Origin of the sequence: Paraburkholderia caffeinitolerans (assembly GCF_902859945.1) — a bacterium.
Classification (GTDB): Bacteria; Pseudomonadota; Gammaproteobacteria; order Burkholderiales; family Burkholderiaceae; genus Paraburkholderia; species Paraburkholderia caffeinitolerans.
In genome coordinates this window covers 113,439-171,109 of the sequence record NZ_CADIKL010000011.1, presented here as the reverse complement: position 1 = coordinate 171,109, position 57,671 = coordinate 113,439, and the positions used below count along the sequence as shown (strand labels likewise).

Sequence of the window (57,671 nt, the reverse complement as noted above, 5' to 3'; positions counted from 1 at the left end):
TACCGGCGAGATCGAGCGGGCGCTCGCCGTGCTCGTCGTCGCCACGCCTTGTCCCCTGATCCTTGCCGCGCCGGTAGCCATTGTTTCGGGCATCTCGCGATGCGCGCGTCGCGGCGTGCTGATCAAGGGCGGAGCAGCGCTCGAATAGCTGGCAACGGAGCGAACGCGGTTCTTCGACAAGACCGGAACGCTGACCGGTGGCGCCGCGCGTGTCGTCGCCATCCAGATTGCCGGCAGCATTCGCATGGACACCCTGTGGCAGTGCGATACCGAATTCGCCAAGAAGCCCGCGGATCTGGTTGGCAAGTGCGGCGCGTGACTTGACCTGAAATCGGCTGAAGGTACTGTCGATACGCAGGGGCGGGGGCGCACAACGCGCCTGCCTTATGAGGCGCTGGCCGGTTCAACCGATCGACCGGATCAGGCTACGTAGTCTTTCGCCTACGGCGGCGGGCGGTCGACTACGTGATTTCCAGTCCGCGCTGATACCGGACGCCCGATTCACGAACCATACTGGAATTGACGCTACGCTCTTGCAGCAGAGCCATCGGAATCGGATCGTGAGGAATGTGTTATGGGCACCACCGCTTACTCTCTGCGCTCCCTCGTCGACAAGTGGCTCGCGCCGACTCAGCGGACGCCTGCCCGCCTCGTGCAGATCGGTCGCGCTCAGACGTCACGCTCCCGATTCGTCCGCTTTGAGAGGCAAACACCCGTGGGGTTTGTCACGATCGTCTTCTTTCGTCACGATGACGGGTCATGGTGCGTGTTCCCGCCGAGGGGGAAAGTACCTGCGATGTGCCACGTCTGCGATGATCGTTGAAACCAGCAGCCAAACCCATAAGCCCTGAGGGGCGTCGAATGGTCTCCTGCGGTGGTTGCACTCCCAGACTCGTGCTCTGCCAGCGCGAGAAATAAAACTCTGAAATACTAACGAAATGGTGGTTGAAATAAAGAAAAATTTGCGCTCAGGACTGCGCGTTGGGCATCGTTTGAACGATCAGCGCATAAAGATCACCGAGATTGCTCTCGTTTTCGATGCTCTCGAACGGATCGCGATTTGCGCCGAACGCCTCATCAATTTCTACCCAGTCGGCGGCAGTCAGATAGCGCTGCGCGGCGGGCAGGATCACGGACTCTTCAAGCAGCCGGTGTCGGGCGTAGAAGTCTGCATAATTCCTGACTTCCTCCCGCAAGGCAGGCAGCATGTCGGCGCCTGCCAGTTCATAGCGTGTGAGCGCACGTTCGAGTGCGCGAATACGTTGTCCACCTTCATCGTGCTGACGCTCGAGTTCCTCGATGACGCCGTTACACTCGTCGGTACGCTCGCGAAGTCGGCCAAACAGGTATTGCTCTTCCTTCGGGTGGTGAATCTGGTCGGGAAATTCCTGTATGAAGTAGAGCATCGCGCGCATGAGCATTGCGCTGGTCGAACCAGCACTGCATACCATGTCATCGACCACGCGGAGCATGCCGCTGACAACGCTCGCAAGGCGTCGGTGTTCGCTCAGCATCACTTGTATCGCACTACGTAGAGTGGGATGTTCCACGTCAGGCTCCGTAACAAGGGCGGCTGGCCAAGTAAAGTGCAACGCGATGGGGTGTGCTGGGAAGGCACCTCAAGGACGGCCGCGAGTCTTACTCAATATGCGCGCCGCACGGAGGAGGGATTTGATCTCGGTCAATTCAGCGGATGGCTCGGCCGGCTGTTTCGTCGAAGCCGTCGATATGACTTCCCTTGGATCGAACCTGGCTACCGATCATTGAGTCCGTTCCCGTCACGAACTGCTACTCGGCGACTGCGTCTATCGGACGTTCAATCGACCGCCAGGTTCAGATAAGTGCCCCCCGCCGCGCTGCAATGCTGCCAGTGCGATCTCCGGTTGGTTGCATCGGACCTCAATCGGTATCTGACTTTGATCCAAATCAATGCTTCTGCGCGCAAACAAGAACATGGTGAATTAAAGACCGACTCGTATTGAAGTCGGCGAATTGTGGATTTCCATTATTCCCAAAACCAGCCGTATCGGGATCTGTGACCGAGAGACCTGTGGAGGAGCGATCATGCGAGCCACCCATCATTTCAATATCGAGTTGCGGCATGCAACGGTGCCGACTTACGTCGTCAGCTACGTATTTCCAATCATCCTTTTGATGTATGAGTTTCATCGAGTGGGCAGATGGATCTACGACTACGGAATGCATTTCTCGAATTTCAGGTCCATGGGATATGAGTTCCTGCTCATGCTGGTGTTCGTTGGAGTTCAGGCCGTTGTCGGGGGCATTTTCTTGACTGGCGCGTCAATCGGCCGACATCACGATTTCAGGCACCGCGTTTCGAATCTTCTGGCCGGCCTGAGTTATTCGATGGCTGTGATTGCGTTTGATCTTGCGCTGCAGTACGCCCTGTAGTACGGGTCGAAAAAAATCAACCAATGCGCACGCAGGTGGTTGCATGACACGGCTTACGTTCGGCTGAAAGCCCGAAGACTGCGCAAGCGAGGCGTCGTCCTTTATCACCCCCTTCGCGGGTCTGCGCCAACGGCATCTGAATGGCATTGTCAAATTGAGGGGCACGAGCGAAATCAGCGCAAAATACATTGGCATCCGGAATAAAATGCAGCGCCGACGGCAGTCCGTTGATGCCAAATTGCAATCCGCTTGAAGAAGCGCATTGCAGAAGCCTTTCCGCGCGCGGCTTTTGCACGACGAGCAAACTGTTCGCCGAAACGGTCGCACCAGTTACGCACCGATTCGTACGTAACCGTTACGCCCCTCTCGAGCAGCCGTTTCTCGATATCGCTCAGGCTCAGATTGAAACGGTGGTGCCACCGTACCGCGCAGCTGATGATGGCCGCGGGAAAACGAAAACCGTGATAGGGCGACTTGATCTTCTTCATGCCTGAATTTTACTGCGTGCTCAACTTGAATTGCTGCGGTCGAACCGGAAGAGATTTCACGGTAGCTATCAGAGTGCAAAACAGTCGCTCGGCACGCGAACCAGAGAGGAGCGGCAGCCACTCAATGCCGCTACGGGCCGGATACCAGGTTGAGCAAACCAACCATGCCTGCTTTCAGAATACCAATCCGAACAGTCTTTTCAGCAGATCTTCCAGCGACATCATCGTGAGTGCCAGCGGCACAATTGGCACAAGTACCGCGGCTGCGAGGCGAACAACGGCATCTTTGGTAATGGGCGCGATACGCATGGTTCGGATAACGTCGAAACTGTTGGCGAGATCCGCGAGCGACTGAATGTCGGCGCTGCCCACCAACGCCTCGTCGCTGGACGAGTCTCCGCGCAGCCACTTGGCGTCGAATGCGTGCACGTACCGTTGCGCTAGGGCACCGTATTCACTCAGGCCTGCCCGCTTCGCCTGGGCCAGTTGTGGCGCGAAGACCAGTAAAGGACCAAAGACCAGGCACAGCAGGAAGAGAACCATCGATCCTGTTTCCACCTTGAATTCGGTGAGTGCGACCCCGGCGTAGAAAATGCGGTTGGCGAACTGCGCAGCGAGCATTGCGCCGTGCGCAGCAAGGAGCGCTGTGAATGCATAGACCGTATTGGCAAGGAACCCAAGACCGCCGACGCGATCGGGATGAGTCGGAACGAGGCTTAGTTCGATGCGCGACACCTGCCAGAGAAACCGCGTCCAGACGAACAGCCGGAAATACCAGCGGATCAGTAGGAACTGGAATAACGGAACGCTCACGTAGGCATACCAGTATCCGGCGAGCGAAAGTTTCAAGCCTCCGGGGGTGGGTGCTGCGTACCATGTCGAAGTCGTTTGCATTGCGGTGTATTGGCGCCACACGACAAGGACACCAACACCGTACACCAGAGCGATCATCAGCAGCTCGGCAAACACGGAATTGCGCAGACGGAATACCGACCTGATTGCCTCATCGAACCGCGCCGTCGACGCTTCCGGAATGATCTTCCGGTCGAGGAATGCTCGCGCGATCGGACGCAGGCGCCGATGCACAACCAGCTCAGCGATGATCAAAAGGGGCACTGCCACAAGGAAGCGGATGTGAACTTCGAGGTCCAGCAGGAATGGCATGGCCACGCGCTTGTCAAGCAAATGCCCGTCCAGGGCGGCCAGCGCCAGTAGCGGTAGCCACGCCACGAGCGAGATGACGAGAACCCGCTGGCGCACCAGTTCCAGCGCATCGTCGGCCATGCGCGTCCGGCGCAGAAGCTGGAAAAGGGGGCCGCCCAGTACCAGCGAGAAATTCTGCGTATCCTGCAGAATATCCGCAGCGGTCGGTGCCGTGCCGTCTATTCTTCGTGATCCTGAATGCAGGAAGTGATTCATCGCTCGGCTCCCTTGCTCGAATTCGAATTCATCCTGGGAACGGACAGGCTTCTTCAGTGCCATGACGCGCGTGTTGCGGCGTCGATATGCAGCCCGGCTGGCAGGAGTTCGGCACGTGGAAATCGCACGAGTGCGAACGCACGCATACGAGGCGGATCACCCGGGATCCGTGCGAGGCGAAACTCCATGAGGCGGCTGGCTTGCGTTTCGTCGTTTCTCACCACGTTCATCAGGTCCAGGCGAACACTGCGGTTCTCGACATAAATATGCTCCGCAGGCGTGGAAAACACCTCGCAGACCCGCTCCAGTTCGAGTTCGATCGCCCCGGTCGGGACGCGAAGCGCAGCCAGCTCGCGCGAGTTTTCTTCAATTTGGGCCTGTAGTCGTTTCAGTTCGTCCGCGGTGGTGTCTGGTGCGTCGCCTACCAGAGAGCGAATACCCGTACCCCGCTGCTCCAGCAACTTCACGCGCGCCTCGAGCAGTTCGCGTCCTTTCTCGACCAGCTCAGCCCGGTCGGCGGCGAGTTTCGCCAATCCTTCCAATGCCAGTTGATCGATCAGTCGGTGAACAATTTCCTCCCGCAGATCCGGGTCTGAGCGTGCGCAGATGCTGACGCGGTGGTCCATGAAACAAAGCTTGGTCTGCGGCACGTCATGGCGTATCGAATCACCTTCGAGGGCGACGCCCAGCACGTGTCGCTCGATCATCGCCATCCCTAGCGTGACGCAGGCTTGCGTCATATCGGGATTCTGAGCGAAGTATTCGCGCAACGTCTCCGAGCGGCTGAACGCCTTTGGCAGGTCTTCTGACGTCGCAAAGAATGCGCGAATCAACGGGTCGGTCGACCAGGCTGCCATGTTGGCCTCGTGAGGCGCGGGCAACGAACAGGTCAGATTGTCGATGTAGCGAAGCGAGATACGGATCGATCCGCCAAGGCGTTTGCGGTAACTCTGCGCTAACCGCAGACGGGGCTCCATGGCAACGACACGTTCGATCATTTCGTCCACGCGCGCGCTTTTATCGTGCGCGCCCGGGGCCCTCGAGAAACGCATAAAGCGAGCAAGCAAACTCATATATCCCTACCTTTCAAGGGTGTCGTGCAACAAAGACCGCCTGCAATGTCGGCAATCCCACGGACCCGTCCGGCGCAATCAGGAACAGTGCATCGGAAACCGGGGAAACCGTACGCCCTCACTCTAGTATTTCGTTTCCCCGACTCGTTGATCTCCATCAATCGCGCGCCTTTGCCGCAAACGTCGCGATAATCGGGCGGGGATGTGTGTTCACCGATCGAACCAGCGATATTGAATCGCCACCGTCACGATCTGGAAGTTGCCCGCGGCCCGTGCTACGAAGCCGCGCGACCAGGCGAGCTTCGCCGACCAGCCGTGCGCGATAGGCACCGCGAGCGTGAGCCCGCCGCGCAGGTTCGCCTGGGAACTGCCGCTCGACGCGCCGTCCACACTGGCGCCACCGCCCAAGGCATAACCGAGATCGAGGGCGAGCCATAATCCGGGACGGAAGGTGTAGCCGCCATGGAGCTGCGTGAGCGCGAGCGGAGCCTGGCTTCTCTCATGTCCGTTGAAGAAATTCGTGTTGGCCGTGAAGAAAATAACACCCACCGAAGCCTCGAAGAACCAGTTTCCCCACGGTTGCGACACGCCGATTTCAGGTTTGAACGCCCAGCGGTTGTTACCCAGGTTGACGAGACGCGTGGGAACGTACTGGCCAGTGGGCGCCTGAACCGTCAGGCTGATGCCCAACGAGGTGCCAGGCGGCACTTGCGCGAATTCCTCCGGCGAAAGCGGGGGATTGCCAAACAGGTTGATGGCGAATCGCATCTGCATGTCGCCAACGCCACCGCGATGGACCTTGGTCGGCGCGTCGATGACAAGCCCGCTCAGGTCTGCACTCTGGAACGGCACGCCCAGACCAAACGACGCCGTGTGACCTCCGAGCGCGAATGTGTGGACGTAACCGAGCACAAAATTGTCGACTTGCGCGTGCACGCCGCTGACCGGTAGGGAAGGGTCAGTGAGAACGTCTCCGCTCACATGCGAGTAGCCCGCGACGATGAAGTTCGTGCCGACCGGGGAGGCGGAATAGGTTCGAGGTTCCAGTTCTTGGGCGTGCAGCGCACCCGCCTGCCACAGCAGCACGGCAGTGCCTAAGCACGCACACCTCGAGTGAGCGGCTCGCCTGCTCATCGCAGTTCAGTTCGGAGTATCGGGAATGGTGCCGTACGGCGCTGCACGGCGAGGTCCAGCATAGCAGCGCAATTCGGCACGATGAATAAGACTTTAGTCGGATCTCCGCTTGTGACATAGGGGCGTTCGCTGGAGGCATGATGCGCTGCGGCGTTAGCAGGCCGCTGCTGCGCGATACTGGATGCCAGGCTCGGCGATGCTAACGCGGGTGCCTGCATGGCGCTTCGTAATCGCAACGATGTCCGATAACGAACCGATCACCGCGTCCTTGCCTGTATTGCGAGCGAACTCCATCGCCGCCTGAACCTTCGGCCCCATCGATCCGGCGGCGAAGCCGAGCTTCTCGAGCGCGTCGGGGTGTGCCTGCGCGATGGCCTTCTGGCCCGGCTTGCCCCAGTCGATATAGCATGCACCTCAAAGATACCACCTCACCCTCGATCGGGATGGCGGCTCTTTCAGCTCGCTGAGCTATCCGAAGCAAGAGCGATTTCTCGCACGCCTACCGAGTTTGCACCACAACCATTCAAGGAACGTCTCGCCGCCTGGCATGGTTGGAGCGTCAATCTCGCAGCCGAGTAAGTTATCTGGTAAGGATAACGATGGTTTGGCTAACCATTCAGCCTACGCTCGTCAACTTGACAAAGCCCGCGTAACTTCTCCAGCAGTAGCTCGTGCAATCGCTTTCACACACAAGCCTTCTGGCAGTCGCACAACTGCCTCCAGCAGGTTGAACCCGAGCTAAATCAAGGGCCGTCGATTAATCTGCGTGCGTTCGGTGTACAATTTGACCGCGAAAAAAAGCGTCTCATTTTCGAGTCAAAAAATGGCGTAATCCCCGCCCGCCAGTTGCGAAGCCAGGCGCGTCACATTCCATTCATAACCCTTTTACCAACCCCGCTAATCGCGAAATTGCACGCGATTATTTTCTGATGCTAATTTAAACGCCATTCTCGGGCATCCGAATAGAGCCGGAGGTCCGACCGATTTTTTAGAGCGCAATTTCAGAACAATGGCTTTTATTAGTCATTGCAGTCAAAACAGTTATCGAACCATGAACGACCGTTCCCCAATTCTCGCGCCCGCGCAACTCGACGAGACGACCCTGCGCCAATGGCTTTCTGTGGTTGCCGTGGCGATCAGTGCATTCGCGTTTGTGACGTCCGAGTTCCTGCCAGTGGGGCTGCTTACCGAGATCGCTCGCGATCTCCGGGTGACGCCAGGTACCGCTGGCCTGATGGTGACCACGCCAGGCGTGATGGCAGCGATCTTCGCGCCCGGTCTGATGATGTTTGCCGGGCGCATGGATCGCCGGAAAATGATTCTGCTGCTCACGGCAATGCTACTCGTATCGAATATCGTTTGCGCGCTCTCGACGAATTTCGCGCTCATGCTGATTGGCCGCGCGATGTTCGGCGCGGCACTCGGTGGCTTCTGGACACTCGCGACTGCCACGGCGGGCCGCCTCGTGCATATGAGCGACGCCGCGCGCGCGACAGCCATCATCCTGACCGGCGTGACGTGCGCGACGGTGATTGGCGTCCCGCTGGGCACCTTTATCGCGGGCTTCGCGTCGTGGCGCATGTCGTTCCTCGTGACGGGAGGACTCGTCACGCTCGCGCTGATCGCGCAGGCGTTGCTGGTGCCATCACTGCCTTCGGCTGCTGCATTGCGTCTAGCCGATTTCGCCATGCTGCTGCTCCGCCCGCATGTGTGCTTGATCATGCTGATGGTCGCGCTCGTGTTCGGCGCGCATTTCTCTACCTATACGTTCATCACACTGCTTTTGCAGCAGGACTTCTCGATGAGCGCGATCACGCTGCTGTTGCTCGCGTTTGGCGTGATCGGTTTTTTCTCAAATGCGCTGACCTCCGCGGTGGTCGCCAGGCGGCTCAAGACGTCCGGGGCGGCGATGACGGCGCTCCTGTTATGCGCGCTTTCCGCGATGATTCTGCTTGAACACGCGCGCGTTGGCGAGATCGCGGCGATGCTGATGTGGGGTGTGGCGTTCGGGGCGATTCCGTTGTGTTTTTCTGTGTGGGTCCAGCGCAGCACGGCCGATCTGGTCGAAGCGGGTTCGGCGATGTTTGTGAGCGTGATTCAGGTGGCGATTGCGCTTGGATCGTCGGTGGGCGGTGCGATTGTGGATCGTGCTGGCGTGCGTGCCGACCTGGTGCTCGGCTGCGTGCTCACGGTGTTCGGCCTCATGGCGCTGCAACGGGTTGCGGCACTGGAGCGCGCGCAACGGGGCGCTGAGTTCTAATCTTGCAGTATTGGGACAATCGCTGCACGAATTGGATAGTCCACGAAGGGCGTAGTGGAATAGTCTGCGTGCAACATTCTTGGGCACGATCAAGTCATGATCTGACACTTAAGAGAGCAGTCAAAAATAGACGGAGACAGTGCGAATGCAGATGTACGAAGACGGTTTGCAGCGCCGCAACGCCAATTACACCCCGCTGACACCGGTAGATTTTTTGGTGCGCGCATCAGAAGTCTATGGTGATAAGACTGCGGTTCTGTACGGTCAGGTGAAACGTACATGGAGACAAACGTTCGAACGATGTGTCCGGCTGTCCCATGCTCTCGTGCAGATGGGTATTCAGCGTGGCGATACTGTCGCAGTGATGCTCCCCAATATTCCGGAGATGGTGGAGGCTCACTTCGGTATCCCCATGGCCGGGGCGGTATTGAACGCACTCAATACCAGGCTTGGTGCCGAAGATATTCTGTACATGCTCAGTCACGGTGAAGCTCGCGTACTGGTCATCGATACCGAGTACGCGGCCGTCGCGCAGGCCGTAGCCGAGGCGCTTCCCGATTTGAAGATCATCAAGATTCAAGATGCGTTCGCTGTCGCGGACGATAACGTATTGGCCTGGGCTCGGAGCTATGAGGATCTGATTGCCCAAGGCGATCCGAATTTCCCGTATCAGCTTCCCCTCGACGAGTGGGATGCTATCGCGCTCAACTACACGTCCGGTACGACTGGCAATCCCAAGGGCGTGGTCTACTCCCATCGTGGCGCGCATCTGACGGCGACGAGCAACGTGCTCGAGTGGGACATGGAAAAGCACCCCATCTACCTGTGGACGCTGCCCATGTTTCATTGCAACGGGTGGTGCTTCCCGTGGACTATCGCGGCTCGCGCGGGTATTAATGTATGCATTCGCCGAATCGACGCCAAAGTCATTTTCGATTTGATTCGCGAGCATCGGGTCACGCATTATTCTGGTGCGCCGATTGTTCACTCCATCCTCGCGAATGCGCCGGATGAGTGGCGCGCGGGTATCGCGCATCGGGTTAAGGCCACGGTGGCAGGGGCTGCGCCATCGTCAACCGTATTGGCCCACATGGAGGCCATCGGATTTGAGTTGACCCACGTCTACGGATTGACCGAGGTTTACGGCCCTGCCGCAGTGTGCGCCGTACAGGATGCGTGGGCCACGCTGAGTCAACAGGAGCGTGCGGTGTTGAATGCTCGCCAGGGTGTTCGATTCCACCTCTAGGCCGGAACCACGGTGGTGGATCCCCAGACCATGCAGGAAGTACCGCGCGACGGCGAGACCATCGGAGAGGTCGTGTTCCGGGGCAACCTGACCATGAAGGGGTATCTGAAGAACGAGAAGGCGACGGACGAGGCGTTCGCCGGCGGGTGGTTCCATACGGGGGACCTGGGTGTCTTGACCGCCGATGGGTATGTGAAACTCAAGGACCGAAGCAAGGACATCATCATTTCGGGCGGCGAGAATATTTCCAGCATAGAGATCGAGGACGCAATCTATAAGCACCCAGCCGTGTCGGTAGTCGCCATCGTGGCCCAGCCTGACCCGAAGTGGGGCGAGGTGCCGTGTGCGTTTGTTGAACTTCGTCCCGGCATGGAGTGCACGGCTGATGAAATCGTTGCCCATTGCCGTTCGCTCCTGGCGTCGTTCAAGATCCCCAAGGCGGTGCACTTCGGTGAATTGCCCAAGACTTCGACGGGCAAAATTCAAAAGTTCGCGTTGCGCAAGCAACTGAATTCGACCAGCGCTATCGATCAGGGCTAGCCTGCAAGAGGAGTTGCAAGCGGAATCCACCGACGAATCCGATCTTTCATCTGATTAATGACGAATCCGACCCCCCATCCGATTGCTGACGAACCTGACCCCTCATCCAGGACAGAGCTGTTTCAGACGCGTGACATAGAGCAAGCGCGACAGTGGGGGACGCGTACGTTTTGCGAAAACGAACTTCGAAACATTGATGTTCGAGGTGAGCTCAACGCAAGCCTGCTGTATCGGAAATATGGCTCCATCGGCATCGGGCGAATGAGTTACGGTGGCGAAGTTACGATCCGGCCCAGTACGTTCGATGACTTCTATCTGGTGCAGGTGCCGCTAAGTGGGGTTGAGCGCATCACCCATGGCAATGAGACGATCACCTCGACACCTACGGTCGGTTCGATACTAAATGCTAGGCAACAACACGAAATCATTCACGGGGCGGGTACCGAAAAACTGATTCTCCGTATTGATCGCGATTTGGTGGAGCGTCTGTGTGGGCAGCATCTCGGTAACGGTGCGCAGGCCAAGGTGGAGTTTGAACCCGCTATGCCGCTGGATTCCGCGTCCGGCAGGCGATGGGCTTCCACCATGAGATGGTTGTTCGATTACCTGGATGGTACTCAATCATCATCGGCTTTGTTGACGGCACAAATCGAGCACATGATTGGCTCGCTTTTGCTCATCAGCCAAACAAGCAATCACAGCGAGGCACTTAACGAAGATCGTTCGCGTTCCGTAACCCCTGCATTTATCAGGAAGGCAGAGCTTTTCATTGAAGAGCGGGCCCATGAGCCTATCACGGTAGGGAATATTGCGGAGCACGTAGGCGTTAGTGTCAGTTCGATATATGCAGGATTCCGTAAATATCGAAATACGTCACCCATGCATCTTTTAAAGAGTATAAGACTCAATCGGGTGCGGGAGCAGTTGTTGAGGTCTGAACCTAAAAGTACAACAGTTACAGCAGTAGCGTACCGGTGGGGGTTTGCTCATCTAGGGCATTTCACCACCGATTACAAGCGCTGGTTTGGCGAGAGTCCGGGTGAAACGCTCGCCCGCTAGCGTTTGCTGGCCCGGTGCGGCATGACGCGATGCGGCCATCGATGCCATCGCGAAGAATCGCAGGCGTGTCTGAAGCCGGGCGATTGACTATTACCGGTGCTCGCTTGCCGAGGCGCTGATGTACCGGCTTGAAATTCTTCCAGAGTTACTGCGCGTGAGCATGTGAGGCCGGTTCGAAAGCGGCCGAAGTATCGCTTCGTGCGCCCTCGCGCCACGCGACAGCGCCCGCGCGCCCTCAGTTCCTCCGTATTGCCTGAGATAGCAAGCAGAGCGCGCGCTTTGCCCTTGCGCCCTATATGCGCAACCTCGTCTCTCAGGACTATCGTTCTTGTCGGTATAAACCCTCGGAATGCATGTTGAATGCACGGACGGGATAGATCGCATAGTCATTGGAGTGTGCGTACCTGAGTGAATGGATAGTATTTCCTGGCGGTCACTCTTTACCGGGTCCGCAAAAGATTCGGTGCGAAACCGTACCGGTGATGAAGTGTGCTCGACACACGTCCCCCTCGTTACCCAGGAGACACATAAAATGTCCGATCAGCCGGTTGTTCGCCGTCGCGTCGCCCAGCATTCGATCAGCGACACTCGCTACAACGACGCGAAGTCGCAATCGCAATATCAGCCGTACAAGGATGCAGCTTGGGGCTTCATCAACCACTGGTACCCGGCGATGTTCAGTAAGGAACTCGTGGAAGTTGTCGACGGCGAAGGCGGCGATGAAGATATCATTCCAAGTGTGAAGGGCATTCAAATCGCAGGCGTTCCCATCGCGCTGCGTCGCGTCAACGGCAAGGTTTTCGCCGTCAAGGATCAGTGCGTGCACCGCGGTATTCGCCTGTCCGAAAAGCCGATGTGCTTCAATAAGGAAACGATCACGTGCTGGTATCACGGCTTCACGTTCAATCTGGACGACGGCAAGCTCCGCACCATCGTCGCCAATCCGGAAGACAAGTTGATCGGCACGACCGGCATCACGACGTATCCGGTTGAAGAAGTCGCGGGCATGATCTTCGTCTTCGTGCGTGAAGACGACTTCTCGCTCGAAGACGTTCCCCCGCTGTCGGACGATCTCCCGTTCCGTTTCCCGGAAAGCAGCGAGCGCTTCCCGCACCCGCTGTGGCCCGCTGCTCCGTCGATCCTCGACGAGGGCGCCGTTGCGCACGGTATGCACCGTACCGGATTCGGCAACTGGCGTATCGCGTGTGAAAACGGCTTCGACAATGCGCACATCCTGGTTCACAAGGATAACTCGATTGTCCACGTGAATGACTGGGTGCTCCCGTTGGGCATTCTGCCGGCCTCGGACGACTGCATTGAGGTCGTTGAGGACGAAACGGGTCCGAAGGGCATGATGCAATGGCTGTTCAGCGACAAGTGGCTGCCCGTCCTGGAAAACAAGGAGCTGGGCCTCAAAATCGACAACCTGAATGGTCGCTTCTACCGTACGTCGGTGGTTCTCCCGGGCGTTCTCATGGTCGAAAACTGGCCGGAGGAGCATGTCGTTCAGTACGAGTGGTACGTGCCGATCACGGACGACACGCACGAGTACTGGGAAGTGCTGGTTCGCGTCTGCCCGACTGAGGAAGATCGCAAAAAATTCAAATACCGTTTCGATCGCGTTTACAAGGAACTCTGCTTGCACGGGTTCAACGACTGCGATCTCTACGCTCGCGAAGCCATGCAGCACTTCTACGCTGACGGCACGGGCTGGGACGACGAGCAACTGGTCTCGACCGATATTTCGCCCGTCACGTGGCGCAAGCTGGCCTCGCGCCACAATCGTGGTATCGCGAAGCCGGGCAAGGGCACATACGGCGCGGTGAAGACCCATAGCACGCGCTTCAAGGACACGGCTGACGGCAAGCGCCCCGCCTACTTCGTGGATCAGGTGTGGTTCTAAACCTGTATTGACGGGGGTTCGGCTGCCGGACCCCTGACAAAGCGCCTCATTAGTACCCCTCACGTCCAGTCCCGAGGAAGGAGACGAAGTTGTCTCGCGCCACGGGCTTGATTCGCGCTTCTGTGTGCGGCAGGGACTGGAACTGAATTGATTACCTTAGCCTTCAAATCCGTAATGAGCAGCCTTCCAAACGATCTGCACAACCTCGAAATCTATGATCTGTCGTTGCTGATTCGCAAAGGCGAAGTCAGCCCGATAGCAGTCGCGAAGGCACAGTTGGCCCGCATAGAGGCACTCGATACGGATTTGAAAAGCTATGCACGTGTGACGCCGGAATTGGCCATGCAGCAGGCAGTGCAGGCAGAGAAAGAAATTCAGGCCGGAGACGTCAGAAGTCCGTTGCACGGCATTCCGCTCGCAGTCAAGGATTTGTTCGATACCCAGGGCATCGTTAGCGCCGGCGGTATGCCGATTCATGCACAGCGCGTCCCTGCGGAAAACGCGACGGTTGTGCAGCGCCTGCAAGATGCAGGTTCGGTAATGCTGGGAAAGCTTCAAATGACGGAAGGCGCATTTGCCATCCATCATCCGACGATCCCCGATCCGGTGAATCCATGGGGGGCCGCGCACTGGTGCGGCGCTTCATCTTCGGGTTGCGGTGTCGCCACCGCGGCCCGGTTGTGCTACGGCGCGATTGGTTCGGACACGGGGGGCTCGGTACGTTTCCCCAGTGCAGCCAACAATCTGACTGGGTTAAAGACCACCTACGGGACGGTCAGCCGTAAAGGCGTGATGGAAATGGCTGCGTCGCTGGATCACGTGGGCCCTATGGCTCGCTCTGCCCGAGATGTGCTGCTTCTTCTCGCGGTTATCGGTGGACACGACACCGAACGGCTGCTCGCCACCATTGACGAAAATCGGCTCGCCGATCTCCTGAAGGGCTTTAAGGGATTGCGCATTGGCATGGATGAGTCGTGGATTTCGGATGGCGTCGATCCGGTGATTCAGCGTGCAATTCAACAGGTCAAGGTCATCCTTGCCGACGCAGGCGGCACGATCAAGCGCATCAAGGTTCCGGATACGCGCAAGGTCAGTGCCAACTGGGAACTCCATTGCGGGGTTCAAACGGCTGTTGCGCATGAAGCAACGTATCCCGGAAAGGCCAGTGAGTACGGTCCCGCACTGTCTCGTCTGATTGATCAGGGACGCGAACTTAAGGCCGTTGAATACGACAGGATCATTCGTGATGCGAATCAGTTTTCACGCGAAATGGACGCCATATTCGCGGACGTCGACATCGTTCTGGCTCCAGTGCAGCCGTACGCCGCTCCGACGTACGAGCAACTGGCGGGTCTTGCTTCGGACCCTGAAGCCAATCGACGGCTGATTCAGTTTACGGCGCCGTTCAATGCCTCGGGGCATCCGGCGCTGGCCGTACCCATTGGATTCACGGAACGAGGATTGCCCATCGGCGGGCAACTAATCGGCCGCAAGTATCAAGACGACCTGCTCTGTATGGTCGGCATGGTGTTGCAGAGCCACAGTGATTGGCATCGTCAGGGCCCGCCTGGATTGGCTTGATTGATATTGAATACGATTTATTTTTGGATTAAGTCATGACCCAAGCCCACCAGATCACCGTTAATTTCGCTGATGGTGTCAGCCATACCTTTGTCGCTGAACCCGGCGAAAACATTCTTGAGGCTGCTATCAAGGCCGAAGTTCCGGTGCTGTATCAATGTCGTGCCGGTGCCTGCGCCTCGTGCACGTGCAAGCTCGCGGAAGGCGAGGCCGCGACCATTCCAGGTGCGAGTTCGACGCTGCTCGCGTCGGAGTTCGCGGAAGGAAATCGTTTGCTGTGCGTTACCGCGGCCGAATCCGATTGCACGTTCAACGTCGCATACAGTAGCGAAGTGGGATCGAGCGTTGCACAAGAGGTCAACGTCTTCATCGACTCCATCGAGCGCATTGGTTCGACCGTCATGCGTCTGACTGTTGAACTGGCTGAAGGGAATTGGCTCGAATTCCGCCCCGGTCAATTCATGCAGATCACGGTGCCGGGTTTGGGTGTTCTTCGCTCGTACTCGCCGTCCTCTACGTCGCTGACGCTGCCCAAGATGGAATTCCTGGTTCGCCTGCTGCCCAACGGCGCGATGTCCACGTTCCTCGAAAATCAGGCACAGGTTGACGAAGTGTTGAAGATGAAGGGGCCGTATGGCGCATTTTTCCTGCGCGAGGAATATAAGCGCAACCCGCACATCTTCGTGGCTGGCGGTACCGGACTGGCCCCGATCATGTCCATGATCGACAGTCTCCGGCAGGCAGGCGGCAAAAAGCCGTCGATGCTGCTCAGCTTCGGCTGTGCGGTTCCGGAGGCACTCTTCGGTCTGGATGACATCGAGTTGCGCCAGCATTGGTTGCCCACGCTGAAGACGCGCATCTGCGTCGATCGCAATGCCACCGAAGGCCTGCATCAAGGTTCACCTGTCTCGGCACTCAAGGAAGAGGACGTGACGGACCCCAACACGGTGGCGTACCTGTGCGGCCCCCAGCCGATGATCGACGCCGCAACCACACGATTGATCGCGTTGGGTGTGAAACCGGAATTGATTTTCGCGGAGCAGTTTGTTGCTTCGAACTGAGGAATCGGACATGGAATTCAACCCTACGAAACAAGTGCCGTTTTCGGCCGAGCAGGCCGAATGGTATGAGAAGGCGAAAGCCAATCTGAACCCGAAGCGTCTGCAACAACTGCTGTTCGAACTGACGAATATCCATAGCCCGACGGGGGCAACGCGTGATGCTGCGGATTACATGCAGCAGCACATGGAAAAGGTCGGCCTGAAAACGAAGACACACGATTTGTCTCCGATCAGCCGCTCGGTGATGGGGGAATATCGTGGTTCGGGTAACGGGGCATCGCTGCTACTTTACGCACCGCTCGACACGCACCTGGATCGCACCCCGGAGGAAGAGATTCTTTCGGGGGAGGGTCAGGAGGCGGATCTGCAGCCGTACGCACAGCAGGTTGATGACTGGGTATTCGGCCTCGGGGCGTCGAATCCCAAGGGCATGATTGCCACGCATACCGAGGTGTGCACGGCACTGATCGAAGCCGGTATCCCGTTGAAGGGCAATCTCCTGCTGGGTATGGCCGATGGCGGGATGCCCGTCGATATCAAGGAGCGCCATTCGGGTATGTCCAACGGCGTGATCGGATTGCTGAATCGTGGCATGTATCCCGATTTCGCGATCATCATGAAGCCGTGGAACTGGATCTACCACGAAGAGCCGGGTATGGCCTGGTTCAAGATTCGTGTGCGCGGCACCATGGGCTACGCCGGTATTCCCCATGACGTTCCGGGCTTCCGCTCGTCCGTGGTTCCCGCCGCTACCGTGATTCAGGAATTGCAGGCCTGGCTTCCCGAGTACACGAAGCGCAATACCTCGGGCGTCATTGCCCCTCATGGCTGGATTGCAGGGGTTCGCGGAGGCCAGATGGAAAGGCCCGCGTTCCCTTCGGCGGTAACCGATATCTTCTTTGACGTGCGCGTGAATCCGCGAGTGAGCCCTGCGGATGTCAAGGCACAGTTTGCAGCGTTCATTGCCGATCTGAAAGCGCGTCAACCCGAAATCGAACTTGATTGGGAAATGTACGGCTCGGTCCCTGGCGGCACCACCGATCCGGACAACTGGATCATTCAGTCGGCCAAGCGCGGTTGGGAGCATATCGAAGGTCGTCCGCACGGCATGCCTGATTATCTGGCCGGTCAGACGGATGGCGCAGCCCTTCGTCGCTACGGTGTGCCGACTGCGCGTGTGGGCTGGCCGTGGCCTGCTACTGGTGCTCCGATGCCGGTCGCTGAAGGACTGGGTGGCATGGGTGCGACCTACGTGCCCGATCTCATGCCCTGTGCTGAAAAGATTCTGTACGCAGTGGTCGATACCCTGATGCGCGATCGACGTGAGCTTGGTCTGTAAGTTGCGTAATCCATAGCCAGAGAACAAGGACGGAGACAAGAGATGAAACGAATCAAAATGATTTTCCCGGTTCCGATGAGCGAGGCCACGCGCCCGCTCGTTGAATCTCAGCTTCCGGTATCGATGAAGCGCCCGGACATCGAAGTCGAGTTCGTCGGCGCAGGTGAAGTCATGACGCTGGCGGATTCCTATGTTGATATGGCCGTGATGGAGATGGCCGTGATTCAGGCCGGTATCAAGGCTGAAGAACAGGGCTTCGATGCGGTCTGTATCAACACGGTTTCCGATTCGGGTCTCTACGCGCTGCGTTCACGCCTTTCGATTCCAGTGATGGCCCCGGCTATCACGTCGTTCCATCTCGCTTGCACTTTGGGTTACAAATTCAGCGTGCTCACGATGTGGCCGCAGTGGCATGCGCTGTACAAGAAAACGACGAAGGAGTATGGGCTCGAATCCCGTCTTGCTTCGATTCGCAATATCGGTGTGAGACCCGACACGCAGGAACTCCTGCAAGGCAAGGAAGACGTCGTGTTCGCTTCTCTGGTTGAAGCAGGCAAGAAGGCAGTGGAAGAAGACGGCGCCGACGTTCTGGTTCTGGGTTCGACCACGATGCATCAGTCGCACGAATACCTGGCCACGCACCTGAATGTTCCGGTCTTGAATCCGGGCGTCGTTGCTTACAAGTATTGCGAAATGCTGCTCGATCTTGGCCTCTGCCACAGCAAGACCGCATTCCCGAGCCCGGAAACAAACAAAGACGCCGCATTCGGTTTTTGATTCACGATAGTTAGCAGCAAGGACTCACCCTATGAAGAACGATAAGGATCAGCCGCTCGTCGATTTTACGATGGCAGACGCGGCGCGGGCTTTTCACAACGGTTCGATGACAAGTACGCAACTGGTGTTGGCATGCCTGGAACGCATTGCCTCAGGTAAAGACCTGAATGCGTTCGTTACCGTTGATGCCGAAGGTGCATTGAAGGCGGCTGCGGCGGCAGATCAGGCTCGGCAGATGGGGAAATCCATGGGGCCGCTGAGCGGTATCCCTATCGTGGTGAAGGACAACATTCATAGCGCGGGTCTTCGTTGTACTGCGGGTAGCCCCGCTTTCGAGAAGTTCGTCCCTGTCACGGATGCGCCGGCATTGCGCAAACTGCGTGAAGCCGGGGCCATCGTGTTGGGTAAGACGAACATGCACGAGCTGGCCTATGGCGCTACGGGGTATAACGGGGCATTCAATACCAGTTCGGGTCGCGGAGTTCGTAACGCATACGACCAGTCGAAGATTGCTGGTGGTTCATCCTCGGGCTCGGCTGCCGCTTTGGGCGCACGTATGGCACTCGGAGCGCTGGGTACTGACACGGGTGGTTCGATGCGTATTCCCCCGGCCTTGAATGGCGTGGCGTCGCTGCGTCCGACATGGGGTCGTTACTCGGGTCTGGGTGTGATTCCGATAGCCAGGACCCGGGATACGGTCGGCCCCATGGCATTAAACATGCACGATGTAGCGTTGCTTGACGGCGTAATCACCGACGATTACGCAATGCCCACCGTCAAACTCAGTGAACTGCGGTTGGGGCTCCCCACTGAGTTCTGGGAAAACCTCGATCAAGATACGCGCGAGGTAGCGGAATCGGTAATTACCAGGCTCACTCAGTTGGGCGTGACCTTCATTGATCTGGGGCGTACAGGATTGATGGAGTTGAACAATTCCGTTGGCTTCCAGGCCGTGGTTGGCGAGTCGCGCTCCAGCATGGAGCAATACCTGAAAGACAATGGTCACACGATGACCATTGAAAAGCTGGCGAAGAACATTGATAGCCCAGACGTAAAGTGGATTTATGAAAACTGGGTGCTGCCCGGGAAGTTCCCGAATGCACAAGGCGAACTCGTGGATGTCGCCCCCATGTACGAACAGGCGCAAAAGGCTGGCGGCGGACGAGATGCCTTGCGCGCTCGCTACACCGAACTGTTCGAGCAACATCAGCTGGATGCGCTGATGTTCCCCACGACCGCCTGCGTGGCACCCGTAGCCGATGACAGCATTTATGAGGAGGAGAACTTCCGGCGCCTGATTCAAAACACCGAACCGATGGCCAGTGCCGGGCTGCCTGGATTGAATCTGCCTGTGGGCCGGGGTTCCCGTTCAGGTCTGCCTGTGGGGATGGAGTTCGATGGCCCGCGGAGTTCGGATCGACGCCTTCTGGCGATTGGGATCTTGCTGGAGAGCGTTTTGGGCCGTATTGCCCGCCCCTGATGGCCTTTTGTTGAAGGGGGTGATGGGCTGCTGCCGGAGCACGTCCTGGCCCCGTGACCGACCTGTAAATTGCTTCTATTGGGATTGAACAGAGATGATTAACGCGCTGAGTTACATCGTGGTGCAGACGCCGCACATGCAGGCATGGGTCGATCAGGTGACAAACCACATCGGCATGCAGGTTGAAGTCCTCGAAGCTGGCAAGACCATGCGCATTCGCGCGGACCAAAAGATCCAGCGATTCGTCGTCACTGCAACGAGCGGCGAGCCGACCATGGGCATGGGCTTTGAAGTGCCGGATGCCTCGACCATGCAGGCCTGCATGAAGGCACTGGACGCCGCGGGCTACACAACCACGCCGGGTACGGCTGAGGAAATCGAATTTCGGGGTGTGCAGGACATGGTGCACTTCGTGGACAACGACGGCCTCAGGCTGGAAATTGCCTATGGCTTGAAGGATGCATCGACTGAATTCAAGCCCGGCCGTCCTATCGGTGGCTTTCGCACCGGCAAGATGGGCTTGGGCCATGTGGCATTGATTACCGAGCACTTCGAAGCGCTTTCGAATCTGTATCGCAACGTGCTGGGCATGAACCTCACCGATTACACGTACAAGCCGTTCAAGGTCGAGTTTCTGCACTGCAATCCCAGGCATCACACGATTGGCATTGCTCATACGGGTCAACCGGCAAAGATCTATCACCTGATGCTGGAATACAACGACTTTGACGATGTGGGCAGGGCTTACGACATGGCATTGCCCAATCCAGATTCGATCGGAGTGACTTTGGGTCGCCATATCAACGATCACGCCACCTCGTTCTATCTGAAGAACCCCGATGGCTGGATGTTCGAACTCGGCTGGGCCACTCGGACGGTGGGACCGGATTGGGAAGCTGAGGAACTGAAGGGCATGAGCCTGTGGGGCCATGATCGTACGTGGCTTCCCGATCACAAGCGTGAAGAAGCACGACAAATTCTGAGGGATCTGGCTGCTGAAGGTTTGCGAGCGCCTGTTGTTCTCCCGGAGAATCAAACGCAGCTAAAGCAAAATACGAAGGATTGAAGATGAACATTACCGTGAGCCCAGAAATTGCGAATCAGATTGAACTTGGTGAGTTCACGCTGAATTATCACGATCAAGGTCAAGGCGAACCGATTCTGCTCATCCACGGATCGGGTCCCGGCGTTACCGCATGGGCCAACTGGCGCGGCATCATTCCCACGCTGAGCCAGAAGGCACGGGTTATCGCTCCCGATATGCTGGGGTTTGGCTACACGACGTGCCCCCCCGATATGGCGCTGACGCCTGCCACGTGGGTGCAGTCGCTGATCTCCCTGCTCGACGCACTGAAGATCGACCGGGTGTCCGTGGTGGGCAACAGCTTTGGCGGTGCCATCGCGTTGGCACTGGCCAAGGCACATCCGGAGTGCGTGAATCGTCTGGTTCTGATGGGTGCGGCGGGTATCAGTGCTCCAATCAGTGAAGGGCTTGAAAAGGTTTGGGGCTATACGCCGAGCCTGGAAGCCATGAAGGGATTGATGGAAGTGTTCGCCTACGATCATTCGATCATTACCGAAGACCTGGTTCGCATGCGCTACGAAGCCTCGATTCGTGCCGACGTACAGGAGCGATTCGCCCGTCTGTTTCCGGCGCCGAGACAAAACGGCGTGGAGATGCTGGCCCTTGCGGAATCCGACTTGAAGTCGATCACAAAAAAGACGTTGCTCATTCACGGCTTGAACGATCAGGTGATCCCGGTCGAATGGTCGGAGCGCATGGTTCGTCTGCTCCCACATGCCGAACTGCACACGTACGGCGAGTGCGGCCACTGGGTGCAAATTGAAAAGGCTGCGGAGTTTTCGCAGCTGGTTTCGAATTTTTTGATCAACAACTAACGGGGAGCCAGCAACAGCATGGAAAATCTCGATGTTAAGGGCCGTTGGCACATCCTCGCCTGGGAACAAATCTTTGACGATGGTCGAGTCACCTATCCGATGGGTCAGGAACTCGAAGGATTCATGGAGTATGGTCCGAACGGCATGTTCTGTGCCATTACCAGGAAGGACAGGGCGAACTTCACGACCGGAGGCCAATGGAACGCATCGGATGCGGAAAAGGCCGGGGCCTACAACACGTATCTGACGTACGCAGGTGACTGGGAGGTTGAGGGCAACGTCGTGACGCACAAGGTCAAACACTCCCTGTTTCCGAACTGGGTAGGCGGCGAGCAGAAACGCTATGCAGAACTGAACGGCGATCAGTTGTCGTTGACTACACACAAGCTGGAAGCCGGTACGCCGGAAGCCCGCGTTGCCCGTCTGACTTTCAAACGCGTTTAAGGCCCAGGTATGCCAGCTGTTCTTGAGTGCCTTTCCCATACGCCTTTGCATGGGTACTTCGATCCTGAGCCGGAGGTGGTTGCCGAAGTTGCCAGGATCAATGCTGCCTCGCGGGAGCGTGTTCGCGCCTTCGATCCCGAGCTGGTGGTCGTGTTTGCTCCCGATCACTACAACGGATTTTTCTATGAGTTGATGCCCAGCTTCTGTATCGGCGCGAGGGCCGAGGCCATTGGCGACTACAAAAGCCTGGCGGGGACGCTTCCGGTTCCGGCAGAAGAAGCGCGCGCAATGGTCGAGTATGTCCTGAGCCGCGATATCGATATGGCGATTTCCTATCGTATGTCGGTGGATCACGGCGCAGCGCAGGCATTGGAACAAGTCACAGGTGGACTCGATTACTACCCAGTGATTCCGGTGTTCATCAATTCGGTGGCACCGCCTATGTCAACGCTTCGCCGGTCCCGCATGATGGGTCAGGCCATTGGCGAGTTTCTGAAATCGACCGGGAAACGTGTGCTGATCCTGGGTTCGGGTGGCATATCGCATGAGCCGCCGATTCCCGAGTTGAAGGGCGCTACTCAGGAGATTTCAGATCGCCTGATTTACACCGGGCGCAATCTCGGCCCTGAAGCACGCAATGCCAGACAGGAGCGGGTGATCAGCGCAGCCAGGGCGTTCACCTCAGGAGCGACCCCGAACATGCGTGCGCTGAATCCTGAGTGGGATATGGCATTCCTGAAGATGATGCAAAACGATTTGCTGGCCGTTGATCGGTTGAGTAATGAGGATGTATCGAGGGACGCAGGCAAGAGTGCGCACGAGATTCGCACTTGGGTTGCGGCCTTTGCTGCGTTGTCTGCGTTCGGCGACTACACGGCAGAGATCGACTTCTATCGGGCTATTCCTGAATGGATCGCGGGATTCGCGTGCATGCACGCATCGCCTAACGCCTGAGGAGGGCACGGATGCAGCAGGAAAAACAGAAGGCTATCGCGGCACGTCTTAAGGATGCCGAAATTAGCCGTCAAGTTATCGCCCCGGTGCGCGGTGAAATTGCACTGGATGACATGCAGTCTGCCTATGCGGTGCAGCAGATCAACGTGGATGCGCGGGTAGCACAGGGTGAGCGAATCGTCGGTCGCAAGATCGGTCTGACATCGCTGGCGGTGCAGAGGCAGTTGGGTGTGGATCAGCCAGATTTCGGTGCGCTGTTTGCCTCCATGGCGTACGGCGACGCACAGCCGATCCCGCTTTCGAGATTGATTCAGCCGAAAGTTGAGGCCGAGATCGCACTGGTGCTGAATCGTGATCTCACTCGCGAGCGCCATACGTTTGCCGATCTGATCGGTGCCACGGACTACGCAGTGGCCGCGCTGGAAGTCGTGGATAGCCGAATTCAGAATTGGGACATCAAGTTCGTGGATACCGTCGCGGACAACGCCAGTTCTGCGGCTTTCGTAGTGGGCTCGCGTCCGGTTCCGCTGTCGCAAATCGATCTCGCCACTTGCGCGATGCGGCTCGAATCGGGCGGTGAAGTTCTATCCACGGGTAGCGGCGCAGCCTGCCTGGGCAATCCGTTGAATGCTGCAGTATGGCTTGCCGATCGTATGGCCGCACTGGGTACGCCGCTGCGTGCTGGTGACGTGGTATTGACCGGCGCATTGGGTCCCATGGTTGCAGTCACCGAGCCTGGCACTTACACCGCAATTATCGAAGGTCTGGGCAGCGTTCGCGCCACTTTCATCGAGTAATGAATATGACAGAGAAGCTCAAAGTAGCCATCATCGGCTCGGGCAAAAACCAAGGGCAGTGACGCTTTGTGCGTCAGTAACTCTATAAAGAAGACACGGAAATGAGCAACAATCAAACGATGCGCGCTGCGCGCGTTCACGACGCCTCGGGCAACTTCACCATCGAGACCATTCCATATCCGAAACTTCAGCGTCCCACGGATGTGATCGTTCGGCTGAAAGCATCAGGTGTGGTTCCGAATCTGCGCAACGTCATCAGCAACTATGCAAATGACAAGGCATATTTGACGCTGCCCGATCTCCCGGCAATTTTCGGCCTGGACGCAGCGGGCGTCGTGGCCGAAGTCGGTGACGCAGTGACAGGCGTCAAGGTCGGTGATCGCGTATACATTAATCCGGGGCGCTCCTGCGGTTCGTGCCACGCATGCCGCGTTGGCGAAACCATTTTCTGCGAAGCCTATACGTTCCAGGGCTACTTTGGCTTTGGTCCGAAGTCGAAGAAGGTCTACGAACACTATCCGTATGGTGGCTTCAGTCAATACGCTACGGCACCGGCAGATGGTCTGGTGAAGCTTGGCAATGAAGTCAGCTTCGAAACCGGCGCACGTTTCGGCTATCTGGGCACGGCATACGCGGGTCTGCGCAAGGCCGGTGTTGCTGGCGGTAAAAATGTTCTTATCATCGGCGGTACGGGTACGCTGGGTCTAGGCGCTACGCTGATCGCACGAGCTATGGGCGCAGCCAAAATCCTGGTCGTTGCACGCAACGAAGAAACGCTGGCCCGTGTAAAGGATATCGATCCCCGGCGAATCTCCACGTTCGTATCCGGTTCGGGCGACATGGCTGCATGGGCCAAGGAGCAGACGGGCGGCGTTGGTGCCGACGCAGTGGTGGACGCAATCGCCCCAAGTACGGCCAACATGCAAGTGACGAAGGACGCATTTGGGTGCCTGCGCCGCGGCGGTCGCCTCGTGGAAATAGGCGCACAGATCAATGAAGTGCCGATCAACATGCACGAAATGATGTGTTCGGCCCTGTCGGTCATCGGTTCGCTTTGGTTCACGGTTGGTGAAGGCCAGGATCTGGTGAACATGATCGAAGCAGGTACGCTCGACGTATCCGTCTTCGAAAACCACACATACACGCTGGATCAGGCAAACGAAGCGCTGAGCGACGCAGAAAAGCGTGCGGGCGGTTTCGTCAATGTAGTTATCACGCAGTAATTGGGAGTGCGAAGATGGTGCGTCGTGTTGTAACGGGTCAACAAAACGGTAAATCTGTGATCCTCCTTGACGGTGAAGCGCAAGGTCATGAATTCGTCGCGGTGCCTGGATTCAAGACCACACAGGTATGGGCAACCAATCCGTCGGGCGTCTTGCCGCATACGGGCGGTGATCCAGTTGGTCAGTCTGCTTCAGTGCTGCCCGCGTTAAATGGTTCGCGGTTCATGATCGTGCAATTTCCGCCCGACGCAGTGACGGCGGGCCCCGGTTTCGACGGGGCGGCCGCTGGTGCCGAATACGCGAACGTGCTGCCGGGTCTCGCCGAATGCTTCGAGCCCGACGGTTCGGGATTTCACATCACCGATTCGGTTGACTACGACATCATCCTCGCCGGCGAATTGACGCTTGAACTCGATGACGGTGAAACACGTGATCTTCGGGCGGGTGACATCGTGATCCAGAATGGCACAAGGCACGCTTGGCGCAATCGCAGCGCGCAACCTGCCGTGATGGCTTCGATCCTTCTCGGCGTTCCGCGCAAGTAATCGCCCATCGAGAACGGGAGTGGGGAGTCAGAATGAGCAATCCGCAATCGAGCAATCATCACGCGCACCACGCACAGCGAACGACCATGCGTATCGAAAGGCTGGAATGGAATGATGGCCTGCTTCTCGGCCACGGGCCGATGGATGATGAGCACCGGGAGTTCGTGCACATCGTAATGGCGTTGCGGAACAGTACGGCGGAAACCGCTCTGGCCGCTCTTGCAGCGGTGGAAGCGCATCTGATTTCCCACTTCGATCTTGAGCACGAGTGGATGGAGAAAACGGCATTTCCTGACGTATATTCCAAATGCCATCGCGATCAGCACGATGAGGTTCTTGCCTCGGTGTTTCAGGTCCATCAGTTAGCCGCTATTGGCCAGATCGGGTTGGGCGCTGTTCATCGGCTTGCACAATCCCTGATGGACTGGTTTCCGGGGCACGCGGACTATATGGATTCGTCGCTCTCCGCATGGATCAACGGTAAAACGCATGGCGGGCAGGCAGTTGTTTTGCGGCGTAATCTGGTGCATGAAAGTCGCATTCCCGGCGGCGAATCAAAAAACCTGGTTGAGGCCAAAGCCGCTTAAGTGATGCGGGCAGAAACACGGAAGGGGATATTGGATGTTGATGAAAGATAAAGTTGGACTTATCACGGGTGGCGGCTCCGGTATGGGCATGGCCGCGGCGCTGGAATTGGCGCGAGAGGGTGCCACCGTAGTTCTGGCGGGGCGCACAGAAGATAAATTGCGTTCGGCTCGCGAGCGCATCGTCTCCCAGGGCGGGAGCGCCGAAATTTATATCGCGGATGCAGCCTCGCGAGAAGATAACGAATCTCTGGTGGCATTCGTCGAATCCCGCTTCGGTCGTCTCGACTTCGCGTTCAACAATGCGGGCGGTCATGGCGAATTCCATCCCATCCATGAAACGCCGATTGAAGAAGCGGAATGGGTGATCGACCTGAACTTCAAGGGTGTCTACTATGGTGTGAAGTATCAGGTTGAAGCGATGCTTCGCTCGGGTGGCGGTTCCATTGTCAACAACGCATCAATCTTCGGACTTCGTGGCGTGGAGGGGATCGCCCATTACGTCGCTTCCAAACACGCGGTGGTAGGGTTGACCAAAGCCGTAGCCAAGGAGTACGCGAAATCCAATATTCGCGTCAATGCTATTTGTCCAGGGGCCACCGAAACCCCTAATTACATGCGCTCGACCGGCGGAGACGTGCATCTACTGGACGAAATGATTCCTATGCGCAGAATTGGTCAACCGCACGAAGTTGGCAAAGTGGTTTTGTGGATGCTGTCTGATCAAGCCAAATATGTCACAGGTTCCACACTCTCTGTGGACGGCGGTATGAGTATTTAGAATCGTGCCGAGGCGATATGTCGCCAACGTCCTGCCATATGACTTCGATGTGAGATCAGATATGAGTTTTCTTTTCAATGAGGCGCAGACCAGCCGTGAGGTTGTGGTCCGAGTGCATGATATCGACTACAAGGTGCACTATAACGACGTGGGGTGCGCTGAGGATCCTGTCGTGGTCATGCTTCATGGCTCAGGCCCAGGGGCAACCGGATGGGCTAATTATCATCGAAATATTGATGCGTTTGCCGGTGCCGGATATCGCGTTCTACTCATCAATGTTCCGGGATTCGGAAAGAGTGATCCGGTTGTGATTGCCCAGGGTTCGCGCTCGGAATTTAACGGTCAAGTCGTTCGCGCGGTTCTGGATCAGATTCAAATCGATAAAATCAGTTTGATCGGAAACTCGATGGGAGCGCATTCGGCTACGGCCTTCGTGCTTGCCAATCCAGATCGCGTTCATCGGCTGGTCTGCATGGGTGGCGGTACCGGTGGGCCCAGCACGTTCGTTCCCCAGCCGACAGAAGGGATCAAGCTACTGAATTTCGTTTATCGAGAGCCTACGCTGGAAAACGTCAAACGCATGATGAATGTGTTTGTTTTTGACCCATCGGCACTGACCGATGACCTGCTGCAACAGCGTGTCAATAACATGCAAGCCAACAAGCACCACCTTGAAAATTGGGTGTCGAGTATGGCAGCAAACCCCAGGCAGTTCACGGACTATCAACCGCGATTGCCGGAGATCGAGGCTCCGACACTGATCGTCTGGGGTAGAGAGGATCGATTTGTGCCCTATGACATCGGATTGTGTCTGCTATCCGGATTGCAGGACGCAGAGTTCCACATGTTCAACCGGTGTGGTCATTGGGTGCAGTGGGAGCATGCGGAAAAGTTCAACAGGATGGTATTGGACTTCCTGTCACGCTAAGAGGTTGAGCGCGCATTTCATCTGACGTCGTTCAATTCCGCGCCGATAGCTTTGGATGCGTTGCCCTCGATCAGCAGGTCGAACACTTCCCGCTTCGCAGGCGAAACCTTCCCGGGCGCTCGCGGGCAGCGGCTCCGGCGACCTACTTCGAGAGGTCTTTTTCGCGAATTGCCGAGGCAGCCAACTGGAGATGCTCGCTCAATACCTGATCGGCGCGCTCGATGTCGCGGCTCAATGCGGCTTCGTAAATTGCCCGGTGCTGCTCATGCACGACTTGCAATACCACGGGACGAACCGCAGAAATCCGGCGGTAGCGGCGCGACTGCTGATACAGCAGTGCCCGCAAGCGGAGGATCCAGCGGGAGGAGCACGCGGATACCAAGGCTTCATGGAACGCCTGGTTGCGTTCTTCCCACTCATCGAATGTGCCGGCGACTTGGCTTGTCAGCCGGGCTTCCGCCAGCGACAGCCGGTGGTAGGTGCTCACGATTCGCGCTTCCCATTCATCGTCGCCTTGCCGGATGGACTCCCGCAGCGCTTCGCACTCCAGCAAGGTTCGAGTTCTCGTGATGTCGGCCAGATCTTCGAGCGACATTGGCGCAACGCGGAATCCGCGCTGGGCCTGGGACACGACCAGTGAGTCCGACACCAGCAACGCCAGCGCTTCGCGCAGCGTACCGGCACTCGTCTGGTACATGTCTTTGAGATGTTCGACCCTGAGCTTCTCACCGGCTGGGTGGCGCCCCTCAATGATGTCGCGACGAAGCCGCAGGTACGCCGACTCGATCAACGACCGGGCTGCCTTGCCATCCTCGGACAAAGGAAGCGGTTCTTCGTCGGAATCGACGGTCGGCGGCGTGTGCGCGAGGGGCATGTCCACGTCTCCTCAAGGCTCCAGCCTGGTCATGAAAGTCTCGACATCTTATCTCAATATCTTGCATGGTAAAAACACTTATGGTTGAATTCCCGATAATTCATAAAATATCGAGATATTTCAAGGGGTTCGGCTGGCAACGGCTCATGGCTCGAGTCAGTCTGCGGATCGCACTCGACCGAACGCTCCCAGTTCGTCCCGTATCCGCCTCCGTGCGGCCGCTCACCGGTCCCTGAACCGACCGCTGGCGCGGGAACCGAAATTTTTTGGGGTCGAAGCCTGTCGATCGCTACGGCAGGCACGCCCGTGTCCCGCACGGCACCCAGAAGCATTTGGGCGCGGGTGTTTCGAAACGTGCGTGGGTTGGTATTCGGCAAAGATGATGTAGGAGACTAGTGTGGAACTACATGGACGGAACGCCGGCCACGAAGACCCTTGTGCGATGCACAGCTTCGAGCGCTTCCAGACGCGAGACATCGAGGAGGCGCGGCTCTGGGGAGCGCGCGTGTTCTGCGAGAATGAACTGTCGAGCCTGGATGCGCACAGCCCGGTGGACGCGCGCATGTACTACCGAAGTCTCGGAGGCATTGGCATCGGCCGGATGAGCTACGGTGGCGAGGTCACGATAATCCCCAGCCAGTTCGACACCTTCTATCTCGTGCAGATGCCGTTGCGCGGGGGCGAGTGCATCGACAGTAGCGGCGAGGCCACTTACACGTCGTCGACCGTCGGCAGCGTTCTCAACGCCCAACGTCCAATCCGGATCCGTCACGGCGCGAACACGGAGAAGCTCATCTTGAGGGTGGACCGCGATCTGCTGGAGCGACAGTGCGGCCAGCACCTCGGTCGCGGTGTGCAACGCCGGATCGAGTTCGAGACCGCCATGCCGCTCGACTCGCTTGCCGGCAAGCGCTGGATGCGGACCATCTCCTGGTTGATCGACTACCTGGACGGCGAAGAACCTTCCGCGTCGCCGCTGCTTACGGCTCAAATCGAGCAGATGATCGTGACCATGCTGCTAGGGTGTCAGCGCAGCAACCAGTCGGAGGCGTTTCTCGAGGAGCCGCGCACCATCACGCCGGCCTTCGTGCGGCGGGCCGAACTGTTTGTCGAGGAACACGCGCACGAGCCGATTACCGTGGGTGACATCGCCGCGCACGCCGGTGTGAGCACCAGTTCGCTCTACACCGGTTTCCGAAAGTACCGCAACACATCGCCGATGCTACTGGTCAAGGACATCCGCCTCCAACGGGTGCGCGAGCAACTGATGCGATCGGAACCGGGACGGACCACGGTGACGGCGGTGGCCTATCAGTGGGGATTCTGTCATCTCGGGCACTTCACTACTGACTACAAGCGCTGGTTCGGCGAGAGCCCCTCGGAAACGCTGGCGCGCTGAAAGCGACGAGGGTGACGATGCCCCTTGGACGCGACCGGCGAGAAGGCCGGATAAGGGCGGGCTGCGAACAGATTCGAGGGCTACAGGCGTGGGGCAAGAACACGAGGCCGACCGGCAACCTGTCACGTACCGTTCATCCGGTATTGACGAGACCTGCAAAATCGTCGCGGGCATCTATTGCGACCATCGGTTGGAGCAGGTGCGCGGCAGCGAACGGCTCGACTACCTGCACGTCTATCAACCGCTCGACGCAGTAAGCTTCAGCGAGATGCGCTACGGTGCTGAGGTCCGCATTGCCCCCGCCTCGGCGCGGTCCTTCTTTCTGGTGCAGGTGCCGGTGTCCGGCCATGACATCCTGCGCGTCGACGGCGCCGAGCTGCCGTGCGACGCGCGTCACGTTTCCATCCACGGACCGGACAGCGGCCTGGGCATGGACTGGAGCGCGGACTGCACCAAGTTCGTCGTGCGCATCGAGCGCACGGCGTTAGAGCAGCATGCCGCGACGGTGGCGGGACACGACGCCGCCAAGGCACTGGGCTTCCTTCCTATCGCCGAACTCGATTCGCCGAAGGTCCGGGCATGGGTCAACACCGCGCGCCACATGTTCACCGAACTGCGACGAACCCCGTCATTGACCAACGAGCCGCTGGTTCGCAGCGATATCGAACAGTTGCTGATGACGACCGCGCTAAACTGGCTGCCCCGAAGTTACGCCGCCGCGCCGCGCCAATCCTGCTGCACGGTTCTGCCACGTCATGTGCGCAAGGCGCAAGAGTACCTGCGCGCCTGCGCAGAGCAACCTGTCACGGTTGACATGCTCGCGCAGCACGTCGGCGTGAGCGGGCGCGCGTTGTACGACGGTTTCCGCAAATCTCTCGGCATCAGTCCGATGCGCTACCTGCGCGATCTGCGCATGGACCGCGTCCGCGACGACCTGCTCAATCCCGCCGGGGCGACCAGCGTGACCGAGATTGCCACCCGCTGGGGCTTCTTTCAGCTTGGCCGGTTCGCCGGCGACTATCGGCGCCGCTATGGAGAGTCGCCCAACGAGACGCTGACGCGGTCTCGATGAGCAGGGTTCGCGACAATACAGCCCTGTTGCCTCGCGATCGTCTTGTGCCGCGCCGCTCATATTCTTGCAATCTCTGCATAGCCGCTGCAGCCTGCGCATAGTCCTCACTTTGTGTCTCTGTCAAATTGGTCGCGTCTTCGACAAGGAAGACACACTATCCATCCAGGACGGAGCTGAGACAAATGCGAAAGATCACCATCATCGGCGCAGGCCAGGGAGGCCTGCAGTTGGGCATCGGCCTCCTTGCAAGAGACTTCGACGTCACGATCGTCTCGAACCGCAGCGCTGACCAGATTGCCTGCGGCCGCGTAATGTCCAGCCAGTCGATGTACGACATGGCCGTCGGCTACGAACGCGCGCTCGGCCTGGCGATGTGGGACAGCGAGTGTGGGCCTATCAGCGGCGTGCACATGCGCGCCGGCGGCGGCGACGGCGATCTCATGATCGACTGGCGTTCGCCGATGCGCGCGCCGGGCCAGTCGGTGGACCAGCGTATCAAGATGCCGGCGTGGATGCGCGAATTCGAACGCCGCGGCGGTCGCCTGCTGATCGACGAAGTCGATGTCGATGCGATCGAGCGCCATGCGGCACAGTCCGATCTCGTAGTCGTCTCCAGTGGCAAGGGCGAGATTGGCAGGCTGTTCGAACTCGACGACGAACGCAGCGTGTTCGACCGGCCGCAGCGCACCATCTCGCTCACCTATGTGCACGGCATGAAGCCGCGTGCAGACTATTCGGCGCTCAACATCAGCATCAATCCGGGCATTGGCGAGTATGTCAACTTCCCGGCATTAACCATTAGTGGTCCTTGCGACATCATCAACCTGGAGTGCATTCCGGGCGGCCCGATGGATCGGTGGGACGTGGCGTCTACGCCTGCGAAGCACCTCGAACTCGCCATCGAATTGATACACACCTACTTTCCGTGGGAAGCCGAACGATGTGCCGGCCTGCGCTTGACCGACGATCTCGGCACTCTGGTCGGCCGCATCACGCCGACGGTGCGCAAGCCGGTGGGACGCTTGCCATCGGGGCGCGCCGTCATGGGCATGGCGGATGTGCTGGTGCTCAACGATCCGATCACCGGACAGGGATCCAACAACGCCAGCAAGTGTGCGATGGTCTATCTCGAAGCCATTGCTGCTCGCGACATGGCAGCCTTCGACGAGGCGTGGATGCAGGCCACCTTCGAGACCTACTGGGATTACGCCCAATGGGTGACGCGCTTCACCAACGCCCATCTGTTGCCGCCGCCGCCTCATCTACTCAAGATTTTTGGCGCCTGCGGGGGCAATCCGGAAGTCGCCGCGCGTGTCGCAAATGCCTTCGATGACCCCAAGGGGCTAGCTCCCTGGTATTTCGACGCGACTGAGGCGGACGGCTTTCTCGACTCGTTCGTCCAGACGGCATGAGCGCCCGGGCCGATGACGGGGCCACGACCATTGACCCCCTGATGCTGCGTCGCGCGTTTGGTTGTTTCGCCACGGGCGTCACCATCGTGACCACCCTCGATGCGCACGAGGAACCCGTAGGCGTGACCGCCAGCAGCTTCAATACGGTGTCGCTTGCGCCACCGCTGGTGTTGTGGAGTCTGGCGCGCAGCGCGCACAGCTTTGAATCTTTCGTCACAGCAAATCACTTCGCCGTGCATGTACTCGACGCCGCCCATCGTGGACTTTCCGAGCGCTTTTCCCGCGCCTCGACCAACAAGTTCGGCGAACTTGCCTGGGCGAGCGGCACAGGCGGCGTACCCGTGTTGCCCGGCATGGCGGCGACCTTCGAATGCGCAGTCGAGCATCGATACAACGGCGGCGACCACCTGATCCTGGTCGGGCGCGTGCTGCGGCTGAGTGGCCCGGCTGAAGCGGAACGTCCGCTGTTGTTTCACCGCGGACGTTACGCGGCGCTGGCAAAAGACGAAGCGTAGCTGCCTGCCCCGTGGGACGCCTCACCGGCGTTGCGCCTGGCTTCGCCGGCGTGCCCACGGTGCGAGGAGCGCAATTGCACTTTTTGTACTGGCGGGACAAAGACCGTAGCTACGGGAGTGTGCGGCGCGAGCGTCACTCCTACGATGCAGGTGAGGTCGATCTTCCCGCGAACGGGCCGCGACGGCCGGGTGCGAGAGGCGCGTCGACCGTGAAATGAATTTGCAAGGGGCAGGGCGCCCCCCAAGTTAATCGAGGGCGGTGTGACAGCCCCAGTATGTTCTCGTAACCGATGATGGGGATGAAGGAGACGGTAGTGAATATAAAGCGTTATGGAATGCTGATTAGTTTGGCGTTGGCTGCAAACGCTCATGCTCAAAGCAGCGTGGAGATCTACGGGATAATCGATACTGGGGTGATGTATGTATCGAACGTGGGGGGCCATAGCAACTGGCTGGCCGACCCGGGTACGGCGGCCCCGAATCTGTTCGGCTTCCGCGGAACGGAAGATCTGGGTGGTGGCCTGAAGGCGATATTCAAGCTGGAGGGCATGTTCAACATGAACAACGGTGCGTCGATCAACGGGCTGTTCGGCCACGAAACATACGTGGGTCTTCGTGACGACAAGTGGGGCACGCTGACGGCCGGCAACCAGATCGACTTCATGTTTTATTCGCTGGTCGTCGATCATTGGGGCCCCGCGTTTCCCTTTGTCAGCTCGGTGAGCCTGCGCCAGGGTTCGTTTTCGGGGCTCAACATTCCGGGGCCTCCGGGCAATAACTCATTCGATTTCGACCGCGCCCTTGGCGTGCCGATCGGGAACTCGGTCAAATACGTGAGCCCGACAATCGCTGGTTTGTCGGTCGGTGCGCAATACAGCTTCGGCGGCCAGCCCGGCGCCTTCGGTCAGGACAGCGGCAAGAGCTTCGGGATCAACTATCACATCGGCACTGTCGCGCTCAACGGGGCGTATACCTTCGTCAAATACCCGGAGATAAACAACGGCAATGACGGCATCCGCAACATGGGACTTGCCGCTTCATGGGTCGTGGGTCCGGTCGAGCTGGCGACGATGTACACGAACACCCAGAACACCGCGAACGGCGCGCGGGTCGCGGTCTACGAGGGCGACGTGACGTGGACGGTTTCGCCGTTCCTGCATGCGAATATCGCCTACCAGTACATGAAGGGCAATGACGTCCTGAAGAATCAGAAGGCCAATCAGGAAACGGTTTCGCTGACCTATTCGCTTTCCAAACGCACGAGCCTCTACTCGAACCTTGTTTTCCAGCAAGCCTCGGGAGGTCCAGCATGGATCTTGATGGCTCCCGGACAAGCCTCGGGAGGCCGGCAGACCGTTGCGAACTTCGGCCTTCTGCACGTGTTCTGACGCAAGGAAAGTAACCCATGTCGTGGTCGAGAGGAGAACGAATAGTGAAAATCGGTCGAGTTTCAAGGTTTGCGTGCGGTGCGCTGGTCGCGCTGATTGCGCTCGGCGCGCACGCGCAGGGCGGGGGCGCGGCGCCGTCGACGCCGATAGCGAGCACTGCTTCGGGCGCGAGCGCGAAACGCGCTGCGGACAAACTGTTACGCAAAGCGGTGCAGCGCGCGCTTGCCCGTACGAAGGGTCTGGCCGCGTCTGGGATCGCGGTGCGAGCACGCGACGGCGCGGTTGTGCTGGGCGGATGGGTGCCGGAGCAGTCGCAAGTGCAGCTTGCCCTGCGCACGGCGCAAGGTATGCCTGGGGTGACATCGGTGAGCAATCAGTTGCTGGTGCGGCCGGTTGGGCAGTGAATCTCTCGAAGCACGCCCTAAACTGGCCCTGATCCACGGTCCCGCGAATGCGGGGCCGTGGCGACGCAACGGAACACCTTACTGCAACAGAGCCGACGTACCGCTTATCAGCCTCCCGAAATCGTGATGCCGCGCATCTTCAGCCGGTAGACGAGTTGCGAGCGCGTGATGCCGAGCAAGCGCGCCGCCGCCGACACGTTTCCGCCCGCGCGCTGCAGCGCTTTCTGCACGAGCGCATCCTCGATTTCCTCTAGCGGCACGATGTTTTCGTCGTTGCCCGTGTCGCCAAGCAGTTGGCTCACGCGGTTGCTGACGCGTTCGATCAGCGTCGGCTCGCCGGACACGGGCTCGGCGCTCAGGTCGTCAGCGATCTTCAGCTTTCCGCTGCTGTCGAGCTGGAACGGCTGCGAGTCGAACTTTTCGCCGCTCGTAAAGAGATGCCCGACGTCGATCGCGCCGCCTTCCGTGCCGAGAATCACGCCGCGCTCGACCATGTTTTCCAGCTCGCGTATGTTGCCGGGCCAGTCGTAGTTCAGCATGGCCTGGATCGCACGGCTCGTGAAGCCCGTGATGTTGAGGCCGTGGCGTTGCGTGAACTTGCGCAAGAAATAGTGCATCAGCAACGGCACATCTTCGCGTCGTTCGCGCAGCGACGGGACGTGGATAGGAAACACATTGAGGCGGAAGAACAAGTCCTCGCGAAACCGTCCAGCCTTCACCTCGTCACGCAGATTCACGTTGGTTGCGGCGATCACACGGACATCCACGCGACGCGTCTGCAGGTCGCCCAAGCGCTCTACTTCGCCCTGCTGCAACGCGCGCAGCAGCTTGCCCTGCGCGCCGAGGCTCAGAATACCGATTTCGTCGAGAAATAGCGTGCCGCCGTCGGCGCGCTCGAAGCGGCCGAGGCGCGTACTGGTCGAGCCGGTGAAGGCGCCTTTCTCCGCCCCGAACAACTCCGATTCGACGAGTTGTTCGGGAATAGCCGCGCAGTTGAGGGCGATGAATGGTTTGTCCCGACGCGGACTGACGCGGTGCAGCGCGCGCGCGAATACCTCCTTGCCCACGCCGCTCTCGCCGAGAAACAGCACGGTGGCCTGGGTCGAAGCCACGCGGTTGATCATGTGGCAGGCCGCGTTGAATCCTGGTGAGGCGCCGACCATGTCGGCGTCGCCGAATGCGGTTGGCAGCACCGAAGGCGCACCTGCGCCGGTGGACGGCGACGGCGCATTTTTGCCGCCAGCCATCCTGCCCTTGGTAAATGCCTCGACTTGTAGATATCGCAAATCGTCTTCGCCATCTTCCCATTCTTCGACCGGCTTGCCGATCAGTCTGCATCGGGCGTGCGCCATCGCGCGACATTCGGTTTCGCGAAACAACACGGGACGGCCCATGAACTCAGTCGCATAGCCCGACGCATAACCGATCTGCATCCAGCAGGCCGCATCCTTGCCGATGCCGTAGTAGCGGATATGCTCCTCGTCCTCGCTGGCCGCACTCCAGACGAACTCCCCATAGAAGCGGCCGCGCGCGACGTCGATGTCGAGCCGCACGGTCTCGACCTGCACAATGCCTTCGAGCCCGTGCAACTGCGGCCCGACCAGGAAAATGTCGCGCACGCTCTCCTTGTCGCGGATCTGCCTGGCGATCTCGGCGTCGCGCGAACCCGCGTAATAGCCCATGCGTGTCATGAGCCCGCGGGCGCTTTCGATGCCAAAAGTTTCGATGAGCTCGCGGCGCAGCACGCCCAGCGCTTCCGCATGAATCAGCAGCATGCGTTTGTTGTGAAGCCAGATGTGTCCGCTTTGCGGCGAGAAACGCAGTTGGGCCGCCAGGTCGGCGATGTCGGGGTACCTGTTCGCGTCCACTGGCAATTGCTCGGGGCTGACGAGTGGCACGCCTTCCGGCGCCGGTCGGGACGTATCTTTCGGTTTGGACAATCAACCTCTCCATCGGCGGGAAACGGAACGTTACTTGTGAAGCACGGGTTCGTTCGGCCCGTGCGCACGGCACGAGGATACACCGGCGCAAGCGCGCTTCGCGAATGCCCGTGGCTGGGGAAATCCCGCTGATCGCTCGCGCGCGAGTCGTGCTATGAAGGCCGGTTCGCCTGCGAAGCCGTGCCTGCGCCGCGTTAAATAGATTTATCGAATGGTGGCGTGCGGATGTGTTTCAGACTGTCTGAAATTACTCAATCGCGATGCGTCTGCACGGCGCAGATCTCGCTGTCATGCGTCCTCGTGAAAACCCCTAAGTTTACGCAGCTAGCAGTACGAAATGGTGCGCCCGCGGCGTGCCTTCACGCACGCCGCGGCGCGACGGACCCGATCGACGGCGAGCCTGGCACACTGATTGCGTTATCGTGCTTGCCCCGCGACGGTGACTGAAATCATCGAACGGGCGACGGCCTGAACGAAGGGCCGCGATGATTCGAAAAAAATCAGGAGACAGCTTTATGGCAGCGCGACAAGCGGCCGGACATCACGGCCCGTCGTTCGACGTGACGCGGCGTTTCATTCGCCCGTTGCGCGTACGTCCCGATGGTTTTATCGAGTTCAGCTATTCGGCGGGCGATCCCGAGCTTTCGGTTGAGCTGATCCTGCCGGTCCATGCGTTCCGCGAATTCTGCGCGCAGCAAGGCGTCGAGGTTGTCTTGCCGTCGCCCGCGCCTTTGGTCGCGGCCCCGCACTAAGCCAGCTTGTCCATCTCGTCCTTACCCGGAGACCCCATTATGTCAGTCGAAATCAGGACCGCGAGCATCACGCCCGTGCGTCAGACGTTTAGTCACGTCGCGCGCCGGCTGGGCTCGGACAAGCCCGCGTCGCGCTACCAGGAGGCGACGTTCGACCTTCAGTCGGACTGCAACTTTCATTACCGTCCGCTCTGGGATGCCGAACGCGAACTGTACGACCGTCGCCGTACCGCAGTCGAGATGAAAGACTGGTACGCGTTCAAGGATCCGCGCCAGTTCTATTACGGCGCGTACGTGCTCAATCGCTCGAAGCTTCAGGAGACGGCCGAAAAGAACTTCGAGTTCGTCGAGAAACACGCGGCGCTGGCCGTGTTGCCAAAGGGCCTGGTGCGGCGTATCAAGGCGATCCTGCTGCCGCTGCGCCATCTCGAGTACGCGGCGAACCTGAACAACTGCCACATCTCGGCCTATGGATGGGGGGCGGCCATCACGCAGGCGACCACGTTCGCGATGGTGGACCGGCTTGCCATTGGCCAATACCTGACGCGCATCGGCCTGCTGATCGACGGCAACACGGGCGAGTCGCTCAAGCTCGCCAAGGATAGCTGGATCAACGATCCGACCTGGCAGCCGCTGCGCAAGCTGGCCGAGCAGTCGCTCGTCGTCAAGGACTGGTTCGAGCTGTTCGTCGCGCAGAACCTCGTGCTCGACGGCCTCGTTTATCCGCTCGTCTATGGCCGCTTCGGCAGCGAGCTGTCGCAAAGCGGCGGCTCGGTCGTCGCGATGCTGACCGAGTTCATGGACGACTGGTTTGCCGAAAGCGTCAAGTGGGTCGATGCCTTCGTCAAGACCGCCGTGGCCGAATCGCCGCAGAACGCCGCGCTCATCGCGGGCTGGACACACGACTGGACCGAACGCGCGACGCAAGCGCTCGCGCCGCTCGCACGGCTCATGTATTTCGAGGACGCGGCGCCGGCCCTCGACGAAGCGCGCGCGAAACTGGCGGCGCGGCTCACGAAGATCGGACTAGCCACCTGAAAGGACACAGTCGATGAACACCGTACAGAGCACCGTATTTTTGGCACTGCAAACAAATGATGAAACACGTCCACTGATCGAGGCGATCGAGGCGGACAACCCTCATGCCGTCGTGCACCGCATGCCGGCGATGGTCAAGATCGACGCGCCGGGGCGGCTGGTCGTCCGGCGCAGCACGATCGAGGCGATCACGGGCATGGACTTCGACCTGCAGTCGTTTCAGGTCAACCTGATTTCCCTTTCGGGAAACCTCGACGAAACGGAGGACGAACTCGTCCTCGAATGGAAGCGCTAGGCGCGTGCGAACGACAACGGAGAGAGCGTGATGGAAAAGACGGCAGATGCGGCAGCCCCGAAGAAGCTGAGCCTGAAGGAGAAGTACGTGCACATGACGCGCGGTCTCGCCTGGGAGACCAGCTATGAGCCGATGGAGAAGGTCTTCCCGCAGACGCATTTCGAAGGCATCAAGATCCACGACTGGGACAAGTGGGAAGATCCGTTCCGCCTGACGATGGATGCCTACTGGAAGTACCAGGCAGAAAAGGAACGCAAGCTCTACGCAATCATCGACGCGTTTCAGCAGAACAACGGCCACCTGAACGTCAGCGACGGCCGATACATCAATACGCTGAAGCTGTTTCTCACCGGTATTTCGCCGGAGGAATATTCGGCGCATCGGCTGTTCGCGATGCTCGGGCGCAACTTCGAGGGCGTGGGCCCGCAGATCGCGGCGCAGATGCAGTCAATCGACGAGCTGCGGCATGTGCAAACGCAGATTCACACGATCAGCCAGTACAACAAATTCTTTGGCGGCATGCATGACTGGCGTCACATGCACGACCGTGTCTGGTATCTCTCGGTGCCGAAGTCGTACTTCGAGGACGCCATGACCGCCGGCCCGTTCGAGGCCATCGTAGCGATCTCGTTCAGTTTCGAGTACGTGCTCACGAACCTGATATTCATGCCGTTCATGTCGGCTGCGGCCTATAACGGCGACATGGCCACGGTGACGTTTGGCTTCTCGGCGCAGAGCGACGAATCGCGCCACATGACGCTCGGTATCGAGTGCATCAAGTTCTTGCTCGAGCAAGATCCCGACAACGTGCCGATCGTCCAGCGCTGGATCGACAAATGGTTTTGGCGCGGCTACCGCGTGTTGACGCTTGTGTCGATGATGCTCGATTTCATGCTGCCGAAGAAGGTGATGTCGTGGAAGGAGGCGTGGGAGATCTATTTCGTGCAGAACGGGGGTTCGCTGTTCAACGATCTTGCGCGCTACGGCATCCGCATGCCGAAGTACTGGGAGCAAACCGTCGCGGCGTCCGACCGCCTTTCGTCTGAAGCCTGGAACACGTTCTACAACTACGCCGCGGCGGCCAACTTCAACCCATGGTGCCCGAGCGACGAGAACCTGGACTGGATGTCGGAGAAATATCCCGAGACCTTCGACAAGTACTATCGTCCGCGCTTCGAGCACTACCGCGAGCTGGAAAAGCAGGGCAAGCGCTTTTACAACACCACGCTGCCGATGCTGTGCCAGGTTTGCCAGGTCCCGCTCGTGTTCAGCGAGCCCGACGATCCGACCCAGACCTGCTACCGCGAATCCGCTTATCTGGGCCACGCGTTCCATACCTGCTCGGACGGCTGCAAGGACATCTTCGACCACGAGCCCGAGAAGTACAGCCAGGCATGGTTGCCCGTGCACCAGATCTATCAGGGCAACTGCTTCGAGCCGGGCACCGATCCGACCGCCGAGGGCTTCGACGCGCTGGCCGCCGTGCTCCAGTACTACCACTTCCAGCCCGGCGACAACATGGATTACCGCGGCTCGCCCGACGAGGCGAACTGGCTGAAGTGGAAAGGGCATTCCCCGCAAAAGGACGACAAGCAGGCCGCTTGAAGGAGATACGACGATGGCTGTGCAAGCACTGAAAGAAGGGTACGGCGGCGAGATGCGCGACCGGGTCGAGCTGTTTCATGGCAACCAGTTGCTCTACGTCGGCTGGGACCAGCATTCGATGATCTGCGCGCCGATCGCGCTGCCGCTGCCGCCGTCGATGCGCTTCGGCGATCTGATCGACCATGTGTTGCCGACCACGGTGTTCGCGGCCCATCCGGACTGGGCGCGGATCGACTGGCGCGAGGCCGGGTGGCTGCGCTCGAACACGCCGTTCGTGCCCGAGCGCGACAAGAGCCTTGCCGACAACGGCCTCGGCCACAAGGCGCTGATCCGTCTGCGCACGCCGGGCCTGAGCGGCATCGCCGGCAGCCGAAGCTGACGCGGAGACGAACGATGAGCTATCAGGTGACCATCGAGCCCATCGGCCACACGATCGAAGTGGCCGAGGGCCAGACGATTCTCGACGCGGCGCTGCGCAGCGGCGTGTACCTGCCGCATGCGTGTTGCCACGGCCTGTGCGCGACCTGCAAGGTGCAGGTCGTGGACGGCGAGATCGAGCACGGCGACGCCTCGCCGTTCGCGCTGATGGACGTCGAGCGCGACGACGGCAAGTGCCTCGCGTGCTGCGCGGTGCCAATGTCCGACCTCACGATCGAAGCCGATATCGACGAGGAACCCGACGCGCTGCACATCCCCGTGCGCGATTTTCGCGGCCGCGTCGTGCGTCTCGACGATCTGACGCCGACCGTGAAGGGCGTGTTCGTGGAACTCGACGAGCCGATTGCGTTCCAGGCCGGGCAATACGTGAACCTCAAGGTTCCGGGCAAGGACAAGCCGTGTGCGTTCTCGCTCGCGGCCGTGCCATCGTCGGACACGCTGATCGAGCTGAATGTGCGGCGCGTGCCGGGCGGCGTTGGCACGGGCTACGTCCACGACACCTTGCGCCCCGGCGACGCGGTCGAACTGACCGGCCCGCTTGGCCACTTCTTCGTGCGCAAGTCGGACACTCAGCCCGTCATCTTCCTCGCGGGCGGCTCGGGCGTGTCGAGCCCGAAGTCGATGCTGCTCGACCTGCTTGAAGCGGGTGACGCGCGGCCGATCACGCTGGTCTACGGCGCGCGCAACCGGGCCGAGCTTTACTACGACGCGCTGTTTGAGCAACTGGCCGCGCAGCACGCGATCTTCACCTACGTGCCCGCATTGAGCGAGCCGACCGAAGCATGCCGCTGGGAAGGCTTCAATGGCTTCGTGCACGACGCGGCGAAGGCGCACTTCGCGAACGACTTTCGCGGCCACAAGGCTTATCTGTGCGGACCGCCCGTGATGATCGAGTCGTGCATCCGCACGCTCATGCAGGGCCGGCTGTTCGAGCGCGACATCTACACGGAGAAGTTTTTGACCACGGCGGACGGTGCGCAGGCGCTCGCGCGCAGCCCGCTGTTCCGCAGCATTTGAGGCGATGTCGATGGCCCCCTCATTCGAGACGGGAAGCAAGACGCCGCCCGATGCGCAAGCGCCGCCGCGAACCTACCAGGTGCGCGTGGCGAATACCGGCGAAGTGTTCGGTTGCCGTGACAGCGAAAGCGTGCTGCACGCGATGGAGCAATTGTGCCGGCGCGGTATTCCGGTCGGCTGCCGCAACGGCGGTTGCGGCGTGTGCAAGGTCAGGATCCTGAGCGGCGATTTCGTGCTGCGCAAGATGAGCCGCGCGGTCTGCACGGCCGAGGAGGAGGCCGAGGGCCAGGTGCTCGCGTGCAGGATTTTCCCGCGCGGGGATCTGGATCTGAAGGTGGTGGGCAAGATGGCCTGCGCCGTCGAGGCACGCAAGGCATGACGACAACCCGTGCGGCGACCCTTCGGGTACGCGGCCAGCGCAGGCAGGAATTAAACCAACAGGAGGCGAGAATGGCATTGAGCGGCGTACTGAGGCCCGGACATGTGGCCATCCGGGTGCTCGAAATGGAGCCTGCCCTGAAGCATTACGTGCAGGTGATTGGCTTGCAGGAGACAGCTCGCGACGCGCAGGGACGCGTGTTTCTCAAGGCATGGGACGAGCACGACCATCACAGCGTCGTGCTGCGCGAAGCCGACGAGGCGGGCATGGACTACATGGGCTGGAAAGTGGATTCGCCCGCGACGCTCAAGCGGCTGGCCGCGCAGGTCGAGGCGAGCGGGCTCTGCTCGGATTTCGCATGGATTCCCGCAGGCGAGCATCCGGCGACGGGGGAGCGCTTCCGTTTCACGATTCCCACCGGCCACGTGATGGAGTTGTACGCCGAGCGCGAGGTCATCGGCAACTGTTGCGGCACGGACGGCCCCGACGTCAACCCGACGCCCTGGCCCGACGGCCTGACCGGTATCGCGCCCTCGCGCTTCGATCATTGCCTGCTCTACGGCGACGATCTCGACGGCACGGTCAAGCTGTTCACCGAGGTGCTCGGCTTCGGCATGGCCGAGCAGGTCATGGCGGGCCCCGACGGCAAGCTGATGATCGGCGCATTCCTGTCGTGCTCGAACAAGGCGCACGACGTGGCCTTCATCCGCCAGCCCGTCAAGAACAAGTTCCATCATGCCTCGTTCATCCTCGGCAGCTGGGAGCAGGTGCTGCGCGCGGGCGACATCCTCTCGCGCCACAAGACCTCGATCGACATCGGCCCGACGCGTCACGGCATCACGCGCGGCGAGACGATCTACTTCTTCGATCCGTCCGGCAACCGCAACGAGGTCTTCAGCGGCGGCTACATTTACTACCCTGACAAGCCGGTCATCACCTGGACCGACAACGAGCTGGGCGCCGCGATCTTCTATCACGACCGCAAGATCAACGAGGCCTTCCTCTCGGTGTTCACCTGATGATGAAGCTCTCGCAAAGCGCCGAAACCGTGCATTGGGAGGCGGCCCAGGCCGCGGTGCTGGCGGCCGTGCGCAGGGCCGAGGAAGCCGGCATCAAGGTCAACGTCGCCGTCGTCGATCCGGGCGGCAACCTCGTGGCCTTCCTGCGCATGCCGGGCGCGTTCCTCCACTCGATCGACATCGCGATCGACAAGGCCTATACGGCCGCGAGCTTCGGCCTGCCTACCGGCGCGTGGCCCGAGATTCTGCAGCAGCATTCGCCCGCCGTGCGGGCCGGCATTCCGCTGCGGCCGCGCATGGTGTGCTTCGGCGGCGGGCTGCCGCTCCTGCACGCGGGCGCGGTAATCGGCGGGATCGGCGTCTCGGGCGGCACCGAGCTGGAAGACGAGTCGTGCGCGCGCGCGGGGCTCAACGAAATCGGCATGCAGGTCTGAGCGGCCACGCCGCCGGACGTCATCAATTCGGAGTGCAGGACATGAACACGAACATTCAGAATTTCATCAATGGCGAGTACGTCGGCAACGTCAGCGGGAAGACCTTCGAGAACCGCAATCCCGTCGACAACTCGCTGATCGGCCTCGTCCACGAGGCGGGCCGTCTCGAAGTGGATGCGGCCGTCGCCGCCGCGAAGCGCGCGTTGAGCGGACCGTGGGGCCAGTTGTCCGTGATCGAGCGCGTAAAGCTGCTCGACGCAGTGGCGGTCGAGATCAATCGACGCTTCGACGATTTTCTCCAGGCAGAGATCGCGGATACCGGCAAGCCCTCGCATCTGGCCTCGCACGTGGACATCCCGCGCGGCGCCGCGAACTTCCAGATTTTCGCCGACACCATCAAGAACATGTCGACGGAGTCGTTCGAGATGCGCACGCCGGACGGCAAGACCGCCTTGAGCTACGGCGTGCGCGTGCCGCGCGGCGTGATCGCCGTCGTGTGCCCGTGGAATCTACCGCTGCTGCTGATGACGTGGAAGGTCGGGCCCGCGCTTGCATGCGGCAACACCGTCGTCGTCAAGCCTTCGGAGGAAACGCCGTTGACGGCCACGCTGCTCGGCGAGGTCATGAACACAGTCGGCGTGCCGGCGGGCGTCTACAACGTCGTGCACGGCTTCGGCCCCGACTCGGCCGGCGCGTTCCTGACCTCGCACCCGGACGTCAACGGCATCACGTTCACGGGCGAGACCGGCACGGGCACGGCGATCATGAAGGCGGCCGCGGACGGCATCCGGCCGGTCTCGCTCGAACTCGGCGGCAAGAACGCGGCGCTCGTGTTCGAGGACTGCGACTTCCAGGTGGCCGTCGATACGGTGACGCGCTCATGCTTCGAAAACGCCGGGCAGGTCTGCCTCGGCACCGAACGCGTCTACGTGCAGCGGCCGATCTTCGAGCGCTTCGTCGCCGCACTCAAGGAGAAGGCCGAATCGATGACGCCCGGCCGCCCGTTCGATGCGCAGACACGCATCGGCCCGCTCGTCAGCAAGGAGCATCAGCGCAAGGTGCTGTCGTACTACGAGAAGGCGCGCGAAGAGGGCGCGACGATCGTGACGGGCGGCGGCATCCCGGCCATGCCCGACGATCTCAAGGACGGCTGCTGGGTCCAGCCGACGATCTGGACCGGTCTGCCAGAAACCGCCTCCGTCGTCACCGAGGAGGTGTTCGGCCCGTGCTGCCACATCAGTCCGTTCGACACCGAGGACGAAGTGCTCGCCAAGGTCAACGACAACCGCTACGGCCTCGCGACGTCGATCTACACACAGGACATCGGCCGCGCCAACCGCCTCGCGCGGCAGATCGAAGTGGGCCTCTGCTGGATCAATAGCTGGTTCCTGCGCGATTTGCGCACACCATTCGGCGGCTCGAAGCAGTCGGGCATCGGGCGCGAGGGCGGCGTTCACTCGTTCGAGTTCTATACCGAGTTGCGCAACGTGATGGTGAAGTATTGACGTGCAACCCTGTTGACAGGATCTCCTATGGAAACCAGCAAGATTGAACACTACGGCGACGAGCTGTTCGACGCGCTCGTCGCGCGCCGGCCCGTGCCGCCGCTCACCACCCGCGAGCCCGGCATCACGATCGAGGATGCCTACGCGATCCAGTTGCGGATGATTGCGCGTCGGCTTGAGCGCGGCGAAACCATCGTCGGCAAAAAAATCGGCGTCACGAGCAAGGTCGTGATGGACATGCTGAAGGTCGATCAGCCCGACTTCGGCCAGATGACCTCGGGCATGGTCTTCAACGAAGGCGAGCCCGTCGATACCGCGCAGCTGATCGCGCCGAAGGCCGAGGCCGAAGTCGCGTTCATGCTCAAGCACGATCTGTGCGGCCCCGGCGTGACGGCCGCCGACGTGCTGCGCGCGACCGACTGCGTGATGCCGTGCTTCGAGATCGTCGATTCGCGCATCGAGGACTGGAAGATTCGCATCCAGGACACCGTGGCCGACAACGCCTCGTGCGGCGTGCTTACGCTCGGCGGCGTGCGGCGCAGCCCGCGCGACCTCGATCTCGCGCTGGCCGGCATGGTGCTCGAAAAGAACGGCGAGGTCATCAGCACATCGACGGGCGCCTCGGTGCAGGGCTCGCCGGTCAATGCGGTGGCCTGGCTTGCGAACACACTCGGACGGCTGGGCATCACGCTCAAGGCCGGCGAAATCATCCTGTCCGGCTCACAGTCGCCGCTCGTGCCCGTCAAATCCGGCGACAACCTGACGTGCAGCGTCGGCGGGCTCGGCACGACGTCGGTCCGTTTTATTTGAGCGCCCTGAGGCCCTACCATGAACCTTGACAAACACACCATCGCCGCGCTGGCCGAGCATCTGGAAAACGCCGAGCTCGAGGCACGCGACGTCACCAAGATCACCGACGAACATCCCCAGATGGACTGGGACGACGCCTATGCGATCCAGGACGCGATCCGCCGCCGCAAGATCGAGCGCGGCCATCGCATCGCCGGGCTCAAGGCCGGCCTGACCTCGTTCGCGAAGATGAAGCAGATGGGCGTCGAGACGCCCGTGTTCGGCTTCGTCGCCGACTACATGGCGCGCCCGGACGGCGGCGAAATCAAGGTGTCCGAACTCATTCACCCAAAGGTCGAGGCCGAGATATGTGTCGTCACCAAGGCGCCGCTGCGCGGTCCCGGCTGCCACGTCGGCGCGGTGATGGCCGCGATCGATTTCGTGCTGCCGGCCGTCGAGGTCATCGACTCGCGCTACCGCGATTTCAAGTTCGACCTCAAGAGCGTGATTGCCGACAACACCTCGGCTTCGCGCTTCGTGATCGGCGGGCGCGCGCGCACGCTCGACGAACTCGACCTGCGCACGCTCGGTGTCGTGCTGGAGATCAACGGCGAGGTCCGCGCGATGGCGGCCGGCGCGGCCGTGCTCGGCCATCCGCTCGCGGCCGTCGCGATGATGGCGAATCACCTTGGCGCGCGCGGCGAAGAGCTTCCGGCTGGCACCTTCATCATGACGGGTGGCGTGACCGAGGCGCTGGCCGTCGAAGCCGGCGACAACGTGGCCGTGCGCTTCCAGGATCTCGGCACGGTGTCGATGCGCTTCGTCTGAACCCCGCGCGCGCGGCGCCGCCGCGCGCTCACCCCGATTCAAGGACAGCGAACATGCCATTTGCACAAATCTACCTGCTGGAAGGGCGCACCGAGGAGCAGAAGCGCGCCCTCATCGAAAAGGTCACGCAGGCGATCGTGGAGGCTGTCGGCGCGCCGCAGCAGAACGTGCGCGTGTGGATACACGACATGCCGAAGGAAAACTGGGGTATCGGCGGCCAGACCGCCAAGGACCTCGGGCGCTAGGCCGGCCCGCTCCGGTTTCGCACGATCCGACCAACTTGGGATGACATTCATGGCCTCCAGGCAAGATTCTACCAATCCGTTTACCCAGGAGCGCGGCGTGATCCACGTCGGCGGCATCGACGCCCTCGTGCGGCTCACGCTGGACCAGGTGCGCGCCGACGAGCGCCGCGGCCTGAAGACCGGCATGTTCATTTCCGGCTATCGCGGCTCGCCGCTCGGCATGCTCGACGCGAGCTTCATCAAGAACCAGAAGACGCTGCTCGAACGCAACATTCACTTTGTCGACGGCCTCAACGAGGATCTGGCGGCCACTGCCGTGTGGGGCACGCAGATGCTGCACACGGTCGGCAAGCAGAAGTTCGACGGCGTGACGGGCATGTGGTACGGCAAGGCGCCCGGCGTGGACCGCAGCGGCGACGCGCTCAAGCACGCGAACTACACGGGTATCGGCAAGAACGGCGGCGTGCTGGCCATCGCGGGCGACGATCCGAGCTGCAAGAGCTCGTCGCTGTGCAGCCAGTCGGAGCCGATGCTGATGCACGTGGGCATCCCGTCGCTCTACCCGGGCGACGTGCAGGACATTCTCGATTTCGGGCTGCACGGCTATCAGCTATCGCGCCTGTCCGGGCTGTGGGCCGGGATGAAGATCGTCACGAATGTGGCCGACGGCACCGGCAGCGCGACCGTTGACCTCGAACGGCTGAACTTCGTCACGCCCGACATGGAGTTCGGCGGCCAGCCGTTCGCGCCCGTCATGAACCTCGGCATGAACGTGCGCGCCGAGGCGCTGGAGATGGAGCAATCGCTCTATACGCGCCGTCTGGAAGTGGCCAAGCGCTATGCCGCCGCCAACGGGCTCAACCGCGTGGTGTGCCCGAATCCCGACGCGTGGCTCGGTATCGTTACGGCCGGCAAGACGTGGCACGACCTGCGCCAGGCGTTCGCCGAACTCGGCATGGACGACGCCGCGCTGCGCCGCTACGGCATCCGCATCCTCAAGATGGGCATGCTGTTCCCGATGGAGCCCACAGTCGTGCGCGAGTTCGCGCAAGGGCTCGAAGAAATTTTCGTGATCGAGGAGAAGCGGCCGTTCCTCGAAATGTTCGTAAAGGACGTGCTCTACGGGCGCGCGAACGCGCCGCGCATCGTCGGCAAGTTCGATCACGAGGAAAAGACGCTGCTGCCCGCCTATGGCGAGTTCGAATCGGACGTGATTGCGCGCGCGCTGGTGCGGCGGCTTTCTGGCAAGGCGCGCATCGAATCGGCCGATGCGTGGCTGCGGCGGCTCGACGAAATTCACGCGCGCACCGCGCTGCCCACGGCGACGCGCACGGCCTGGTATTGCTCGGGCTGCCCGCACAGCACCTCGACACAGGCGCTCGACGGTTCGATCGTGTCGGCCGGCATCGGCTGCCACACGATGGCGATGTGGATGGGCCGCAACGTCGTGATGGGCACGCACATGGGCGCCGAGGGCGCGCAGTGGATCGGCATGGCGCCGTTCACGGATACGAAGCACATCTTCCAGAACATGGGAGACGGCACCTATGCTCACTCGGGCAGCCTTGCGATCCGCTACTGCGCGAGCGTCGATGCGAACGTGACGTTCAAGCTGCTGCGCAACGCGCATACGTCGATGACCGGTGGCCAGGCGATCATGGGCTCGCATCCGGTTGTCGACATGGTCGGCGATCTGCTGGCCAATGGCGTCAAGAAGGTCATCGTCACGACTGACGACGTGAGCCGCTACACGGGCGTCACGCTGCCGGGCGGCACCGAAGTCTGGGACCGCGACCGCCTTGACGAGGCGCAGCGCACGCTGGCCGCGATCGCGGGCACGACGGTGCTGCTGCACGACCAGGAGTGCGCGGCCGAGCTGCGCCGCGCGCGCAGCCGCGGCAAGGCCGAGGAGCCGGCCGAGGTCACGGTCATCAACGAACGCGTCTGCGAGGGCTGCGGCGATTGCGGTGTGAAGAGCAACTGCATGAGCGTCGAGCCCGTGGCGACCGAGTTCGGCCGCAAGACGCGCATTCACCAGTCGTCGTGCAACAAGGACTTCTCGTGCGTGAAGGGCTTCTGCCCGTCGTTCCTGACCGTCACGCCGAACCCAGCGCCGGCCGAAGCTGACGCGAAGAAGAGAAAGAAGAAAGGCCGCATCCCGGCGCTCGAACGCGCGCTGCCCGCGCCCGTGTCGAAGGTCGACGCGCGCGCCGGTTACGGCGTGCATATCATGGGGATCGGCGGCACGGGCTCTGTGACCGTGGCGGCGACGCTCGCCAACGCGGCGCGCCTCGAAGGCAAGCACGTGGTCGGGCTCGACCAGACGGGCCTCGCGCAGAAGGGCGGAGCGGTCATCTCGGACATCAAGATCAGCGACACGCCATTCGATGGCGCGAACAAGATCTCGGACGGCGCGACCGACCTGTACCTCGGCTTCGACATCCTCAATGCGACCGACGCGAAGAACCTGGCCAAGTGCCATCCGGCGCGCACGATCGCCGTCGTCTCGACGACACGGACGCCGACTGGCCAGATGGTCGCGAACCGCCACGTGTCCTTTCCGATCGTCGCGGACCTGACGTCCGGCATCAACCAGGTGACGCGCGCCGCCGACAACGTGTTTCTCGACGGCCAGGCGCTGGCCGAAGGGCTCTTTGCCGACAGCATGGCCACGAACCTGTTCATGGTCGGCGTGGCCTACCAGGCCGGCGCGATTCCGCTGAAGGCCGAATCGATCGAGGCGGCGATCCGCCAGGCCGGCGTCGGCGTCGAGCAGAGCCTTGCCGCGTTCGCGTGGGGCCGCATGGCCGTCGTTGATCGCGCGTTCGTGGTGGCCGAGATCGCGAAGCTCGCGGGGGCCGCGCCGGCGGCACCGGTCTTGTCGGCGGCGGCGCGCGCGATTGTCGATTCGGTCGGTGCCGAGGGCGAGACGAAGCGTCTGCTCGAAGTGCGCGTGCCCGACCTGATCGCCTATCAGAACGAGGCCTGGGCGCGCCGCTACGCGCAGCGCGTGAGCCAGGTCGTCGCGGCCGAGCAGCGCGTCACGCCGGGCCGTCACGCGCTCGGCGAGGCCGTGGCCCGCTATCTGTACAAGCTCATGGCCTACAAGGACGAGTACGAGGTGGCGCGCCTGCACGCCGATCCCGCATTTCTCGCGAGGCTCGACGCGATGTTCCCGCACGGCTACGCGGTCAAGTACCACCTCGCGCCGCCCACGCTCGCGAAGCGCGATCCGGTCACGGGGCAGTTGGTCAAGCGGGCTTTCGGCCCGTGGGTGCGCGGCGCCTTTGGCGTGCTCCGCCGCTTCAAGGGACTGCGCGCAGGCGCGCTCGACGTGTTCGGCAAGACGGCTGAGCGTCGCCATGAGCGCCGCCTGATCGACGAATACGAGGCCGACCTCGAACGGATCTGCGCGCAACTGAGCCCGGACAACCACGCGGCCGCGGTGGCGCTGGCGTGCGTCCCCGACGAGATTCGCGGCTACGGCCACGTGAAGGAGAAGAGCATCGAGGAGGCGGCGGTTCTGCATGACCAATGCCTGCGTGCGTTCCTCGATCCGCAGGCGGGTTCGGCAACCGGGGCGGCCATGCCGTTGCGCGCGGCCGGAGGTCAGGTCACGCGCGTCTGAAGACGCCAGGTGCCCAATCGCGAAAACGTCGAGCCATGACAGAGGGACATTCGCTATGAACGAGTTGAACGGATTCGATTTCGAGGATCTCGAGCCGGGAATGAGCGCGAGCTTCGCCAAGACCATCACGGAGGCCGACATCGTGTTGTTCGCGGGCGCCTCAGGCGACAACAACGCCGTCCACCTGAACGAGGAGTTCGCGCTGACCACGCCGTTCAAAGGGCGTATCGCCCATGGCATGCTGACGGCCAGCGTGATCTCGGCGGCCATCGCGGGGCGGCTGCCGGGGCCGGGCACCGTGTACCTCGGCCAGAACCTGCGCTTCAAGGCGCCCGTGCGGCCCGGCGATACGGTGCACGCGACGGTGATCGTCAAGGAGCTGCTGCCCGAGAAGAGGCGCGTGACGCTAACCACGACCTGTAGCGTGGATGGGCGTACCGTGATCGAGGGCGACGCGCTCGTGATTCCGACCTCGCGCGCCGCGCGGGCCGCTTGAAGCCGGCTTCGGCCGTTAAAGGGACAATCAGGAGGAGAGAACCATGAGCAAGCAACGAGACAATAAGCCGGCCGGGATGTTTGACCCGCAGTCGTTCGCGCAGTCGTTCGGCGACATGAACAAGCTGTTCGAGCAGTTCAAGGTGCCGGGCGTCGACATGTCGGCGATTTTCGACGCGCGACGCAAGGACATCGAGGCGCTCGTCGAGGCGAACAAGGCGACCTTCGAGGCGATGCAGGCAATGGCGAGCAAGCAGGCCGAGTTGCTGACGCAAACGATGAAGGGCCTCCAGGACTCGGCGCGCAACGCGGCCGCTAGCGGGCCCGGCGCCGCCGACGCGCAGAAGCACGCCGAGGTCGCGCGCGCGGCCTGCCAGAAGGCGCTTACCGACATGCTGGAGATCGCCGGAATCGCCCGCGCCGCACAGGCCGATGCCGCCGCGCGCATCAACGAACGCTTCAACGCCGGTCTCCAGGAGATCCGCGACATGATGCAGCCGAAGCGCTAGCGCCCCCGCTTTTTTCGCAACCCCATTCGAGAGACGCACGGCATGACTTCGCCATTCCATGTTCCCGAGGAATACGTTCAGGGTCTCATCAAGGCGAGCCAGAGCCTGTGGCAGGCGACGGCGGACACCGCTCCGGACTCGCTCGCGCAGCTTCAGGCCGACTACTGGCGGCAGCAGACATCGCTGTGGCTGGGACTGCTATCGGCACCGGGCGCTCCGGGTGGCGAGGCCGTCGTCGCGCCGGCGAAAGGCGACCGGCGCTTTCACGGCGCGGCCTGGCGCGACAACGCGTGGTACAGCCTGCTCATGCAGAGCTATCTGCTGAACGCGAACCTGCTGGACGCGCTCGTCGAACGCGCGAGGCTCAACGCGAAAGAGAAGCACAAGCTGCGCTTTTTCACGCGCCAGTTCATCGACGCCATGAGCCCGGCCAATTTCGCGGCGACCAATCCCGAGGTGCTGAAAACCGCCGTCGAGACCCAGGGCAACAGCGTGAGCGCGGGGCTGACGAACCTGATGCAGGACCTGCGTGACGGGCGCGTTTCGATCACCGACGAATCGGCCTTCGAGGTGGGCCGCAACGTCGCCGTGTCGCAGGGGACGGTTGTGTTCGAGAACGCGCTGTTCCAGTTGATCCAGTACGCGCCGCTCACTGACGAGGTGGCGGCGCGGCCGCTTCTCATCGTGCCGCCGTGCATCAACAAGTTCTACATCCTCGACCTTCAGCCCGAAAACTCGTTCGTGCGGTTCGCGGTGGAGCAGGGGCTGACCGTGTTCCTCGTGTCGTGGAGCAATCCCGGCGCGTCGCTCGGGCAGACCACGTGGGACGACTACGTTGGCGACGGCGCGATCAAGGCGCTCGAAGTCGCGCGCGCGATCAGCAAGGCCGACCAGGTCAATGCGCTCGGCTGGTGCGTCGGCGGCACGATCCTCTCGTCGGCGGTGGCCATCCTGCGCGCGCGCGGCGACGAGAGCGTGGCGAGTCTCACGCTGCTCACGACGATGCTCGACTTCAGCGATCCCGGCGACCTCGGCGTTTTCATCGACGAGGCCTGCGTCGCGCAGCGCGAGCTGACGATCGGTCAGGGCGGCATCTACTCGGGCAAGGAACTGGGGTTCGTGTTCCAGACGCTGCGCGCGAACGACCTGCTGTGGCCGTACGTCACCGAAAACTACCTGAAGGGCAAGACGCCGGCCGCCTTCGACCTGCTGTACTGGAACGCCGACGCGACGAACCTGCCCGGTCCGATGTACGCGTGGTATCTGCGGAACATGTATCTGGAGAACAACCTGCGCACGCCGGACCGGCTGACGATGTGCGGAACGCCCGTCGATCTTGGCAGGATCGACATGCCGAGCTACGTGCTGGCGACGCTCGAAGATCACATCGTGCCGTGGAAATCGGCGTGGCGCACGACGCGTCTCGTTGGCGGGGACACGCGCTTCGTGCTCGGCGCGAGCGGGCACATCGCGGGTGTCATCAATCCGCCGGCGAAGAAGAAGCGCAGTTTCTGGACCGACGGCAAGGCGAGCGACGATCCGCAGACGTGGCTCGACAGCGCGCAAAGCACGCCCGGGAGTTGGTGGACGCACTGGATCGACTGGCTTCGGCCCTCGTGCGGCGCGAAGGTGGCCGCGCCCAAGCGCGCCGGCAATGCGCAATACAAGCCCATCGAAAGCGCGCCGGGACGCTACGTGCGCGTACGCGCGGGCTGAACCAGGCCATCGCGACACCATCGGGAGAAACGCTCATGATTTATCAGTTATGCGAATCAAAACGCGCGTTGATGGGGCCGTTCGCCGATTTCGCGGCGGCGTCGGCGAAGCTGTGCAACCATCCGCTTTCGCCGCTCACCTGCGCGGCGATGGCGCAGCGCATGTCGGCCGCGTTCGATCTGCTGCACCGGCTCGCGCGCGACTACGAGAAGCCGGCGTTCGCTATCACGCGCGTTCCGGTAGGCGACAGGGAGGTGGTGGTGCAGGAGCGCGTGGTGATGGCGCTGCCGTTCTGCCGCCTCGTGCGCTTCAAGCGTTTCACCGACGAGGCGCCGGTGCTGGAAGCGATGCGCTCGCAGCCGACCGTGCTGCTTGTCGCGCCGCTCTCGGGGCACCACGCCACGCTGCTGCGCGACACCGTCAAGACGCTGCTGCAGGACCATAAGGTTTACATCACGGACTGGATCGACGCGCGCCTGTCTTTCAGGATTTCGCGCTCGTGAACGGAAGCTGGGTCATCGACGGCGAGGCCATACGTCCGCAGGACATTGTCGAATCGGCGTTGCTCAGTGTCGAAGGCGAGCTTGACGACATTGCAGGCGCCGGACAGACGCACGCGGCGCATGAGCTTTGTGCCGGCATCGCGGCTGAGCGTCATCGGCACTGCGACGTGCGCGGTGCGGGGCATTACGGGATCTTCTCGGGCAAGCGCTGGCGCGAGCAGGTTTATCCTGTGGTGCGCGCGTTCATTGCGGAGTTCGACGGGACGTGAGGAAGTGCAAATCGATGTTGAGAGTGTGATTTCTGGAAAGCCGAGATCAAGAAGTATATGGACATTCATTTATTCAATATACAAAGCAGTGCGAATAATATTTAAATTATGAATAAAACGATATCACCAGGAGGCAGGCGGATGTACAGTCAACGAAAGTCGGGTAGGGCCGTAATCGCCGGTGCGACGATCTTGCTGCTCTCGGGCGCCGCGCACGCGCAATCGAGTGTGACGCTTTATGGCGTCGCGGACGGCGGCCTGCTTTACACCAGCAAAACATTGGATCCGGCCACGGGTGGCAACGCCGGCAAGCAATTCTCGTTGGTGGACAGCGGCATTGCACCGTCGCAGTTCGGATTGATGGGAACCGAGGATCTGGGTGGCGGCATGAAGGCGGAGTTCAGGCTCGAGAGCGGTATTAGCGTCGCGAACGGGAGCTTCAACGATTCGAACGGCAATCTGTTCGGGCGGCAAGCCTACGTCGGACTTGCGAACCCATACGGCGAGGTCAAACTGGGTCTGCAGTTCTCGCCGTTCTTCCTCGCGCTCTATGACCTCGATCCGCGCGGGCTGTCGCAGTTCGGCAGCGGCCTGGTGATCTATCTCGATCACGTGGCGGGGACCGGCGTATTCAACGCAAACTCCGTATCGTATTCGAGCCCGGTTGTCGCCGGATTTTCGGGTAGCGCGTTGTTCTCGTTTGGTGGCGTAGCGGGGAACTTCCAGTCGGGCCGACAGTACTCGGTGAGCCTGAAGTACGACAACGGCACCGTGATGGTTGAGGCAGCGTACTACGACGGCAACAGCGGCGGCACAGTAAGCACGGTGCCGCCGACCAACGTCGCATTCGAGGGTCGTATGCTGGGCGCTTCCTACAAGATCGGCAAGCTGACCGCGAAGGCGTCGTTCGTTAACTACAAGGTGGCGGGCGGCTTCAACAGCAACGTCTACGACGCCGGCCTCGACTTTCTCGCAACGCCCGATCTCGATCTCAACGGCGGCGTCTGGTTCGTGAGCGATCGCAACCAGACAACGAATCATTCGGTGATGGGCTCGCTCGGGGCACAGTATTTCCTCACGCGCCGCACGACGCTATACGGTCAGGTCGCGGTGGTCAACAACCATGGGGCGATGAACACGGGTCTCTCGGTGAACGACGCGCTCTACAGCCCGACAGGGACGACGACCGGTGTGAACTGCGGCATCCGTCACGTATTCTGATGCGCGCGGCACAACGACGATCAACGGTGATAGTGAGGATACGAGATGATGAAAAATAACAGGCTGGTGCGATGGTCTGCGGGCTTGCTGCTCGCGGCGACAATCGGCGCCCATGGCGCTCATGCGCAGCCGGCGTTCGGCTCGGGCGTCGCGGCGTCTTCGCCGGCGATGATACCGGCGCAGACCAAGCGAGAGATGCGCAAGGCGGACCGGCTTCTCGCCAAACAGGTTCGGCGCGAGCTGGTGCGCGTGAAGGGACTGGACTCAAGCCGGATTGTCGCGGTGGCGCGCGGTGGCCAGATCACGCTGGGCGGGTCGGTGCCAGAGGCCGATCAGATCGGCCTTGCGATGGAGGCAGCGAAACACGTGAGCGGTGTTAGTGAGGTCACCAATAGTTTGAATGTGAAGGCGCCGGGGCAGTAGAGAGTCATGCTGTCCGGCGTCGAGTTGATGAACATGATTCGCAAAAGGCAGATGCACGACGAGCCAAACATCAAAACTCCGGCGAGCAATTCGATTCGCTGATCAAGTAAGCATTCCTGTTTATTGATCCGACAATACCGCAGGACCGGATTCCCGATCCTGCGGCTGCGCGAGTTACGCCGCGTAATCCGGCTGCCGTTGCGGCCGCGCCTCGTCGAACGCGGGGTGACCCAGCGCGTGCAGGTACACCGCGAGCGAGCGCGGGTAAGCAGCCAGATCGCACCCCATGCGTTCGGCGTTGGCGATCTGCGGCACGAGGCAACAGTCGGCCAGCGTCGGCGCGGGGCCGAAGCACCACGGCCCATCGTGTTGCGCGGCGGCGCGCGCGAGCAGACGCTCGACGCCCGCCATCCCTTGCGCGACCCAATGGCGATACCACGCGTCCTTCGCTTCGGCGTCAACCTTCAGCGTGTCCTGCAGATAACGCAGGATGCGCAGGTTGTTGACCGGATGCAGGTCGCAGGCGATCAGATACGACACCTCGAGCACGCGCGCGCGCAACGCCGCATCGGCCGGGATCAGGCGCGGCTCGGGATGGCGCGTATCGAGCCAGTCGATGATCGCAAGCGACTGGCCGAGCGAGAACTCACCCTCGACGAGCGCGGGCACGCTCGCGGAAGGATTCACGTCTGCCACATAGGCCGTCTCGCGATGCTCGCCGGTGCGGATGTTGACCGGCAGATAGCGATAGTCGATTCCCTTCAGCGCGAGCGCGATACGCACGCGATACGAAGTCGAGCTATTGAAGAAGCTGTACAGATCCATGTCGGCGGCTCCGTCACTGCGTCGCTTCGACGACCTTGACCGACAATTCGCCGAGACGCTCCACGCCCACCACCATCGTCTCGCCGGGGTTTACCGCGCCCACGCCTTCGGGCGTGCCGGTGAAGATCACGTCGCCGGCTTCGAGGCGGAAGAATTTCGACAGGTACGCAACCGTCTCCGCCACCGACCAGATCAGATGCGAGACATCGCTTTTTTGCTTCGTCGCGCCATCGACGTCGAGCCACAGCGCGGCCTTTTCGAAGTGGCCGACGACGCTTGCCGGATGGATCGGACCGAGCGGCGCGGAGCGGTCGAACGCCTTGCCGATTTCCCACGGGCGGCCCATTTCGCGCATCTTCATCTGCAGGTCGCGGCGCGTCATGTCGAGGCCGACCGCATAGCCCCAGACGTGATCGAGGGCATTCTCGACGGCGATATCGGACCCGTCCTTGCCGATCACGGCGACGAGTTCCGCTTCATAGTGATAGTTATGTGTCTGAGCCGGATAGGCGAGTTCGAGCGTTTCACCGTAGTTCACGGGCACGACCGCATCGGCGGGCTTGCAGAAGAAGAACGGCGGCTCGCGGTCGGGATCGAAGCCCATTTCGCGCGCGTGCGCGGCGTAGTTGCGGCCCACGCAATAGACGCGGCGCACCGGGAACTGAAAGTCGCTATCCGCGACGGGAACGGCGACGGGCGCCTCGGGCGTGAATACGAACGGCATGGTCGGGAAATCCGTTGAAAAAGAAAGTGGGTGAGAAGCGCGCTTGCGCCGCTCAATCGCGCGCTTCGCGCAGTAGATTCAGC

Annotated in this window: 54 protein-coding genes and 4 pseudogenes (2 of these 58 cut by a window edge); 47 read left to right on the top strand and 11 right to left on the bottom strand. The window is 60.8% G+C overall.

Annotated elements, in window-relative coordinates; genetic code table 11:
* On the top strand, positions 1-148 hold the 3' portion of the coding sequence (locus HV773_RS37380) for a P-type ATPase actuator domain-containing protein (RefSeq protein WP_343052350.1). It extends 23 nt beyond the left edge of the window; 148 of the gene's 171 nt are visible here — the last part of the coding sequence; the start codon falls outside the window, past its left edge; its stop codon occupies positions 146-148.
* Between the two features lie 820 nt (positions 149-968).
* On the opposite strand, the gene HV773_RS13790 is transcribed toward HV773_RS37380, so the two are convergent.
* Positions 969-1,550 (bottom strand): hemerythrin domain-containing protein, encoded by a 582-nt coding sequence (locus HV773_RS13790; protein WP_129563679.1) that lies wholly within the window; start codon positions 1,548-1,550, stop codon positions 969-971.
* Between the two features lie 514 nt (positions 1,551-2,064).
* Here HV773_RS13790 and HV773_RS13785 point away from each other — a divergent pair.
* Positions 2,065-2,412, top strand: a complete 348-nt coding sequence (locus tag HV773_RS13785; protein WP_129563678.1) for a hypothetical protein — start codon at positions 2,065-2,067, stop codon at positions 2,410-2,412.
* Between the two features lie 272 nt (positions 2,413-2,684).
* On the opposite strand, the pseudogene HV773_RS13780 reads toward HV773_RS13785, so the two are convergent.
* The 5 genes and pseudogenes from HV773_RS13780 to HV773_RS13760 form a co-directional block, all read right to left on the bottom strand.
* A pseudogene (locus HV773_RS13780) lies at positions 2,685-2,900 on the bottom strand (IS6 family transposase); the annotation flags it as partial.
* Between the two features lie 174 nt (positions 2,901-3,074).
* Positions 3,075-4,382 carry a hypothetical protein gene (locus HV773_RS13775; protein WP_227875504.1) on the bottom strand — a complete coding sequence of 436 codons (1,308 nt, stop codon included), beginning with the start codon at positions 4,380-4,382 and terminating at the stop codon, positions 3,075-3,077.
* A complete protein-coding gene (locus HV773_RS13770; RefSeq protein ID WP_227875544.1) occupies positions 4,373-5,317 on the bottom strand; it encodes a hypothetical protein in 945 nt (314 codons plus the stop codon). The genes HV773_RS13775 and HV773_RS13770 overlap by 10 nt, the downstream gene beginning before the upstream one ends.
* 285 nt (positions 5,318-5,602) lie before the next feature.
* Positions 5,603-6,478, bottom strand: coding sequence for a transporter (locus tag HV773_RS13765; protein ID WP_227875503.1), 876 nt, complete (start codon positions 6,476-6,478; stop codon positions 5,603-5,605).
* 201 nt (positions 6,479-6,679) lie between these two features.
* Positions 6,680-6,931 (bottom strand): annotated as a pseudogene (locus HV773_RS13760) (carbamate kinase); the annotation flags it as partial.
* A gap of 646 nt (positions 6,932-7,577) precedes the next feature.
* Between HV773_RS13760 and HV773_RS13755 the strand changes: the two are divergent.
* The 19 genes and pseudogenes from HV773_RS13755 to HV773_RS13665 all read left to right on the top strand — a co-directional run bounded on the left by HV773_RS13755 (position 7,578) and on the right by HV773_RS13665 (position 27,927).
* On the top strand, positions 7,578-8,786 hold the full coding sequence (locus HV773_RS13755) for an MFS transporter (protein WP_129563676.1): 1,209 nt from the start codon (positions 7,578-7,580) through the stop codon (positions 8,784-8,786).
* A gap of 145 nt (positions 8,787-8,931) precedes the next feature.
* Positions 8,932-10,572, top strand: a pseudogene (locus HV773_RS13750) (acyl-CoA synthetase).
* Between the two features lie 57 nt (positions 10,573-10,629).
* Positions 10,630-11,631: an AraC family transcriptional regulator gene (locus HV773_RS13745; RefSeq protein ID WP_129563675.1), complete on the top strand. Its 1,002-nt coding sequence runs from the start codon at positions 10,630-10,632 to the stop codon at positions 11,629-11,631.
* 532 nt (positions 11,632-12,163) lie between these two features.
* Positions 12,164-13,534, top strand: coding sequence for a Rieske 2Fe-2S domain-containing protein (locus HV773_RS13740; protein WP_129564430.1), 1,371 nt, complete (start codon positions 12,164-12,166; stop codon positions 13,532-13,534).
* Between the two features lie 147 nt (positions 13,535-13,681).
* Positions 13,682-15,115: an amidase gene (locus tag HV773_RS13735; RefSeq protein WP_227875501.1), complete on the top strand. Its 1,434-nt coding sequence runs from the start codon at positions 13,682-13,684 to the stop codon at positions 15,113-15,115.
* Positions 15,116-15,150: 35 nt separating this feature from the next.
* Positions 15,151-16,176 carry an FAD-binding oxidoreductase gene (locus HV773_RS13730; protein ID WP_129563674.1) on the top strand — a complete coding sequence of 342 codons (1,026 nt, stop codon included), beginning with the start codon at positions 15,151-15,153 and terminating at the stop codon, positions 16,174-16,176.
* 10 nt (positions 16,177-16,186) lie between these two features.
* On the top strand, positions 16,187-17,515 hold the full coding sequence (locus tag HV773_RS13725) for a M20 family metallopeptidase (RefSeq protein ID WP_129563673.1): 1,329 nt from the start codon (positions 16,187-16,189) through the stop codon (positions 17,513-17,515).
* Between the two features lie 75 nt (positions 17,516-17,590).
* Complete coding sequence (locus HV773_RS13720) at positions 17,591-18,292, top strand: aspartate/glutamate racemase family protein (protein ID WP_227875500.1); 702 nt, start codon at positions 17,591-17,593, stop codon at positions 18,290-18,292.
* Between the two features lie 31 nt (positions 18,293-18,323).
* The gene (gene iaaH, locus HV773_RS13715; protein WP_129563671.1) at positions 18,324-19,772 is read left to right on the top strand and encodes an indoleacetamide hydrolase; all 1,449 of its coding nucleotides are present in this window, start codon (positions 18,324-18,326) and stop codon (positions 19,770-19,772) included.
* Between the two features lie 94 nt (positions 19,773-19,866).
* The gene (locus HV773_RS13710) at positions 19,867-20,838 is read left to right on the top strand and encodes a VOC family protein (protein WP_129563670.1); all 972 of its coding nucleotides are present in this window, start codon (positions 19,867-19,869) and stop codon (positions 20,836-20,838) included.
* Between the two features lie 2 nt (positions 20,839-20,840).
* The gene (locus HV773_RS13705) at positions 20,841-21,671 is read left to right on the top strand and encodes an alpha/beta fold hydrolase (RefSeq protein ID WP_129563669.1); all 831 of its coding nucleotides are present in this window, start codon (positions 20,841-20,843) and stop codon (positions 21,669-21,671) included.
* Positions 21,672-21,689: 18 nt separating this feature from the next.
* On the top strand, positions 21,690-22,115 hold the full coding sequence (locus HV773_RS13700) for a lipocalin-like domain-containing protein (RefSeq protein WP_129563668.1): 426 nt from the start codon (positions 21,690-21,692) through the stop codon (positions 22,113-22,115).
* 9 nt (positions 22,116-22,124) lie between these two features.
* On the top strand, positions 22,125-23,069 hold the full coding sequence (locus HV773_RS13695; RefSeq protein ID WP_129563667.1) for a 3-carboxyethylcatechol 2,3-dioxygenase: 945 nt from the start codon (positions 22,125-22,127) through the stop codon (positions 23,067-23,069).
* Between the two features lie 11 nt (positions 23,070-23,080).
* On the top strand, positions 23,081-23,866 hold the full coding sequence (gene mhpD, locus HV773_RS13690; protein ID WP_129563666.1) for a 2-keto-4-pentenoate hydratase: 786 nt from the start codon (positions 23,081-23,083) through the stop codon (positions 23,864-23,866).
* Between the two features lie 101 nt (positions 23,867-23,967).
* The gene (locus HV773_RS13685; RefSeq protein WP_217481911.1) at positions 23,968-25,089 is read left to right on the top strand and encodes an alcohol dehydrogenase catalytic domain-containing protein; all 1,122 of its coding nucleotides are present in this window, start codon (positions 23,968-23,970) and stop codon (positions 25,087-25,089) included.
* Positions 25,090-25,103: 14 nt separating this feature from the next.
* Positions 25,104-25,634: a cupin domain-containing protein gene (locus HV773_RS13680; RefSeq protein ID WP_129563665.1), complete on the top strand. Its 531-nt coding sequence runs from the start codon at positions 25,104-25,106 to the stop codon at positions 25,632-25,634.
* Positions 25,635-25,666: 32 nt separating this feature from the next.
* Entirely contained in the window at positions 25,667-26,221 is a 555-nt protein-coding gene (locus HV773_RS13675; protein ID WP_227875499.1) for a hemerythrin domain-containing protein, read from the top strand.
* A 34-nt stretch (positions 26,222-26,255) separates the two neighbouring features.
* On the top strand, positions 26,256-26,999 hold the full coding sequence (locus HV773_RS13670) for an SDR family NAD(P)-dependent oxidoreductase (protein ID WP_129563664.1): 744 nt from the start codon (positions 26,256-26,258) through the stop codon (positions 26,997-26,999).
* A gap of 61 nt (positions 27,000-27,060) precedes the next feature.
* On the top strand, positions 27,061-27,927 hold the full coding sequence (locus HV773_RS13665) for an alpha/beta fold hydrolase (RefSeq protein ID WP_129563663.1): 867 nt from the start codon (positions 27,061-27,063) through the stop codon (positions 27,925-27,927).
* Positions 27,928-28,069: 142 nt separating this feature from the next.
* On the opposite strand, the gene HV773_RS13660 is transcribed toward HV773_RS13665, so the two are convergent.
* A complete protein-coding gene (locus tag HV773_RS13660) occupies positions 28,070-28,801 on the bottom strand; it encodes an FCD domain-containing protein (RefSeq protein WP_129563662.1) in 732 nt (243 codons plus the stop codon).
* Positions 28,802-29,198: 397 nt separating this feature from the next.
* Between HV773_RS13660 and HV773_RS13655 the strand changes: the two genes are divergently transcribed.
* The 6 genes from HV773_RS13655 to HV773_RS13630 all read left to right on the top strand — a co-directional run bounded on the left by HV773_RS13655 (position 29,199) and on the right by HV773_RS13630 (position 34,991).
* Positions 29,199-30,200: an AraC family transcriptional regulator gene (locus HV773_RS13655; protein ID WP_227875498.1), complete on the top strand. Its 1,002-nt coding sequence runs from the start codon at positions 29,199-29,201 to the stop codon at positions 30,198-30,200.
* 88 nt (positions 30,201-30,288) lie between these two features.
* Positions 30,289-31,272, top strand: coding sequence for an AraC family transcriptional regulator (locus HV773_RS13650; RefSeq protein ID WP_129563661.1), 984 nt, complete (start codon positions 30,289-30,291; stop codon positions 31,270-31,272).
* Positions 31,273-31,454: 182 nt separating this feature from the next.
* The gene (locus HV773_RS13645) at positions 31,455-32,684 is read left to right on the top strand and encodes a styrene monooxygenase/indole monooxygenase family protein (RefSeq protein ID WP_129563660.1); all 1,230 of its coding nucleotides are present in this window, start codon (positions 31,455-31,457) and stop codon (positions 32,682-32,684) included.
* On the top strand, positions 32,681-33,199 hold the full coding sequence (locus HV773_RS13640) for a flavin reductase family protein (RefSeq protein ID WP_129563659.1): 519 nt from the start codon (positions 32,681-32,683) through the stop codon (positions 33,197-33,199). Before HV773_RS13645 ends, HV773_RS13640 begins: the two co-directional genes overlap by 4 nt.
* A gap of 299 nt (positions 33,200-33,498) precedes the next feature.
* Positions 33,499-34,587 (top strand): porin, encoded by a 1,089-nt coding sequence (locus HV773_RS13635; protein WP_174220093.1) that lies wholly within the window; start codon positions 33,499-33,501, stop codon positions 34,585-34,587.
* A 44-nt stretch (positions 34,588-34,631) separates the two neighbouring features.
* Positions 34,632-34,991, top strand: a complete 360-nt coding sequence (locus HV773_RS13630; RefSeq protein WP_227875497.1) for a BON domain-containing protein — start codon at positions 34,632-34,634, stop codon at positions 34,989-34,991.
* A gap of 107 nt (positions 34,992-35,098) precedes the next feature.
* Here the strand turns inward: HV773_RS13630 and HV773_RS13625 are convergent, their stop codons facing one another.
* Positions 35,099-36,931: a sigma-54-dependent Fis family transcriptional regulator gene (locus tag HV773_RS13625; RefSeq protein ID WP_343052349.1), complete on the bottom strand. Its 1,833-nt coding sequence runs from the start codon at positions 36,929-36,931 to the stop codon at positions 35,099-35,101.
* Between the two features lie 515 nt (positions 36,932-37,446).
* Between HV773_RS13625 and HV773_RS13620 the strand changes: the two genes are divergently transcribed.
* From HV773_RS13620 to HV773_RS13525, 20 genes and pseudogenes are all read left to right on the top strand, one after another.
* Complete coding sequence (locus HV773_RS13620; protein ID WP_129563657.1) at positions 37,447-37,683, top strand: phenol hydroxylase subunit; 237 nt, start codon at positions 37,447-37,449, stop codon at positions 37,681-37,683.
* Between the two features lie 39 nt (positions 37,684-37,722).
* Complete coding sequence (locus tag HV773_RS13615; protein ID WP_129563656.1) at positions 37,723-38,721, top strand: aromatic/alkene monooxygenase hydroxylase subunit beta; 999 nt, start codon at positions 37,723-37,725, stop codon at positions 38,719-38,721.
* Between the two features lie 13 nt (positions 38,722-38,734).
* On the top strand, positions 38,735-39,016 hold the full coding sequence (locus HV773_RS13610) for an MmoB/DmpM family protein (RefSeq protein WP_129563655.1): 282 nt from the start codon (positions 38,735-38,737) through the stop codon (positions 39,014-39,016).
* Between the two features lie 30 nt (positions 39,017-39,046).
* Entirely contained in the window at positions 39,047-40,621 is a 1,575-nt protein-coding gene (locus tag HV773_RS13605) for an aromatic/alkene/methane monooxygenase hydroxylase/oxygenase subunit alpha (protein ID WP_129563654.1), read from the top strand.
* Between the two features lie 13 nt (positions 40,622-40,634).
* Positions 40,635-41,000, top strand: coding sequence for a phenol hydroxylase subunit P4 (locus HV773_RS13600; RefSeq protein ID WP_129563653.1), 366 nt, complete (start codon positions 40,635-40,637; stop codon positions 40,998-41,000).
* Between the two features lie 14 nt (positions 41,001-41,014).
* Complete coding sequence (locus HV773_RS13595; protein ID WP_129563652.1) at positions 41,015-42,076, top strand: NADH:ubiquinone reductase (Na(+)-transporting) subunit F; 1,062 nt, start codon at positions 41,015-41,017, stop codon at positions 42,074-42,076.
* A 10-nt stretch (positions 42,077-42,086) separates the two neighbouring features.
* Positions 42,087-42,455 carry a 2Fe-2S iron-sulfur cluster-binding protein gene (locus tag HV773_RS13590; protein ID WP_129563651.1) on the top strand — a complete coding sequence of 123 codons (369 nt, stop codon included), beginning with the start codon at positions 42,087-42,089 and terminating at the stop codon, positions 42,453-42,455.
* Between the two features lie 71 nt (positions 42,456-42,526).
* Positions 42,527-43,474 (top strand): catechol 2,3-dioxygenase, encoded by a 948-nt coding sequence (locus HV773_RS13585; protein WP_129563650.1) that lies wholly within the window; start codon positions 42,527-42,529, stop codon positions 43,472-43,474.
* Positions 43,474-43,908, top strand: coding sequence for a GlcG/HbpS family heme-binding protein (locus HV773_RS13580; protein ID WP_217481910.1), 435 nt, complete (start codon positions 43,474-43,476; stop codon positions 43,906-43,908). Before HV773_RS13585 ends, HV773_RS13580 begins: the two co-directional genes overlap by 1 nt.
* Positions 43,909-43,949: 41 nt before the next feature.
* Positions 43,950-45,413, top strand: a complete 1,464-nt coding sequence (locus HV773_RS13575; RefSeq protein WP_129563649.1) for a 2-hydroxymuconic semialdehyde dehydrogenase — start codon at positions 43,950-43,952, stop codon at positions 45,411-45,413.
* 27 nt (positions 45,414-45,440) lie between these two features.
* The gene (gene dmpE / locus HV773_RS13570) at positions 45,441-46,223 is read left to right on the top strand and encodes a 2-oxopent-4-enoate hydratase (protein ID WP_129563648.1); all 783 of its coding nucleotides are present in this window, start codon (positions 45,441-45,443) and stop codon (positions 46,221-46,223) included.
* 18 nt (positions 46,224-46,241) lie between these two features.
* Positions 46,242-47,030 (top strand): 2-oxo-3-hexenedioate decarboxylase, encoded by a 789-nt coding sequence (dmpH, locus tag HV773_RS13565; RefSeq protein WP_129563647.1) that lies wholly within the window; start codon positions 46,242-46,244, stop codon positions 47,028-47,030.
* The gene (locus HV773_RS13560; RefSeq protein WP_227875543.1) at positions 47,027-47,275 is read left to right on the top strand and encodes a 2-hydroxymuconate tautomerase; all 249 of its coding nucleotides are present in this window, start codon (positions 47,027-47,029) and stop codon (positions 47,273-47,275) included. Before dmpH ends, HV773_RS13560 begins: the two co-directional genes overlap by 4 nt.
* 49 nt (positions 47,276-47,324) lie before the next feature.
* The gene (locus tag HV773_RS13555) at positions 47,325-50,903 is read left to right on the top strand and encodes an indolepyruvate ferredoxin oxidoreductase family protein (RefSeq protein ID WP_129563645.1); all 3,579 of its coding nucleotides are present in this window, start codon (positions 47,325-47,327) and stop codon (positions 50,901-50,903) included.
* A gap of 55 nt (positions 50,904-50,958) precedes the next feature.
* Entirely contained in the window at positions 50,959-51,399 is a 441-nt protein-coding gene (locus HV773_RS13550; RefSeq protein ID WP_129563644.1) for a MaoC family dehydratase, read from the top strand.
* A 43-nt stretch (positions 51,400-51,442) separates the two neighbouring features.
* On the top strand, positions 51,443-51,907 hold the full coding sequence (phaP, locus tag HV773_RS13545; RefSeq protein ID WP_227875496.1) for a TIGR01841 family phasin: 465 nt from the start codon (positions 51,443-51,445) through the stop codon (positions 51,905-51,907).
* A 42-nt stretch (positions 51,908-51,949) separates the two neighbouring features.
* Complete coding sequence (locus tag HV773_RS13540; protein WP_129563643.1) at positions 51,950-53,623, top strand: PHA/PHB synthase family protein; 1,674 nt, start codon at positions 51,950-51,952, stop codon at positions 53,621-53,623.
* Positions 53,624-53,658: 35 nt separating this feature from the next.
* Positions 53,659-54,395: pseudogene (locus HV773_RS37525) on the top strand (hypothetical protein).
* Positions 54,396-54,536: 141 nt separating this feature from the next.
* Positions 54,537-55,616 (top strand): porin, encoded by a 1,080-nt coding sequence (locus tag HV773_RS13530; protein ID WP_129563642.1) that lies wholly within the window; start codon positions 54,537-54,539, stop codon positions 55,614-55,616.
* Between the two features lie 45 nt (positions 55,617-55,661).
* On the top strand, positions 55,662-56,039 hold the full coding sequence (locus HV773_RS13525; RefSeq protein ID WP_129563641.1) for a BON domain-containing protein: 378 nt from the start codon (positions 55,662-55,664) through the stop codon (positions 56,037-56,039).
* 174 nt (positions 56,040-56,213) lie between these two features.
* Here the strand turns inward: HV773_RS13525 and maiA are convergent, their stop codons facing one another.
* The 3 genes in view from maiA to gtdA are tightly spaced (at most 52 nt apart) and all read right to left on the bottom strand, a layout consistent with a single transcriptional unit that may run on beyond the window.
* Complete coding sequence (gene maiA, locus HV773_RS13520; protein WP_129563640.1) at positions 56,214-56,864, bottom strand: maleylacetoacetate isomerase; 651 nt, start codon at positions 56,862-56,864, stop codon at positions 56,214-56,216.
* Between the two features lie 13 nt (positions 56,865-56,877).
* Positions 56,878-57,588, bottom strand: a complete 711-nt coding sequence (locus HV773_RS13515; protein WP_129563639.1) for a fumarylacetoacetate hydrolase family protein — start codon at positions 57,586-57,588, stop codon at positions 56,878-56,880.
* A gap of 52 nt (positions 57,589-57,640) precedes the next feature.
* Positions 57,641-57,671: the 3' end of a gentisate 1,2-dioxygenase gene (gene gtdA / locus HV773_RS13510; RefSeq protein ID WP_129563638.1), read on the bottom strand. 1,019 nt of this gene lie beyond the right edge of the window; only the last 31 of its 1,050 coding nucleotides appear in the window; its start codon lies off the right edge, out of view — the gene reads right to left on this strand; its stop codon occupies positions 57,641-57,643.

Coding starts and splice junctions, on each gene's coding strand:
- HV773_RS13670 (WP_129563664.1), top strand. CDS start 26,256: ATGTTGATGAAAGATAAAGTTGGACTTATCACGGGTGGCGGCTCCGGT.
- HV773_RS13730 (WP_129563674.1), top strand. CDS start 15,151: ATGACCCAAGCCCACCAGATCACCGTTAATTTCGCTGATGGTGTCAGC.
- HV773_RS13635 (WP_174220093.1), top strand. CDS start 33,499: ATGAAGGAGACGGTAGTGAATATAAAGCGTTATGGAATGCTGATTAGT.
- HV773_RS13665 (WP_129563663.1), top strand. CDS start 27,061: ATGAGTTTTCTTTTCAATGAGGCGCAGACCAGCCGTGAGGTTGTGGTC.
- maiA (WP_129563640.1), bottom strand. CDS start 56,864: ATGGATCTGTACAGCTTCTTCAATAGCTCGACTTCGTATCGCGTGCGT.
- HV773_RS13740 (WP_129564430.1), top strand. CDS start 12,164: ATGTCCGATCAGCCGGTTGTTCGCCGTCGCGTCGCCCAGCATTCGATC.
- dmpH (WP_129563647.1), top strand. CDS start 46,242: ATGAACCTTGACAAACACACCATCGCCGCGCTGGCCGAGCATCTGGAA.
- HV773_RS13610 (WP_129563655.1), top strand. CDS start 38,735: ATGAACACCGTACAGAGCACCGTATTTTTGGCACTGCAAACAAATGAT.
- HV773_RS13515 (WP_129563639.1), bottom strand. CDS start 57,588: ATGCCGTTCGTATTCACGCCCGAGGCGCCCGTCGCCGTTCCCGTCGCG.
- HV773_RS13770 (WP_227875544.1), bottom strand. CDS start 5,317: ATGATCGAACGTGTCGTTGCCATGGAGCCCCGTCTGCGGTTAGCGCAG.
- HV773_RS13550 (WP_129563644.1), top strand. CDS start 50,959: ATGAACGAGTTGAACGGATTCGATTTCGAGGATCTCGAGCCGGGAATG.
- mhpD (WP_129563666.1), top strand. CDS start 23,081: ATGCAGCAGGAAAAACAGAAGGCTATCGCGGCACGTCTTAAGGATGCC.
- HV773_RS13540 (WP_129563643.1), top strand. CDS start 51,950: ATGACTTCGCCATTCCATGTTCCCGAGGAATACGTTCAGGGTCTCATC.
- HV773_RS13580 (WP_217481910.1), top strand. CDS start 43,474: ATGATGAAGCTCTCGCAAAGCGCCGAAACCGTGCATTGGGAGGCGGCC.
- HV773_RS13705 (WP_129563669.1), top strand. CDS start 20,841: ATGAACATTACCGTGAGCCCAGAAATTGCGAATCAGATTGAACTTGGT.
- HV773_RS13585 (WP_129563650.1), top strand. CDS start 42,527: ATGGCATTGAGCGGCGTACTGAGGCCCGGACATGTGGCCATCCGGGTG.
- HV773_RS13590 (WP_129563651.1), top strand. CDS start 42,087: ATGGCCCCCTCATTCGAGACGGGAAGCAAGACGCCGCCCGATGCGCAA.
- HV773_RS13615 (WP_129563656.1), top strand. CDS start 37,723: ATGTCAGTCGAAATCAGGACCGCGAGCATCACGCCCGTGCGTCAGACG.
- HV773_RS13720 (WP_227875500.1), top strand. CDS start 17,591: ATGAGCGAGGCCACGCGCCCGCTCGTTGAATCTCAGCTTCCGGTATCG.
- HV773_RS13640 (WP_129563659.1), top strand. CDS start 32,681: ATGAGCGCCCGGGCCGATGACGGGGCCACGACCATTGACCCCCTGATG.
- HV773_RS13725 (WP_129563673.1), top strand. CDS start 16,187: ATGGAATTCAACCCTACGAAACAAGTGCCGTTTTCGGCCGAGCAGGCC.
- HV773_RS13755 (WP_129563676.1), top strand. CDS start 7,578: ATGAACGACCGTTCCCCAATTCTCGCGCCCGCGCAACTCGACGAGACG.
- HV773_RS13575 (WP_129563649.1), top strand. CDS start 43,950: ATGAACACGAACATTCAGAATTTCATCAATGGCGAGTACGTCGGCAAC.
- HV773_RS13785 (WP_129563678.1), top strand. CDS start 2,065: ATGCGAGCCACCCATCATTTCAATATCGAGTTGCGGCATGCAACGGTG.
- HV773_RS13525 (WP_129563641.1), top strand. CDS start 55,662: ATGATGAAAAATAACAGGCTGGTGCGATGGTCTGCGGGCTTGCTGCTC.
- HV773_RS13700 (WP_129563668.1), top strand. CDS start 21,690: ATGGAAAATCTCGATGTTAAGGGCCGTTGGCACATCCTCGCCTGGGAA.
- phaP (WP_227875496.1), top strand. CDS start 51,443: ATGAGCAAGCAACGAGACAATAAGCCGGCCGGGATGTTTGACCCGCAG.
- HV773_RS13710 (WP_129563670.1), top strand. CDS start 19,867: ATGATTAACGCGCTGAGTTACATCGTGGTGCAGACGCCGCACATGCAG.
- HV773_RS13530 (WP_129563642.1), top strand. CDS start 54,537: ATGTACAGTCAACGAAAGTCGGGTAGGGCCGTAATCGCCGGTGCGACG.
- HV773_RS13600 (WP_129563653.1), top strand. CDS start 40,635: ATGGCTGTGCAAGCACTGAAAGAAGGGTACGGCGGCGAGATGCGCGAC.
- HV773_RS13680 (WP_129563665.1), top strand. CDS start 25,104: ATGGTGCGTCGTGTTGTAACGGGTCAACAAAACGGTAAATCTGTGATC.
- HV773_RS13745 (WP_129563675.1), top strand. CDS start 10,630: ATGACGAATCCGACCCCCCATCCGATTGCTGACGAACCTGACCCCTCA.
- HV773_RS13595 (WP_129563652.1), top strand. CDS start 41,015: ATGAGCTATCAGGTGACCATCGAGCCCATCGGCCACACGATCGAAGTG.
- iaaH (WP_129563671.1), top strand. CDS start 18,324: ATGAAGAACGATAAGGATCAGCCGCTCGTCGATTTTACGATGGCAGAC.
- HV773_RS13685 (WP_217481911.1), top strand. CDS start 23,968: ATGAGCAACAATCAAACGATGCGCGCTGCGCGCGTTCACGACGCCTCG.
- dmpE (WP_129563648.1), top strand. CDS start 45,441: ATGGAAACCAGCAAGATTGAACACTACGGCGACGAGCTGTTCGACGCG.
- HV773_RS13675 (WP_227875499.1), top strand. CDS start 25,667: ATGAGCAATCCGCAATCGAGCAATCATCACGCGCACCACGCACAGCGA.
- HV773_RS13605 (WP_129563654.1), top strand. CDS start 39,047: ATGGAAAAGACGGCAGATGCGGCAGCCCCGAAGAAGCTGAGCCTGAAG.
- HV773_RS13695 (WP_129563667.1), top strand. CDS start 22,125: ATGCCAGCTGTTCTTGAGTGCCTTTCCCATACGCCTTTGCATGGGTAC.
- HV773_RS13660 (WP_129563662.1), bottom strand. CDS start 28,801: ATGCCCCTCGCGCACACGCCGCCGACCGTCGATTCCGACGAAGAACCG.
- HV773_RS13775 (WP_227875504.1), bottom strand. CDS start 4,382: ATGGCACTGAAGAAGCCTGTCCGTTCCCAGGATGAATTCGAATTCGAG.
- HV773_RS13645 (WP_129563660.1), top strand. CDS start 31,455: ATGCGAAAGATCACCATCATCGGCGCAGGCCAGGGAGGCCTGCAGTTG.
- HV773_RS13555 (WP_129563645.1), top strand. CDS start 47,325: ATGGCCTCCAGGCAAGATTCTACCAATCCGTTTACCCAGGAGCGCGGC.
- HV773_RS13620 (WP_129563657.1), top strand. CDS start 37,447: ATGGCAGCGCGACAAGCGGCCGGACATCACGGCCCGTCGTTCGACGTG.